Source organism: Streptomyces sp. NPDC025651, assembly GCF_055558735.1.
This window is the reverse complement of record NZ_JBVHLZ010000011.1, coordinates 111,873-168,093: the sequence shown is the minus strand read 5'-3', so window position 1 is coordinate 168,093 and position 56,221 is coordinate 111,873. Positions and strand designations below refer to the sequence as shown.

50 protein-coding genes and 1 pseudogene (2 of these 51 only partly in view) are annotated in these 56,221 nt (G+C 72.3%); 28 read left to right on the top strand and 23 right to left on the bottom strand.

Annotation, left to right across the window (positions count from 1 at the left end):
- From ACZ4D5_RS33195 to ACZ4D5_RS33185, 3 genes are all read right to left on the bottom strand, one after another.
- Window positions 1-1,289 carry the 5' portion of an aminotransferase family protein gene (locus tag ACZ4D5_RS33195; RefSeq protein WP_467776180.1) on the bottom strand. It extends 154 nt beyond the left edge of the window, so 1,289 of the gene's 1,443 nt are visible here — the first part of the coding sequence; the start codon lies at window positions 1,287-1,289; the stop codon falls past the left edge of the window.
- A gap of 89 nt (window positions 1,290-1,378) precedes the next feature.
- Window positions 1,379-1,696 carry a hypothetical protein gene (locus ACZ4D5_RS33190; protein ID WP_467776179.1) on the bottom strand — a complete coding sequence of 106 codons (318 nt, stop codon included), beginning with the start codon at window positions 1,694-1,696 and terminating at the stop codon, window positions 1,379-1,381.
- A 65-nt stretch (window positions 1,697-1,761) separates the two neighbouring features.
- Window positions 1,762-1,923, bottom strand: coding sequence for a hypothetical protein (locus tag ACZ4D5_RS33185; RefSeq protein WP_467776178.1), 162 nt, complete (start codon window positions 1,921-1,923; stop codon window positions 1,762-1,764).
- A gap of 255 nt (window positions 1,924-2,178) precedes the next feature.
- Between ACZ4D5_RS33185 and ACZ4D5_RS33180 the strand changes: the two genes are divergently transcribed.
- The 5 genes from ACZ4D5_RS33180 to ACZ4D5_RS33160 all read left to right on the top strand — a co-directional run bounded on the left by ACZ4D5_RS33180 (window position 2,179) and on the right by ACZ4D5_RS33160 (window position 6,873).
- The gene (locus ACZ4D5_RS33180) at window positions 2,179-2,940 is read left to right on the top strand and encodes a MerR family transcriptional regulator (protein ID WP_467776177.1); all 762 of its coding nucleotides are present in this window, start codon (window positions 2,179-2,181) and stop codon (window positions 2,938-2,940) included.
- A 499-nt stretch (window positions 2,941-3,439) separates the two neighbouring features.
- On the top strand, window positions 3,440-4,318 hold the full coding sequence (locus tag ACZ4D5_RS33175) for a MetQ/NlpA family ABC transporter substrate-binding protein (RefSeq protein WP_467776176.1): 879 nt from the start codon (window positions 3,440-3,442) through the stop codon (window positions 4,316-4,318).
- A gap of 5 nt (window positions 4,319-4,323) precedes the next feature.
- Window positions 4,324-5,208, top strand: coding sequence for a methionine ABC transporter ATP-binding protein (locus tag ACZ4D5_RS33170; protein WP_467776175.1), 885 nt, complete (start codon window positions 4,324-4,326; stop codon window positions 5,206-5,208).
- The gene (locus ACZ4D5_RS33165) at window positions 5,208-5,870 is read left to right on the top strand and encodes a methionine ABC transporter permease (protein ID WP_467776174.1); all 663 of its coding nucleotides are present in this window, start codon (window positions 5,208-5,210) and stop codon (window positions 5,868-5,870) included. Before ACZ4D5_RS33170 ends, ACZ4D5_RS33165 begins: the two co-directional genes overlap by 1 nt.
- 88 nt (window positions 5,871-5,958) lie before the next feature.
- Complete coding sequence (locus ACZ4D5_RS33160) at window positions 5,959-6,873, top strand: helix-turn-helix domain-containing protein (protein WP_467776173.1); 915 nt, start codon at window positions 5,959-5,961, stop codon at window positions 6,871-6,873.
- On the opposite strand, the gene ACZ4D5_RS33155 is transcribed toward ACZ4D5_RS33160, so the two are convergent.
- Together ACZ4D5_RS33155 and ACZ4D5_RS33150 are read right to left on the bottom strand one after the other, a co-directional pair.
- Window positions 6,822-8,897, bottom strand: a complete 2,076-nt coding sequence (locus ACZ4D5_RS33155; protein ID WP_467776172.1) for a heavy metal translocating P-type ATPase — start codon at window positions 8,895-8,897, stop codon at window positions 6,822-6,824. The genes ACZ4D5_RS33160 and ACZ4D5_RS33155 overlap by 52 nt on opposite strands.
- A 157-nt stretch (window positions 8,898-9,054) precedes the next feature.
- Entirely contained in the window at window positions 9,055-10,170 is a 1,116-nt protein-coding gene (locus tag ACZ4D5_RS33150; RefSeq protein WP_467776171.1) for a DUF5937 family protein, read from the bottom strand.
- A gap of 99 nt (window positions 10,171-10,269) precedes the next feature.
- On the opposite strand from ACZ4D5_RS33150, the gene ACZ4D5_RS33145 reads away from it, so the two are divergent.
- The 3 genes from ACZ4D5_RS33145 to ACZ4D5_RS33135 all read left to right on the top strand — a co-directional run bounded on the left by ACZ4D5_RS33145 (window position 10,270) and on the right by ACZ4D5_RS33135 (window position 13,698).
- Window positions 10,270-11,550, top strand: a complete 1,281-nt coding sequence (locus tag ACZ4D5_RS33145; RefSeq protein WP_467776170.1) for an ATP-grasp domain-containing protein — start codon at window positions 10,270-10,272, stop codon at window positions 11,548-11,550.
- Window positions 11,547-12,779, top strand: coding sequence for an MFS transporter (locus ACZ4D5_RS33140; RefSeq protein ID WP_467776169.1), 1,233 nt, complete (start codon window positions 11,547-11,549; stop codon window positions 12,777-12,779). The genes ACZ4D5_RS33145 and ACZ4D5_RS33140 overlap by 4 nt, the downstream gene beginning before the upstream one ends.
- A 319-nt stretch (window positions 12,780-13,098) precedes the next feature.
- Complete coding sequence (locus tag ACZ4D5_RS33135; protein ID WP_467776168.1) at window positions 13,099-13,698, top strand: hypothetical protein; 600 nt, start codon at window positions 13,099-13,101, stop codon at window positions 13,696-13,698.
- Here ACZ4D5_RS33135 and ACZ4D5_RS33130 read toward each other — a convergent pair.
- The gene (locus ACZ4D5_RS33130; RefSeq protein WP_467776167.1) at window positions 13,686-14,339 is read right to left on the bottom strand and encodes a GNAT family N-acetyltransferase; all 654 of its coding nucleotides are present in this window, start codon (window positions 14,337-14,339) and stop codon (window positions 13,686-13,688) included. The genes ACZ4D5_RS33135 and ACZ4D5_RS33130 overlap by 13 nt on opposite strands.
- 366 nt (window positions 14,340-14,705) lie before the next feature.
- Between ACZ4D5_RS33130 and ACZ4D5_RS33125 the strand changes: the two genes are divergently transcribed.
- The gene (locus tag ACZ4D5_RS33125) at window positions 14,706-15,557 is read left to right on the top strand and encodes a hypothetical protein (protein ID WP_467776166.1); all 852 of its coding nucleotides are present in this window, start codon (window positions 14,706-14,708) and stop codon (window positions 15,555-15,557) included.
- Between the two features lie 79 nt (window positions 15,558-15,636).
- On the opposite strand, the gene ACZ4D5_RS33120 is transcribed toward ACZ4D5_RS33125, so the two are convergent.
- The 3 genes from ACZ4D5_RS33120 to ACZ4D5_RS33110 form a co-directional block, all read right to left on the bottom strand.
- Window positions 15,637-16,356, bottom strand: coding sequence for an SRPBCC family protein (locus ACZ4D5_RS33120; protein WP_467776165.1), 720 nt, complete (start codon window positions 16,354-16,356; stop codon window positions 15,637-15,639).
- A 12-nt stretch (window positions 16,357-16,368) separates the two neighbouring features.
- Window positions 16,369-17,019: a DMT family transporter gene (locus ACZ4D5_RS33115; RefSeq protein WP_467776164.1), complete on the bottom strand. Its 651-nt coding sequence runs from the start codon at window positions 17,017-17,019 to the stop codon at window positions 16,369-16,371.
- 114 nt (window positions 17,020-17,133) lie between these two features.
- Complete coding sequence (locus ACZ4D5_RS33110; RefSeq protein WP_467776163.1) at window positions 17,134-17,463, bottom strand: hypothetical protein; 330 nt, start codon at window positions 17,461-17,463, stop codon at window positions 17,134-17,136.
- Between the two features lie 218 nt (window positions 17,464-17,681).
- On the opposite strand from ACZ4D5_RS33110, the gene ACZ4D5_RS33105 reads away from it, so the two are divergent.
- On the top strand, window positions 17,682-18,674 hold the full coding sequence (locus tag ACZ4D5_RS33105) for an ATP-binding cassette domain-containing protein (protein WP_467776162.1): 993 nt from the start codon (window positions 17,682-17,684) through the stop codon (window positions 18,672-18,674).
- Entirely contained in the window at window positions 18,671-19,489 is an 819-nt protein-coding gene (locus ACZ4D5_RS33100) for an ABC transporter permease (RefSeq protein ID WP_467776161.1), read from the top strand. The genes ACZ4D5_RS33105 and ACZ4D5_RS33100 overlap by 4 nt, the downstream gene beginning before the upstream one ends.
- Here ACZ4D5_RS33100 and ACZ4D5_RS33095 read toward each other — a convergent pair.
- Both ACZ4D5_RS33095 and ACZ4D5_RS33090 read right to left on the bottom strand, forming a co-directional pair.
- Window positions 19,470-22,598, bottom strand: coding sequence for an ATP-binding protein (locus ACZ4D5_RS33095; protein WP_467776160.1), 3,129 nt, complete (start codon window positions 22,596-22,598; stop codon window positions 19,470-19,472). The two genes, ACZ4D5_RS33100 and ACZ4D5_RS33095, sit on opposite strands and share 20 nt — an antisense overlap.
- A gap of 9 nt (window positions 22,599-22,607) precedes the next feature.
- Window positions 22,608-23,480 carry an alpha/beta fold hydrolase gene (locus ACZ4D5_RS33090; protein WP_467776159.1) on the bottom strand — a complete coding sequence of 291 codons (873 nt, stop codon included), beginning with the start codon at window positions 23,478-23,480 and terminating at the stop codon, window positions 22,608-22,610.
- Window positions 23,481-23,586: 106 nt separating this feature from the next.
- Here ACZ4D5_RS33090 and ACZ4D5_RS33085 point away from each other — a divergent pair, with 106 nt between their 5' ends.
- On the top strand, window positions 23,587-24,114 hold the full coding sequence (locus ACZ4D5_RS33085; RefSeq protein WP_467776158.1) for a methyltransferase family protein: 528 nt from the start codon (window positions 23,587-23,589) through the stop codon (window positions 24,112-24,114).
- Between the two features lie 70 nt (window positions 24,115-24,184).
- On the opposite strand, the gene ACZ4D5_RS33080 is transcribed toward ACZ4D5_RS33085, so the two are convergent.
- Window positions 24,185-24,829 carry an SRPBCC family protein gene (locus ACZ4D5_RS33080; protein WP_467776157.1) on the bottom strand — a complete coding sequence of 215 codons (645 nt, stop codon included), beginning with the start codon at window positions 24,827-24,829 and terminating at the stop codon, window positions 24,185-24,187.
- Between the two features lie 198 nt (window positions 24,830-25,027).
- Between ACZ4D5_RS33080 and ACZ4D5_RS33075 the strand changes: the two genes are divergently transcribed.
- From ACZ4D5_RS33075 to ACZ4D5_RS33065, 3 genes are all read left to right on the top strand, one after another.
- Window positions 25,028-25,681: a TetR/AcrR family transcriptional regulator gene (locus ACZ4D5_RS33075; RefSeq protein ID WP_467776156.1), complete on the top strand. Its 654-nt coding sequence runs from the start codon at window positions 25,028-25,030 to the stop codon at window positions 25,679-25,681.
- 10 nt (window positions 25,682-25,691) lie between these two features.
- Complete coding sequence (locus ACZ4D5_RS33070) at window positions 25,692-26,123, top strand: GNAT family N-acetyltransferase (protein ID WP_467776155.1); 432 nt, start codon at window positions 25,692-25,694, stop codon at window positions 26,121-26,123.
- A gap of 184 nt (window positions 26,124-26,307) precedes the next feature.
- Complete coding sequence (locus ACZ4D5_RS33065) at window positions 26,308-27,186, top strand: glycoside hydrolase family 16 protein (protein WP_467776154.1); 879 nt, start codon at window positions 26,308-26,310, stop codon at window positions 27,184-27,186.
- A gap of 10 nt (window positions 27,187-27,196) precedes the next feature.
- Here ACZ4D5_RS33065 and ACZ4D5_RS33060 read toward each other — a convergent pair whose 3' ends face one another.
- The 7 genes from ACZ4D5_RS33060 to ACZ4D5_RS33030 all read right to left on the bottom strand — a co-directional run bounded on the left by ACZ4D5_RS33060 (window position 27,197) and on the right by ACZ4D5_RS33030 (window position 34,620).
- Entirely contained in the window at window positions 27,197-28,684 is a 1,488-nt protein-coding gene (locus tag ACZ4D5_RS33060) for an FGGY-family carbohydrate kinase (RefSeq protein WP_467776376.1), read from the bottom strand.
- Between the two features lie 59 nt (window positions 28,685-28,743).
- A complete protein-coding gene (locus tag ACZ4D5_RS33055) occupies window positions 28,744-29,538 on the bottom strand; it encodes an SDR family NAD(P)-dependent oxidoreductase (RefSeq protein ID WP_467776153.1) in 795 nt (264 codons plus the stop codon).
- Window positions 29,539-29,802: 264 nt separating this feature from the next.
- Window positions 29,803-30,690, bottom strand: coding sequence for a phenylalanine 4-monooxygenase (locus ACZ4D5_RS33050; RefSeq protein ID WP_467776152.1), 888 nt, complete (start codon window positions 30,688-30,690; stop codon window positions 29,803-29,805).
- Window positions 30,691-31,235: 545 nt separating this feature from the next.
- On the bottom strand, window positions 31,236-32,144 hold the full coding sequence (locus ACZ4D5_RS33045) for a PI-PLC domain-containing protein (RefSeq protein WP_467776151.1): 909 nt from the start codon (window positions 32,142-32,144) through the stop codon (window positions 31,236-31,238).
- Between the two features lie 280 nt (window positions 32,145-32,424).
- Complete coding sequence (locus ACZ4D5_RS33040; RefSeq protein WP_467776150.1) at window positions 32,425-33,462, bottom strand: NAD(P)/FAD-dependent oxidoreductase; 1,038 nt, start codon at window positions 33,460-33,462, stop codon at window positions 32,425-32,427.
- 143 nt (window positions 33,463-33,605) lie between these two features.
- A complete protein-coding gene (locus tag ACZ4D5_RS33035; protein ID WP_467776149.1) occupies window positions 33,606-34,118 on the bottom strand; it encodes a hypothetical protein in 513 nt (170 codons plus the stop codon).
- Window positions 34,119-34,128: 10 nt separating this feature from the next.
- A complete protein-coding gene (locus tag ACZ4D5_RS33030; protein WP_467776148.1) occupies window positions 34,129-34,620 on the bottom strand; it encodes an RrF2 family transcriptional regulator in 492 nt (163 codons plus the stop codon).
- Window positions 34,621-34,792: 172 nt separating this feature from the next.
- Here ACZ4D5_RS33030 and ACZ4D5_RS33025 point away from each other — a divergent pair, with 172 nt between their 5' ends.
- The 6 genes from ACZ4D5_RS33025 to ACZ4D5_RS33000 all read left to right on the top strand — a co-directional run bounded on the left by ACZ4D5_RS33025 (window position 34,793) and on the right by ACZ4D5_RS33000 (window position 44,145).
- On the top strand, window positions 34,793-35,533 hold the full coding sequence (locus ACZ4D5_RS33025; RefSeq protein ID WP_467776147.1) for an SDR family oxidoreductase: 741 nt from the start codon (window positions 34,793-34,795) through the stop codon (window positions 35,531-35,533).
- Between the two features lie 119 nt (window positions 35,534-35,652).
- On the top strand, window positions 35,653-37,152 hold the full coding sequence (locus ACZ4D5_RS33020; protein ID WP_467776146.1) for an SDR family oxidoreductase: 1,500 nt from the start codon (window positions 35,653-35,655) through the stop codon (window positions 37,150-37,152).
- A gap of 165 nt (window positions 37,153-37,317) precedes the next feature.
- Window positions 37,318-37,488: a hypothetical protein gene (locus ACZ4D5_RS33015; RefSeq protein ID WP_467776145.1), complete on the top strand. Its 171-nt coding sequence runs from the start codon at window positions 37,318-37,320 to the stop codon at window positions 37,486-37,488.
- 80 nt (window positions 37,489-37,568) lie between these two features.
- On the top strand, window positions 37,569-41,162 hold the full coding sequence (locus ACZ4D5_RS33010; protein ID WP_467776144.1) for a lantibiotic dehydratase: 3,594 nt from the start codon (window positions 37,569-37,571) through the stop codon (window positions 41,160-41,162).
- Window positions 41,159-42,547, top strand: a complete 1,389-nt coding sequence (locus ACZ4D5_RS33005) for a lanthionine synthetase C family protein (RefSeq protein ID WP_467776143.1) — start codon at window positions 41,159-41,161, stop codon at window positions 42,545-42,547. Before ACZ4D5_RS33010 ends, ACZ4D5_RS33005 begins: the two co-directional genes overlap by 4 nt.
- A gap of 191 nt (window positions 42,548-42,738) precedes the next feature.
- Complete coding sequence (locus tag ACZ4D5_RS33000; RefSeq protein ID WP_467776142.1) at window positions 42,739-44,145, top strand: amino acid permease; 1,407 nt, start codon at window positions 42,739-42,741, stop codon at window positions 44,143-44,145.
- A 64-nt stretch (window positions 44,146-44,209) separates the two neighbouring features.
- Here the strand turns inward: ACZ4D5_RS33000 and ACZ4D5_RS32995 are convergent, their stop codons facing one another.
- A complete protein-coding gene (locus tag ACZ4D5_RS32995) occupies window positions 44,210-44,884 on the bottom strand; it encodes a response regulator (RefSeq protein ID WP_467776141.1) in 675 nt (224 codons plus the stop codon).
- 221 nt (window positions 44,885-45,105) lie between these two features.
- Between ACZ4D5_RS32995 and ACZ4D5_RS32990 the strand changes: the two genes are divergently transcribed.
- The 4 genes from ACZ4D5_RS32990 to ACZ4D5_RS32975 all read left to right on the top strand — a co-directional run bounded on the left by ACZ4D5_RS32990 (window position 45,106) and on the right by ACZ4D5_RS32975 (window position 50,099).
- Window positions 45,106-46,107 (top strand): ABC transporter ATP-binding protein, encoded by a 1,002-nt coding sequence (locus ACZ4D5_RS32990; RefSeq protein WP_467776140.1) that lies wholly within the window; start codon window positions 45,106-45,108, stop codon window positions 46,105-46,107.
- On the top strand, window positions 46,104-46,901 hold the full coding sequence (locus ACZ4D5_RS32985; RefSeq protein WP_467776139.1) for an ABC transporter permease: 798 nt from the start codon (window positions 46,104-46,106) through the stop codon (window positions 46,899-46,901). The genes ACZ4D5_RS32990 and ACZ4D5_RS32985 overlap by 4 nt, the downstream gene beginning before the upstream one ends.
- A 39-nt stretch (window positions 46,902-46,940) precedes the next feature.
- Window positions 46,941-48,572 carry a sensor histidine kinase gene (locus tag ACZ4D5_RS32980; RefSeq protein ID WP_467776138.1) on the top strand — a complete coding sequence of 544 codons (1,632 nt, stop codon included), beginning with the start codon at window positions 46,941-46,943 and terminating at the stop codon, window positions 48,570-48,572.
- 111 nt (window positions 48,573-48,683) lie between these two features.
- On the top strand, window positions 48,684-50,099 hold the full coding sequence (locus tag ACZ4D5_RS32975) for a tetratricopeptide repeat protein (protein ID WP_467776137.1): 1,416 nt from the start codon (window positions 48,684-48,686) through the stop codon (window positions 50,097-50,099).
- 202 nt (window positions 50,100-50,301) lie between these two features.
- On the opposite strand, the gene ACZ4D5_RS32970 is transcribed toward ACZ4D5_RS32975, so the two are convergent.
- Window positions 50,302-51,063, bottom strand: coding sequence for a dienelactone hydrolase family protein (locus ACZ4D5_RS32970; RefSeq protein WP_467776375.1), 762 nt, complete (start codon window positions 51,061-51,063; stop codon window positions 50,302-50,304).
- Window positions 51,064-51,275: 212 nt separating this feature from the next.
- Here ACZ4D5_RS32970 and ACZ4D5_RS32965 point away from each other — a divergent pair, with 212 nt between their 5' ends.
- Window positions 51,276-51,671 (top strand): VOC family protein, encoded by a 396-nt coding sequence (locus ACZ4D5_RS32965; RefSeq protein ID WP_467776136.1) that lies wholly within the window; start codon window positions 51,276-51,278, stop codon window positions 51,669-51,671.
- 57 nt (window positions 51,672-51,728) lie between these two features.
- Here the strand turns inward: ACZ4D5_RS32965 and ACZ4D5_RS32960 are convergent, their stop codons facing one another.
- A complete protein-coding gene (locus ACZ4D5_RS32960; protein ID WP_467776135.1) occupies window positions 51,729-53,444 on the bottom strand; it encodes a PucR family transcriptional regulator in 1,716 nt (571 codons plus the stop codon).
- 150 nt (window positions 53,445-53,594) lie between these two features.
- On the opposite strand from ACZ4D5_RS32960, the gene ACZ4D5_RS32955 reads away from it, so the two are divergent.
- Window positions 53,595-54,740: an alanine racemase gene (locus ACZ4D5_RS32955; protein ID WP_467776134.1), complete on the top strand. Its 1,146-nt coding sequence runs from the start codon at window positions 53,595-53,597 to the stop codon at window positions 54,738-54,740.
- Window positions 54,741-54,751: 11 nt separating this feature from the next.
- Here ACZ4D5_RS32955 and ACZ4D5_RS32950 read toward each other — a convergent pair.
- Window positions 54,752-55,517 (bottom strand): annotated as a pseudogene (locus ACZ4D5_RS32950) (GNAT family N-acetyltransferase).
- A gap of 299 nt (window positions 55,518-55,816) precedes the next feature.
- Here ACZ4D5_RS32950 and ACZ4D5_RS32945 point away from each other — a divergent pair.
- On the top strand, window positions 55,817-56,221 hold the 5' portion of the coding sequence (locus tag ACZ4D5_RS32945; RefSeq protein ID WP_467776133.1) for a sigma-70 family RNA polymerase sigma factor. 186 nt of this gene lie beyond the right edge of the window; the window shows 405 of its 591 coding nt (coding positions 1-405); its start codon is at window positions 55,817-55,819; its stop codon lies off the right edge, out of view.

Here is a 56,221-nt window from a genome sequence, read left to right as displayed (position 1 = left end):
ATCACCAGGGGAGGGTTGATCAGCAGGGACCGCGGGTTGCCGCGCAGGATGATGCCGGCGTCCTCCCGCAGGGCCTGGGCCACCGGGGCCGTACCGGTGGGCAGTTGGGTCCGTGCCGTCCTGTCCGCGACGAGTTCGACGCCGAGCATGAGGCCGATCTGGCGGATGTCGCCCACGACGGGCAGCTCGCGGAGCGGCGCCAGCCGGTCGGCGAGATACGCCCCGGTGCGTGCCGCGTTGTCGAGCAGCTTCTCCCGTTCGATGATGTCGAGATTGGCGAGCGCGACGGCACAGGCCGTGGGGTGCCCGGTGTAGGTGTATCCGATGGGGAACCCGGTGGAGTCGGTCACCGTCGCCGCCACCTCCTCGGTGACGAGGACCGCGCCGTGCGGGACGTAACCGGACGTGATGCCCTTCGCGGTGACGAGCAGGTCGGGCCGCACCCCGAAGTGCTCGGCGGCGAACCAGTGCCCGGTCCTTCCGTACCCCGTCACCACCTCGTCGAAGATGAGCAGGATGCCGTGGGAGCGCAGCAGTTCGGCGACCCGCGGCCAGTAGTCCGGCGGCGGGACGACCGCGCCGCCCACGCTCATGACCGGCTCGCCGATCATCGCCGCGATCCGCCGCGGCCCGATCCGCTCGATGGTCTCGCGCAGTTCGCGCAGACAGAACTCGGTGACGTCCTCTCCCCCGTACGCATCCCGCTGGTACGGGTCGGGGGCGGACAGGTGGTGTACGTCGGGCAGCGTGGGCCCGAAGCCCTGGTGGTACACCGGCAGTCCCGAGACGCTTCCGCTGCCGTAGGCGATGCCGTGGTAGGCCGTCTTCCGCGACAGGATCCACGTGCGTTCGGGCTGCTCCCTGCGGTAGTGGAAGAACCGCGCCATGCGCAGCGCGATCTCGTTCCCCTCCGCTCCCCCGCTGGTGAAGAAGACGCGTTCCAGACCGGCGGGCGCGAGGTCGGCCAGCCGCGCGGCCAGTTCGATCGCCTTGTCGTTGCTCATGCTTTCCCAGAGGTGGAAGCACTCCAGAGTGGTCATCTGCGCCGCGGCGGCCTCCACGATCTCGGCGCGGCCGTGGCCCACTTGCATCATCCCGAGCACCGCGCTGGCATCCAGGTACCACCGCCCTGAACTGTCGCGGACGTGGCAGCCGCGGCCCTCGACCATGACGGTGCGGTCCTCGCGGCCGCCGGGGAGATTGGGATGGATCAGCCTGTCGCGGTCGGCCCGGACCCACTGGGCCGTCCTGTCGGGACCGGGAATCGATGCCGCCGGGGATTCGGGCATGGCGAGCTCCTTATGCCGAGGGCTTCCAACGCTCGCGCAGCCTTCCAGTCGACGGTTGTGCCCCACTGACGAGCCGCGCCAGTGGCACGTCAAGCAGTCTGCAAGGGGCGGCGACGGCCGGCATCGGCGCGGATGCGGAGCCCTACGGCCGGGAGGTCACGGCCGGGCGTGGTGAGTGAGGGGCGCGGGGTGCGCACCACCAGCTGCCGCTCGTCGGCGGAGAGCGGCGCGAGGACCCTGTGCGCGGCGAGCGGGCCCGTTCCATGGCCGTCGTCGAGATATGCGGCACCCCGAGGCACCGCTGGGGTGTCGACGGCGTGCCGGGCATCGACGACGCCCCGGGACAGCTGATCCGGGCGATCACGGACGCGGTCGCCGGCGCCTTCGGCGAACCAGTCCGCGATCACGTAGGAGTTCAGCGAGTCGGCGTGCCGACCGGGCGCTTTGGGGTCGGCGGGGTCGTCGGCCCCGCCTACGCCCCCGGTGGTCGGCTGCCGTCCTTCTCCATGTCCGCGCGCAGCAACTGCGCACACCACACGCATTCCTCCTCGTGTACCGGCGTGGAGAGCCAGTAGGCGCCGTTGAGGAGCTGACCCGAGAGCCCTGTGACCAGGGCGGCGTTCACATCGTCCATGCCCTGTTCAACGCCCCGAGCCGGATGGGGAGGCGCCCACCGTCAGCCTCGGCGGCCCATCATCATCCCTGCGTCGGAAGATTGCCGCGCGAAGGCATCGACTGCGCCGAAGCGGGCAGGAGCAATGGCTCACTCCCCTGCCGAGGCCTGCCCGTCGACTGCCCGGGCTTGAACCTGCCGCAGCGGCAGCCTCCACCGTTCCGAGCAGGGCCGGAGATTCCGGCCCTGGGAAGCGACTCGTGCGGGGAGGCGGCGATGGCCTGGCCGATCGCGGAGGTCGCCCGGATGTCGGGGGTGACGGCCCGGACGCTACGGCACTACGACGAGGTCGGGCTTCTGCCGCCGGCCTGGATCGGGGCCAACGGCCACCGCTACTACGAGGAGCGCCAACTGCTGCGGCTGCAGCAGGTTCTCGTGCTGCGGGCGCTGGGCCTGGGGCTGCCCGAGATCGGCCGGATCCTGGCCCCGCAGGTCGACGAGCTGGAGGCCCTGCGCGGCCATTGCCGTCGGCTGCTCGCCGAGCGCGACTGGCTGAACGCCCTGGCCGCCACCGTCGCCCGCACGATCACCGAACTGGAGCAGTCCAGGAAGGACGGCACAGGCATGATCACCATCAGGCGGCCGGAGAACCTGTTCGAGGGCATCCGGCCCGCCCGGTGCATGAAGGTGCTGCACGGTTTCCCGGCGCTGGTGGGGGCCGTCGAGCGGCACACCGCGGCGTTGAGCAGGGACGAGATCGAGGTCGAGGAGCGCGAGCGCACGGCGCAGATGGTCCGGCTGGCGGAGCTGTCGGCCACCGGCCTGCCCGCTGACGCCGACGCGGTGCAGAACGAGATCGACGCCCAGTACCGGACGCTGGCCAGGAGCCGGGCAGCCACCGCCGAGGAATACCGCGCGATCGGGCGCTGCTGTGTGGAGAACGAACACTGGCGCGCCGTGTACGAGTCGATCGCGCCGGGCCTGGCCTCGTACCAACGGGCCGCCATCGAGGCGTACGCCGCAACCCGGCTGCGCTGAACCGGGACCGGGCCGCCGCCACGGGGGTGCGGCGGTCCGGCCGGGTCGGTCCACTCGCCGGTTCCGCCGGCGCGAAGCCTGACCGCCTGTCACAGACAGTCACTAAACGGCGTGCAGCGGCGGGCAGTTGGGGGCGGCCCTGCGGCTCCGGTCGTGTCGGGCGTCCTCGCCTCAACGCGTGACTGATGAGCCGAGGCCCCCGGAACCACGCGCCACCTCCGGGCGCCGAAAGGGCCAGCTCAGAGCATTTATCGAAGCCGCAACAGTCGTGTCATGCGGGCGCAGTGAAACGGGCGATTCGTGCGCTAGCGTCACTGATCGAACCCGTTTCCCAGGGATCGCCGACCAGTTGGCCCTCGGCTCTCTCCACACCAGGGCCCTTACGGACTGTTGCTGGCCAGGCAGTACCAGGAGGCGGGCCTGCCCCGACCAGGGCGCCGGAACGCTCCACAAGAGCGCGGTGCCCGGACCTTCTTCCCCACCCCATGGAATGAGAACGATGCACCGATTCCCGGCCGGCCGTCGCACCGTCATGGCCGCCGCCACCGCGACCGCTCTGACCCTGCTGGTGTCGGGCTGCGGCCTCTTCGGAGACGACGGCGACACCATCAAGGTGGGCATCAGCGGCGACGCCCAGGAGTGGGACGTCCTCGCGGCGGAGGCCAAGAAGCAGGGCCTCGATGTCGAGCCGGTCTCCTTCGACGACTACTCGTTGCCCAACAAGGCCCTGGCCGCGGGCGACATCGACATGAACGCCTTCCAGCACCTGGTCTTCCTCGCCCAGTCCAACAACAGCAACGGCACCGACATCGTGCCGCTTTCGGCCACCCACGCCGTACCGATGGGGCTCTACTCCCGCAAGGTCGAGGAGCTCAAGGAACTGCCCGCCGGGGCGCGGATCGCGCATCCCGACGATCCGGCCAACGAGGGCCGCGCCCTGCACCTGTTGGCCAGTGCCGAGCTGATCGAGCTCAAGGACGGCACCGGGCTGTACGCCACGCCCGAGGACATCACCAAGAATCCGAGGCGCATCAAGCTGACGGCGGTCAACGCCCAGCAGACGCCACGCCTGTTGGAGGACGTGGACGCCGCGATCATCAACGACGGGGTGGCCTCCCTCGCGGGCGTCAAGGCCGAGTCCGCGCTGTTCCACGACGATCCGAAGGCCCCAAAGACCCGCCCGTACATCAACGTCATCGCGATACGCGCCGAGGACAGGAAGAACCCGGACTACGCCAAGATCGCCAAGCTCTACGCCAGCAAGCCGGTACAGGACGCCTACCAGAAGTACGCCAACGGCGCCGGGGTCCACCTCGACCTCTCGCAGGCCGAGCTCGAGCAGGAACTGGGCCGCGTCGCCCGGCAGCTGAAGCGGTGACCCCGGTGAGCACAGACAACCCCGCGGAGCGGATGACCCCAGCGATGATCGAACTGCACGACGTCGTCAAGGAGTTCCCCGGCGGCGTGCGCGCCGTCGACCGGATCACGCTGCGCGTGGAGCGCGGCAGCGTCTTCGGCATCGTCGGACACAGCGGCGCCGGCAAGTCCACCCTGCTGCGGCTGATCAACCTCTTGGAGACGCCGACTTCGGGCCGCGTCACCGTCGGCGGCCAGGAACTCACCGCGCTCGGCGAGCGGCAGTTGCGCGCCGCGCGCCGCGACATCGGCATGATCTTCCAGCAGTTCCACCTCTTCCGCTCCCGCACGGTCCTCGGCAACGTCGCCTTCCCGCTGCGCCAGGCGGGTCACTCGCGCGCCGACGCCCGTGCCAGGGCAGAAGAAGCGCTCCGCTTCGTGGGCCTCGACGAGCACGCCCGCCGCTACCCCGAGCAGCTCTCCGGCGGCCAGCGCCAGCGCGTGGGCATCGCCCGCGCCCTCGCCACCTCGCCCGGCGTGCTGCTGTGCGACGAGGCCACATCGGCCCTCGACCCGGAGACCACCCGGGAGGTCCTGGACCTGCTGAGGCGCGTCAACACCGAACTGGGCGTCACCATCGTGCTGATCACGCATGAGATGGGGGTGGTGAGCGCGGTCTGCGACCAGGTCGCCGTGGTCGACGCGGGGCGGATCGTGGAGACCGGTGCGGTCCAGGAGGTCTTCCGGCGCCCCCGGCATTCCACCACCAAGGCGTTCGTGCACGCCGCGGCCAAGGCGTCCCCGCTCTTCGACCTGCTGCCCGGCGTGCTGCGCGAGCACGGTGTGGACGACAGCGTCGTCAGGGCCGTACGCGCGGAACTCGGCGGAGAACGAGTGGCGGTGGGCATCTGATGCGACAGGAGTGGAGCATCCTCTGGCCGAAGATCGTCGACGCGACGGGCCAGACGGTCTACATGGTCCTCGCCACGCTGGTCCTCGCCATCCTGTTCGGGCTGCCGACGGGCCTGGCCCTGCACGCGACCCGCAAGGGCGGCGTCTTCCAGAACCGTGCCGTCTTCGTCGTGCTGAGCCTCCTGGTCAACGTCGTCCGCCCGGTCCCCGCCCTCATCGCGATCGTCGTACTCAACCCGGTGACCAGGTCCTTGATGGGCACGGCGGTGGGCACGGACGCGGTGATCTTCCCCATGACCGTCATCGCGACCTTCGGTGTCGCCCGCATCGTCGAGAGCAACCTCGTGGGCGTCGAGCCCGGCGTGATCGAGGCCGCCCGGGCCATGGGCACCAGCCGTCTGCGGATCCTGCTGACCGTCCTCGTGCCCGAGGCGCTCGGGCCGCTGATCCTCGGCATGACCTTCATGCTCGTGGCCCTGATCGACTTCTCGGTCATCGCGGGCACGGTCGGCGGCGGGGGCGTCGGCAACCTCGCGATCACCCATGGGTACCTGCGCTTCGACACCCGCGTGATGGTGGTGACCGTGCTCATCCTCATCGGTCTCGTCCAGGCGTCTCAGCTGCTCGGCAACGCGCTGTCCCGCAAGGTCCTGCGCCGCTGAGTCCGGCGAGCAGGCGCGGCCCGGTCCCGAACACGTCGAGGCCGGGCCGCCGGGCCGCGCGGCAGCCGACGAGGTAGCTTTCCTAGGCATGGTGGGAGAAAACGGGCAGCTCGGGGAGGCCGGCGGGAGCTCCGGCGGAATCGTCGACGTCGCGTACCGCAATCCGCACTGCCCGGCCCTGGGCATCGACGTCGACTCCCTGTCCGCCGTGCGCCACCGCACGTCGCCGCGTCAGCTGGCCGCGCCCCAGCGCCTGGACTTCCATCTGCTGGTCCTGGTCACGGCCGGGCGCGGCACCCACATGGTCGACTTCGTCGATCACACCTGCGCCCGCGGCACGCTGCTGTGGATCCGCCCGGGGCAGGTGCACCGGTACGCACCCGAGCCCGGTCTCCAGGCCCGCCTGGTGCTGTTCACCCCGGACTTCCCGCCGCGCCTGCGCGTCCAGGCGCTTCTTGACGACCCGTTCGGACCCGCGCACTGGAGTCTCGCCCCGGCCGCCGTGCGCGAGCTCACCGCCCTCACCGACCTGCTCGTCGCCGGGCACGACCAGCACGAGGCCGGCCTCGGTGAGCCCGCTGGCGACCTGCTGCGCCACCTCGTCGCCGCGCTGCTGCTGCGCGTCTCCCTGCTGCCCGAGCCGGAGGGCGAGCTGCCGCCGGCGGGGCCCGGAGAGCTGTTCACCCGGTTCCGCTCCGAGCTGGAGAAGAGCTTCGCCGCCGAGCACTCCGTCAACGCGTACGCCGCCCGGCTCGCCACCACACCCAGGACCCTGACGCGGGCCTGTCTGGAGGCGACCGGGCGGTCCGCCAAGGCGGTCATCGACGCGCGTGTGGCGCTGGAGGCCAAGCGCCTGCTCGCGCACACCGACCTGACGGCCGCGGCCGTCGGCCGCCGTCTCGGCTTCAGCGAAGCGACCAACTTCGCCAAGTTCTTCGCCCGCACCGCCGGTCAGGCGCCCGGCGACTTCCGCGCCTCGCTGGGCGTCGAGGGGTCCCGGTAGCCGAGCAGCCTCAGCGCGTTGGCCACGACGAGCAGCGTGGAACCCTCGTGGACGAGGACGGCGGGGCCGATGCCGAGGCCGAGGAGGGTGGCCGGGATCAGGACCGCGACGATGCCCAGGCTGACGTACAGGTTCTGCTTGATGATCCGCGACGCCTTGCGGCTGAGCCCGGTGGCCAGCGGGATCCGGTCGAGCCGGTCGGACATCAGGGCGATGTCGGCGGTCTCCAGGGCCACGGCGGATCCTGCCGCGCCCATCGCGATGCCGACGGTCGCGTTCGCCATGGCGGGAGCGTCGTTGACGCCGTCGCCGACCATGGCGACCTTCGCGTCCCCGGCGTCGAGTCCCGCGAGGGCGTCGACCTTGTCCTGCGGCAGCAGACCGCCGCGCGCGTCGTCCACGCCGACCTGCTGTCCGACGGCTGTGGCCACGGCCTGGTTGTCGCCGGAGAGCAGCACCGTGCGGCGGATGCCGAGGCCGCGCAGCCTGGCGACGACCAGTGCGGCGTCGGGGCGCGGGGTGTCCATGACCGCCAGGGCTCCGAGGTAGCGCTCCCCTCTCCGTACGATCATGACGGTGCGGCCGCTCGCCTCCAACTGCCCTACCGTGCCCAGGAAGTCGGCGCCGGGCACGGGGCCCGGCAGTTCGTCGAAGAGCGCGGCGCTGCCCACCCAGACCGGCTCGTCGCCGATCCGCGCCCGCAGGCCGCGGCCGACCAGAGCGTCCGAATCCGCTGCCTCCGGGACGGGTTCGCCGTCGCCGAGGCGGGACCGCGCGTCCCGGACCACCGCGAGGGCGAGCGGGTGATCGCTCAGCCGCTCCACCGCGACGGCCGTGGCGAGCAGCTCCCGTTCCGTGGCGCCGGGCGCGGTGACGACGTCGGTCAGGCGGGGGCGGCCCTCGGTGAGGGTGCCGGTCTTGTCGAACGCGAACGTGGTGAGCCTGCCGAGGCTTTCCAGCGGGCCGCCGCCCTTGACCAGGACGCCGCTGCGGGCCGCCCGGGCGACCGCGGACAGCACGGCAGCCGGGGTGGCGATGGCCAGCGCGCACGGGCTGGCCGCGACCAGGACGGCCATGGCGCGGTAGAAGGTGGCGGAGAACGGCTCGTCGACCACGATCCCCGCGAGCAGCAGCACGGCCACCAGGATCAGCACACCCGGCACGAAGATCCGCTGGAAGCGGGCGGTGAAGGCCTGCGTGGGCGACTGCCTGGTCTCGGCGTCGCGCACCAGCTCCACCACGCGGGACAGGGTGTTGTCGGCGGCGAGGCTGGTCACGGTCACCTGCAGGGCGCCCGCGCCGTTGACCGTTCCCGCGAAGACCCGGCTGTCGTCCCCGACGCCGCGCGGGCTGCGCAGAGCGGCGTCCGCGTCCTCGACGGGGCGCTTGTCGACCGGGACGCTCTCGCCGGTGACCGGTGCCTGGTCGACCGCGCTGACGCCGGAGCGGACGAACCCGTCGGCGGGGATGCGGGTGTGCGGCCTGACCACCACGGTGTCGCCGACCGCCAGCGTCTCGACCGGCACCTCGGCGGGCGCACCGCCGTCCCGGACCAGCAGGGCCGTCTTCGGGGTGAGCGTGGCCAGGGCCTCGATCGAACGGCGGGCGCGGTTCATCGCGTACGACTCCAGGGCGTGCCCGACGCTGAACAGGAACAGCAGGACCGCGCCCTCCTCCCACTTGCCGAGCGCCGCCGCGCCCGCGGCGGCCACCAGCATCAGGAAGTCGACCTCGAACCGCCCGGCACGGACGGAGGCGATGGCTTCGCGCAGGGTGAAGAACCCGCCGAAGAAGTACGTGGCGACGAAGAACCCGACCGCGAGGCCCTTCGGTCCTGTGCCCGACAGGTTCAGCACCAGGCCGGTGAGGAACGTGACGGTGGCGAGGGCGGCGAAGACCGGCTCCGCCTGTCTGCCGAGGAAACCGTCGGCGTGCTCGTCGGGAGCTGCGGGGGCCGCGGAGGCGGTGGGCCCGGCGGGCGCGGCGTCCCGCGGGGTGAGGACTGGGGGCTGCTTGGTGTTCATGCCCTCATCGTGTGTGCCCGGCCTGGGGGCACACGAGGTCAGGAACAGTGCCGTGATGGTCAAAAACGGACACGGCCCCGTGGGCCCGCACAGGCGCGCGCCGCGCCCGTGCCCGTCCGACCCAGCCCCCGCCCCCGACCCCGACCCGCAGGAGCGGCTATCGCAGGATCGACTCCAGGAAGTCGCTGCCCAGCCGGGCCACCACCGTGACGTCCAGCTGGTGCTGCACATACCTGCCGTGCCGCCGCGTGGTGAGCATGCCGGCCTCGCGCAGGGCCTTCAGGTGGCGCGACACCTCGGGCGCCGTGAGGTCGAAGCCCTTCGCCAGCTCGCTCGTCGTGTACGGGGCGCGGGCCAGGGCCCAGCACAGGCGTATCCGGACGGGGTGGGCCAGCGCCATCAGACGCTTCTCCGCCAGCTCCGACGCGCCCGGGCCGGACCTCAGGTCCGGGGTGGAGACCGGGTACTCCACGACCGGACGCCATCCCGGCGCGTGCCGCACGACCAGGTGCGGCCAGCCGAACGCGCTGGGCACGAACGTGACGCCGGGGTCGATGCCCGGCTGCGTGGCCTCCGTCCGCCCGATGGTGAGCTTGTCGACATGGATGGTCCGGCCCCCTGCGTCCTCCCTGAGCGTCATGGTCGGCGACACGGCCCTGAGCGCGTCGGCGAGGCTTCTGCGGCGCAGCAGATCCGTCTTCTCCCGCGCGTCCGCGGTCAGTTGAAGGCGGACGCGCTGCCAGACATCGGCGAAGAACGCCTCGTTGCAGTCTTCGAGGAGGCGTCTGATCCAGGCGCGTACCGTTGCCGGGTCCTTCAGCAGGTGGTGTGCGAAATCGAGCTGCCGGGGACCGCGCGCGGACGCCCGCTCCAGCGCGGCGTCCCGGGCGTCGTCGTCCACCAGTGGGGAGCGCCCGCCACCGCCGCGCAGCGCGCAGCCGGCGGCGTTGATCTCGAGTGCGGCCGCGACGTACGCCTCGTCGTCGAGTCCGTCCACGTCGTCCAGCTCCTCCGCCAGCGTGGCCGACGGCATCGCGCGCTTGGGCAGCAGGACGTCGGAGCGCGTCGACCGCCACAGGAACTCCGCCTCCGACATCCGCGACAGGAGATCCGGCTTGAGCCCCGCGGCCGTCGTCGTCGCCCAGCCGTGCAGGCCCGGGTGGTGGCCCGGCTCGGAGAGCACGTGCAGCGCCGCCCCCAGCTCGGCCAGCGGGGACGGCCCGAAGACGATGCGCTCCTCGGGGAGCCCGGTGATGTCGATCTCGACGCTCATGGGGTCCATGGTGCACTCCCCCACTGACAGCCGACTCCCCGATTAGCACCGGACGTCAATCGGCGTGCCAACCCCCGTCGCGGTACGCACCGTTGGGGCATGACCTTCCCCACCCCCGCCGACCTCACCGACCGGAACGCGAGGCGGCCGCGCATCCTGCTCATCGGCGGCAGGCCCGACCACGTACGCAAGGCCCGGGAACTCGGCCTGGACGTGGTGCACGCCCAGTTCCCGGACGCGTACGACCGCGGCCACTGGCCCTACGTCGACCAGGCCCTGCTGCTCGACTACGGCGACACCGAGCGGCTCCTGCCGCTGGTCCGGGCGCTGCACGCGGTGTACCCGTTCCAGGCTGCCGTATCGCTGTTCGAGCTCGGGCTGCTGCCCGCGGCGCGGATCAACGAGGCGCTCGGCCTGGGCGGTGAGTCCGTCGAGACCGTGGAACTGCTGATGGACAAGTGGCGGATGCGGCAGCACCTGGCCGCGAAGGGCCTCAGCCCCGTGGCGTCCGCGATCGGCCGCGGCGCGCGGGACGTGCGGGAGTTCGTATCGGCGTACGGGCTCCCGGTCGTCGTCAAACCGGTCCGCGAGTCGGGCAGCCTGGGCGTGTTCCACATCCGCGACCGTGCCGACGTGGACGCCGTCGCCGGACGGTTCCGGGCTCTCGACGACGGACACTGGTCCGCCGGGGACCTGGCCTTCGCGGACTCCTTCGACGCGTTCCTCATGGAGGAGTTCCTGGACGGCCCGGAGGTCAGCGTGGAGACCCTGAGTTTCGACGGCCGGCATGTGGTCGTCGCGGTGACCGACAAGGAGTGCGGCGGCCCCGGCTTCGTCGAGATCGGGCATGCGCAGCCCAGCGGACACTCCGCCGAGGCGCTGTGCGAGGTCGCACGGCTGGTGACGGACTTCCTCGACGCGGTGGGACTGCGGAACGGCCCGGGGCACACCGAGGTCAAGCTGACCTCACGCGGCCCGCGGATCGTCGAGTCGCACAACCGCGTCGGTGGTGACCGGATCAACGACCTGACCGAGATCGTCCACGGGGTCGACATGGAGCGTCACGCGCTGGGTGCCGGGTTCGGCCTGGTGGAGCCGCTGCACGCGGCGCCCGAGCCGCGGGGCGGGGCCGCCGTCCGGTTCCTCACGCCGGAGCCGGGGCGGGTCGTGGAGGTGACCGGTGTCGACGCCGTGCGCGCGGACCCGGCCTGCGTCGACCTCCGGTTGGACGTGCGGCCGGGCGCCGAGGTACCTCCGCTGACCTGGAACGAGGACAAGGTCGGTCACGTCGTCGCGCGCGGCGCGACCGCCGCCGAAGCGATCGCCCACGGCAGACGCCTTGCCGCGGCGATCCACATACGCACCGAACCCGTCGCGTGAGCGGCGCGCCGCCGACCCGGCCGGGCGTCCACGGACCGACGTTCCGCGACGCGCTGCGCGGGCTGCCCGGCCGGGTGTGGGTCATCAGCTTCGGCATCCTGGTCAACCAGGTCGGCAACTTCCTGCCGGTGTTCATCGTGCTCTACCTGACCGCGCGCGGTCACTCCGCAGGCGCCGCGGGGCTCGTGCTCGGCGCCTCCGGGGTGGGCAAGGTGCTCGGCAACGCCGTCGGTGGCCACCTCGCCGACCGGATCGGCCGACGGCGGACCATCGTGCTGTCCGCCGTGACCACCGCCGGGCTGACGGCGCTCGTGCCGTCCCTCGAACCGCTCACGGCCGTCGTCGCGGTGGTCGGTCTCATCGGTGTGACGTCGCAGGTGTACCGGCCCGCCGCGGCCGCGGTCCTGCTCGACTCCGTGGCGGCGAACCACCGGCAACGGCTCGCCGCCTTCGGGGTGTTCCGCTTCGCGATGAACGTGGGCGCCGCGCTGGGCGGTGTGCTCGGCGGTGTGCTGGCCGGCACCTCCTATGTGGGTCTCTTCCTCGCGAACGCCGCCGCGTGCCTGCTGTTCGGCGTGGTCGTGGGGGTGCTGCTGCGGGACACGCCCCGGCCGGGGCCGGACGAGGACGACGCGGGCACGGAGACGGGCGGGGCGGCGGGGTACCGCGAGGTGCTGTTCAGCGACCGCGTCCTGGCGCGGTTCCTGCTGATGACGGTGTTCGCCGAGTTCGTGTACGTCCAGTCCACCGTCGGCCTGCCCCTGCACGTCGACGACGTGGGGCTGAGCGAGCGCGACTTCGGTGTCCTCATCGGACTCAACGGCCTGCTGGTGCTGCTCCTGGAACTGCCCGTCACCGGCGCGGTCGCGCGGTACCGGCCGGAGTACGTACTCGCGGTCGGGAACCTGATCACCGGCGTGGGACTCGCGCTGACCGGGTTCACGAACAGCATGGTCCTGCTGGTGGTGACGGTGCTGGTGTGGACGTTCGGCGAGATGGTCACCAGCTCCATCTCCCAGGCCTACCTGGGGAGTCTGGCTCCGCGGCGGATGGTCGGGCGCTACCAGGGCCTGCACGGCGTCGCGTACACGATCGGCACGGGAGCCGGACCGCTCGTCGGCGGTGCCGTGTACGCGGTCGGGCCGTGGGCGCTGTGGGTGCTGGTCGGTGTGGCGGCGCTGCTCTCCGCCCAGTTGAGCCTGCCGCGCCGCCGTGCGGGGGCGGGGTGAGCCGCATGCGATGTGCCGTGCTTCAACGTCCGGGACGCCCCCCTGGTGGCCGCGTCCCATGGGCGTCCCCGCGGCCGGCGAGGAAGAGTCTCAGGCCCAGCCCCGGTCGGCGATCCCGTTGCCGAGTTCGCCGAACAGCACGGCCCGGTAGCGCTGTTCCTCTTCTTCGGTCAGCGGCGCGAGGGCGTCGTCGGCGGGCCCGCACTCGGATGTTGCGGAGGTCGCGTATCGCCATGGCGTTGTCGCTCCCGGCCTGTTCGGCAGGCGTCCGAGAGAGACTACCCGGCGGGCGCCCGACCGGAATTCATGGAGGAGCATCGTGAACAGTTCCCTCAGCCAGATCGTCGTCGCGGTCCTCGGCATCGGTGGCACTCTCGCGGCCGCCGTGATCACGCAGCGCGGCGCCGATCGGGCCAGGACCCGCGAGCTGGAGCACGCGAGGCGACTCCAGCAGGACGAACGCGAGTACGCCACGCGCCAGGCCGGGCTGGAGGCGAGACGCACGTGCTACGCCACGCTCAGCGCCGGTACGCGCGACCTGGCCAACGTGATGTCGCAGGTCCTCCACGCCCTGGAGAGGGGCGAGATGACCGGGGAACTGCGGTCGGACCTGGACCGGGCACGCCGTGAGCACCGCATGCGTCACGCCGAGGCCCAGATGGTGCTGCCCGACGCCGTGGCGGAGTCGGCCGGCGCGGCGAACCGTCATCTCGGCGACCTCTACGGCCTGCTGATGCGGCTCGACGGGGGCACAGCGCAGCAGGGAGAGGACCTGGAGACCGCCCGGGAGAGCATGGAGAAGCTGTGGGATCCCCTGTGGACGATGCGGCACTTGATGCGGGTCGACCTCGGAATCACGTCACCGGACCGGGCCCCGCGGGGAGTTCAGGGCCCGGGCTCCGGACTTCAGGGCCGGTAGACGGCTTCCGCGAGGGTCGCGTGCTTCGTCCAGCCCAGCGTCTCGTACAGCGCGCGCCCGGCGTCGGTCGCGCCGAGGACACCCACGTGGGCGCCCTCGTTCAGCGCGCGGTCGGCGAGCGTGCGCATCACGAACCGGCCGAGCCCGCGGCGCCGATGGGCGTCATCGGTCACCACCTGGTCCATGACCGCGGCTTCTCCGCACACCGCCATCTGCCCTTGGGCTGCCTGCCGGCCCGCCGCGTCCAGCACGCGCGCGTGGATGACGGACCCGATGGTCTCGACGGTCGCGGTGTACCCCTCGGGCTCGACCGGATCGGTGGCCTTGAGGTCGGTGGCCATCAGATGCCCCGTCTCTTCGTGGGCCATCACCCAGCCCGGGGACAGCCAGGGCTCGATCTCCTGCGGTTCCGCCGGCATCTTCATCCATGTCCGCGGTGCGGTCACCGAGGCGGCGGCGCGGCGGACCAGCGACTCGTCGGCTTCGGGCAGGACGTGGCGCCCTGACTCGACGGCACTGCCGACCACCTCGACGTAGAACCCCCAGGGCTTCGCGACCGGCGGCGGCGTTCGCCGTGACACGGCCCAGCCTGCCACCCAGGTCTCCACCGTGTCCGCAACCGTCAAGCCTTGCCGCGTCATCAGCCGCACCCCCTGTTGAGTAATGGTTACTTGCCAAGAGCGCACATTACGCTGCCGCGCGGTGATCGTCATCTGGATTGCGGGAAGGCCCTGGCCGCGCGGTCGAGGGCAAGGCCGTGGCGCTGGGCCGGCCGTTCTTCGGGCCGCCGATCGACGACATGGTCGCGGCCATGCGCTCCTTCGATGACGCGGAGCCGGCCACGGCGCGACGGACCCGGCCGAACCGGACTCAACTTCCCTTTCGCCCCGGGCTGATCAGGTGAAGTAGAGCGGCACGAGCGGAGAACACGGCCTCCCTCAGCGCCGCGAGGTCCAGACTGCGGACCTGCCCACCCCCTCCCCTTCTCGATGCGAGGTACCCCCGGCATGCGACGGACCTTCCTGGCAACCCTGACCGCGGCCATCGCGCTCTGCGGCCTGCCCTCCACACAAGCCGCCACCGCCTACCCGGCCGCCCCTCAGCGGGCGGCCACGGCGCAGGCCGAACGCGAGGAGCACTGCGGCGACATCCACAAGCTCTCCGGTGGTGGCAACAAGGCCCACGTCAAACTGTGCGCGAAGGTCGGCCGGGCCGGCCGCCTCATGAACATCGCCACCGGATCCAACTGCTGGCACGCCTTCGCCGTATGGGAGAAATGCGACGTCACGGGCCCGTGGAAGATGTTCCACGACGGCAAGCGGATCGCCGAAGGGACCGTGAACGGCTGGTACCCCTATGTCGGCCCCGGCACCTACAGGGTGGTCGCCGAGGTGTCGGCGCACGGCCACGACGGCGAGATCAGCTCCTTCGGCGGAACGCGCCTCCGTGGCACCCTGACGAGCACGTTCACCTTGACCACCCCGAAGGAGGACAAGTCCTTCACGGTCGAGGCCACGCCGAAGCACCGCAAGAAGGACGGCGAGACCCGCTTCACGTTCACCGTGACCGGCAACGGCGAGACCGACGGGCTCCTCGTCGTCGACGGCAACGCCATCTCATCGGCCACTCCGGGCTGCGAGACGCTCAACGGGGGCATGGGCATGCTCACGGAGGTGCACTGCAAGATCGCCAAGAGTGAGAAGAAGACGATCGAGCTCACCGCCCGCCAGCCGCAAGAGAGCGAGCAGCCGGTGATGTTCGACCCGGCCTTCCGCGCCTGCACCATCCACTGGCAGATGTGGAAGGGCAGCAGCGTCGCCCGCCCCTCCGCCATCCAGGACACCATCACCTGCGCCTAGGACAACCCACCACCGGGCGCCCAGAGCGCCCGGTCTTCGCTGAGAGCGCGCCCCGCAGCGAACAGCACCGGGGACCGGGCTACGCCCGCCGCCCCGCCGCCACTTGCTCCCCCTCGCCGAGCGCCTCCTCGACCCACCGGTGGAAGTCGTCGATGACGTGCTCGCACTCCGGATGGAACGACTCGAAGTACGCCGACTCCGCGCCCAGTTGGGCCCGCTCGCCCGCCTCGAAGTCCTGACGTTTCGCCAGGTCGAGCAGGCCCACGGCGTCCTCCGCGTCGAAGTCCTGGTCCGCCACCGCGTCGGGGTGGAACAGCCAGTGTGCGACGACCCGGGTGTGCGCGGCGTCCAGGGGCTGCAGCCGAAGCGTCACCACGTGGTCGGTGAGCAGGACGACCACCAGGTTCGGCCACAGGTTCACCGCGCCGAAGGTTCGCTCGTCCGGATCGGCCAGACCCGGAAGCGGTGGGGCGGCCGCCCGCCCCGCCAGCGAGAAGCCGTCCATGACGCGCGTCGCGGCCGTGCGCAACGCATGGATGCCATGGCCCTCCAACGGGTCGTCGCACTCGAAACGGACCGCCAGCTGCGGCTCCACCTGCGCGGACAGGGGTTCGGGTGCCGCCGAGAGACTCACCCACACCTGCCCCGGCCACTCGGCGGTGGCCACGCGGTGCAAGGAGCGCTCCTGCCGTATCCCGTCCGGGAGTTGCCGCAGGTGCGGGGCGCCGAAGAGGCACCGCCGCTCCCGCTCGTCCCGCTCCTCACTGGTGTAGTGGTCGCCGGTCCAGGACGACATCATCGCTTCGGCACCTCACATTCCAGGGGGGATTCGGTCTGCGGTTGCTCCGCGGTGGCCCGTGAGCCGCGCAGGCCGAGGGCGACGCCGGTCACGATCAGGGCCATGCTGAGCCCCTGTACGCCGGTGACGGGCTCGCCGAGCAGCCAGGTCGCGAGGAGCGGTGAGCACCGGCAGCAGGTAGTAGTCGACTCCGGCGCGCGCAGGGCCGATGAGCGTGACGGCCCGGTTCCACGCCAGCCCGAAGATCCCCGCAAGCAGCGTCCGTTCGCGCATCCTGGCCGGGGTCCTGCGCAACGCAAGGCAGTACACGGCGAAGGTCACGGCCGCGGCCGGCATCCACAGGTCGCCGGGCTTCGGGTCGATGCGGGCGAGGGAGCCGTCGGTGACCAGGACGGCGATCCCCGCTACCGCGAGGGCGCTGCCCACCCAGCCGCGCCAACCGAGACGTTCGTGCCCGGCGGCGCGTGCGAACAACAGGATGAAGACCGAGGCCGCCACGTCCAGGAGCGAGAGGCTCGTCGCCGACGTGGTGTGCGCCGCGACGTACACCATCGCGGTGAACGCCGCGACGCCGCTCAGCGCGAGCACCGGGACGAGCCCCATGTGCCGCCGCACGAGCGCGACTTCGCGCCGGAAGGGCCCGAGGGCCCACGGCAGTATCACGGCGGCCCCGGAAGGGCTCGAACCTTACGACACGACGCGGCGCCGAGACCCTTGCGCGGCCCCCACAGCGGTCAGGGGACGGGGGTGCGCCGCCGGGGCGACGCACCCCACCGGCTAGCCGAAGAACACCGAGTGCGGAACCGTCGCTCCGCCGTACGCGCCACTGCTGTTGGGCGGCAGCGTGTCCTGCGGGAGGGTGCACTCCTCGTCACGGTAGAGCGTGGCCACCGTGTCCGTGAAGTTGTCGACCACACCGCCGCCGCCCGGCATGACGATGCACTCGTCGTCCGCCGGATTCTCCCTGACCTCCCTGAAGCCCGTGTCGGCCCGGTTGTAGGCAAAGGTGCCCGACGCGGCTTGCGCGCTGGTCGACAGCCCTGTCGCCAACGCGGCCGCGGACGCGGCCACCACGATCGTCCGAGCCAGTCGTTTCCACCTGTGCATAGAAGCCCCCTGTTCCGATGGCGGACGGTGTCACGATGTCCGATATCAGGACAGCAGGAGCAGTCGCGGGCCCGTCGCTCCCGGGCAGGAAAGCACTCTAAGGGGGCAGCGGCGCGGCGCACGCTCCGGGGAGCACACGGCCCGCGAGCCGCCCGCCCTCAGGGCGCTGAAACCACCCTGAAACCCCGCTGAATGCGCCCCACCGCACTCTCTGCCGCATGACCACCACGACATCGGCATCGTCGACCGCGCCGACTCCCGCCCCGCACCCGCCCGCCATCGCGGCGCACGGGCTGCGCAAGTCCTACGGCGACAGGACCGTGCTCGACGGCATCGACCTGACCGTCCCCGAAGGAACGATCTTCTCCCTGCTCGGTCCGAACGGCGCGGGCAAGACCACCGCCGTCAAGATCCTCTCCACCCTCGTCACCGCAGACGCCGGCGACCTGCACGTCGGCGGCCACGACCTGGCCACCGCCCCGCAGGCGGTCCGCGCCGCCATCGGCGTGACCGGACAGTTCTCCGCCGTGGACGGACTGATCACCGGCGAGGAGAACATGCTCCTCATGGCGGACCTGCACCACCTCTCCCGCCGGGAAGGGCGCCGCACCACCGCCGAACTCCTGGAACGCTTCGACCTCACCGACGCCGCGAGGAAGCCCGCCTCCACCTACTCCGGCGGCATGAAACGACGCCTGGACATCGCCATGACACTGGTCGGCACCCCGCGGATCATCTTCCTCGACGAGCCCACCACCGGCCTCGACCCCCGCTCCCGCCACACCATGTGGGGCATCATCCGCGAACTGGTCACCAGCGGCGTCACCGTCTTCCTCACCACCCAGTACCTGGAAGAGGCCGACGAACTCGCCGACCGCATCGCGGTGTTGAACAACGGCAAGATCGCGGCCCAGGGCACGGCCGACGAACTGAAACGGCTCATCCCCGGCGGACACGTCCGGCTCCGCTTCACCGACCCCGCCGCCTACCGGTCCGCCGCCACCACCCTGCACCACGCCACGCCCGACGACGAGGCCCTGACCCTGCAGCTCCCCAGCGACGGCAGCCAACGCGAACTACGCGCCGTACTCGACCGGTTGGACACCGCCGGCATCGAGGCCGACGAACTGACCGTGCACACCCCCGACCTCGACGACGTCTTCTTCGCCCTCACCGGTGACACCCACAAGGCCGAGGAGGCCGTCCGATGACCGCTCACCCGGCTCCCGCCCACCCGGCGCGGATCCCCCTCGCCGTGCGCGACTCCTCCACCATGCTGCGCCGCAACCTCCTGCACGCCAGGCGCTATCCGTCCCTCACCCTGAACCTGCTGCTCACTCCCATCGTCCTGCTCCTGCTGTTCGTCTATGTCTTCGGCGACGTGATGAGCGCCGGTATCGGTGGTGGCGGCGCCGACCGGTCCCAGTACATCGCGTATCTCGTGCCGGGCATCCTGCTGATGACCATCGGGGCCACTCCGGCCGGGACCGCGATCTCCGTGTCCACGGACATGACGCAGGGCATCATGGCCCGCTTCCGTACGATGGCGATCCACCGCGGGTCCGTGCTCATCGGGCACGTCGTCGGCAGCGTGCTGCAGTCGATCGCCAGCGTGGTCCTCGTCGGCATCGTCGCCGTGGCCGTCGGCTTCCGCTCCACCGACGCCACGGCCCTCGAATGGCTGGCGGCCCTCGGGCTGCTCGCCCTGGTCGCGCTTGCGCTCACCTGGATCGCCGTCGGGATGGGCATGGCGAGCCCGAACCCCGAGGCGGCCAGCAACAACGCGCTGCCGCTGATCATCCTGCCGTTCGTCTCCAGCGCCTTCGTCCCGGTCACCGCGATGCCGGGCTGGTTCCGGCCGATCGCCGAGTACCAGCCGTTCACCCCGGCCATCGAGACCCTGCGCGGCCTGCTGCTCGGCAGCGGGATCGGCAACAACGGATGGCTGGCCGTCGCCTGGTGCCTGGGACTGACCGCGCTCGGCTACGTCTGGTCGACGACTCTGTTCAACCGCGACCCGAAGTAACCGCGCCGACCGCCTCCCTCAGCTGGTCCCGGTCCAGGGCGGCGTACTCCGACACCGCGTCGGCGTACGCCGCCCCGTCGGCGTTCTCGGCGGCCTGCCGGGCGCGGGCCTCCGACATCGTCGGCTGGAACTCCCGCAGCACCCACAGCCGTTCGGCCAGCGCGATCATTCGCACGGATGCGGGGTCGCCGGACGCGAGCCCCGCCGTGCCGAGCGCGTGCAGCACCGTCCCGAGCACGGGCAGCCCGAGGTGGGCGCGGAGCGGCCCGGAGAGCAGCGCCCGCAGCCGGTCGACGACGTCGCCGACGAGGTCGAGGCGGCCGGCGTACGCGTGCGCGGTCACCGCCGCCGCCTGGATCTGCAGGGCCCACGGGTCGAGCCACGGGTCTCCGGGGTACTGCGCCCCGGCACCGGGAAGCCGTGCCACGGCGCGGCGCCATCCGTCGAGCCCGGCCTCCGTCAGCCCCCGGGAGAGCGCGATCTCGGCGCGCACGCCCAGGTCGGGGCTGTAGAAGACGTCCTTCTGTGCCGCGCCGTCGCCCTCGGCCCTCCGCTGCCAGGCCTCGGCCGCGTCGGGGTCGCCGCGCTGCAGGCAGGCGAGGGCGAGGCCCCAGCGGATGCCGACGTAGTCGTTCTCGTCACCGAGCCGCAGCAGGGACTCGCGCGCGGCCTTCAGATATCCGTACGCGGCCTCGCCCTGCCCCGTCTTCAGGCACAGGTCGCTCAGCCGGGAGTAACCAAGAACCCGCAGGGGCGGGTTGTCGGTCGGCTCCAGCGCGTCGATCATCCGGCGGGCGGAGGTGAGCGCGCGGTCGATGTCGTGGGCCTGCTCCCATACGTACGTGGCGACGCACTCGGCGACGGCGGCGACCAACGGGCGCTCGCTGCCGCAGAGTTCGTGCAGCACCTCGTAGTCGGGTGGCAGCATCTCGGGGACCGCACTCAGGACCACGGCGGTGGCGCGCAGCAGGGTGTCCGGGGGCGCCGGGGGCAGTCGGCGCAGCGTGACGAGCTGGCGTACGGCGCGCGGGCCGTAGTCCATGAAGAGGCTTCCCGAGCACAACACCGCGGCGGAGCGGGCGACTTCGACGTACGCGGGCTCGGGGTGGTAGTGCGACAGGGGCGGGCCCGTCTCCGTGGCGAGGGCGGCGAGGCGGGGGAAGTTGGAGTCGGTCGTCCACAGGGCGGCGAGGACGGCGGTGACGGCGGCGGCGGTGGGGCCGTCCGTGCGGGCCAGGGCGTGCCGCAGGGCCGCCACGAGGTTGTCCTGCTCGGCCTTGATCCGCGCCGATGCCGCCAAGGGCTCCGGGCCCAGGAGCACGTCGTGGTGGGCGACCCCGAAGTCCCGTGCCCAGGCCAGGAATCGGCCGACGGTCTCCTCTTCCTCGCCCACCTCCGCCCGGCGGGCCGCGCTGAACTCCCGTACGGTCTCCAGCATCCGGAACCGCACGCCGACCGGGGTGTCGGCGACGGTGAGCAGCGACTGCCCGGCCAACTGCTCCAGGAGGAACAGCGCGTCCCCGCCGAGGACCTGTTCCGCGGCCTCGCCGGAGAAGCCGCCGGGAAAGACGGCCAGCGTGCGCAGCGCCGCCCGCGCCTCCTCCGCGAGGAGGTTCCAGCTCCACTCCACGACCGCGTGCAGTGTGCGGTGGCGCTCCGGCACGTCCCGCGCGCCGCCGCGCAGCAGGGCGAAGCGGTCGCCGATGCGGCGGGCGATCTCCGGTACGGACAGCGCCCGCACCCGTGCCGCCGCCAACTCCACGGCGAGCGGCAGCCCGTCGAGGTGGCGGCACAGCTCGCCGACCGCGTCCGGCGGCAGCTCGACGCCGGGCCGGGCGGCCCTGGCACGCTGCGTGAACAGCTCGGCCGAGGTGTCGGGACCGAGCTCGGGCAGCGCGTACACGGCCTCCGAGGTGAGGTCCAGCGGGGCCCTGCTGGTGGCGAGTGCCCTCAGGTCCTTCGACGCGGACACCAGGGTCTGTACGAGGTCGGCGGCGCCCCGGATCACCTGCTCGCAGTTGTCGAGGACCAGCAGCGCGGGTCCGGAGCCGAGCGCGCCGAGGATACCGGTGACCGGGTCGGCCGAGGCATGGCCGCTCACGGCGCCGTGCCGCGCCTCCCCCGCGCCGAGGGCGGACGCGACCTCCGCGGCCACGTCCTCGTCCGCGGTGACGCCGGCGAGCGGCACGAAGTACACGACGCGCTGTTCGGCCCTGCGGCTGACGGCGTGCGCGAGGCGGGTCTTGCCGAGGCCGCCGGGGCCGATGACGGTGACGGCGCGGTGGGCGCGCAGCAGGCGCTCCACCGCCGCGATGTCCGCCTCCCTGCCGAGGAGTTGGTTCGGTTCGTGCGGTACGCCGTGCCTGACCACGGGCGCCTCGCCGCGCAGCAGTTCCCGCTGTACGGCCTTGAGCGCGACGCCCGGTTCAGTGCCGAGCTCGGCGCGCAGCGCGCGGCGGTAGTCCTCGTACCGCGCAAGCGCGGTGGAGGGCCCCGCGGTCGCCGCCTCGCCGCGGAGGAGTTCGGCGAGCACCTCCTCGTCACGCGGATGCTCCGCGGCGGCGACGGTGAGCGGTCCCGCGGCTTCGGCATGCCGTCCGAGGCGGGCGAGCGCGAGGGCCCGGGCGCGGACCAGGGTGCGGCGGGCGGGGGCACGTTCGGCACGCAGGGCGGCGAGGGGATCGGCGGCACCACCGCCCCCGTCCTGCGGCCCCTCGGGAGTTCCCTCCCACAGGGCGAGCCCGGCCTCGGCCGCGGCCAGCGATCCCGCGTGGTCCCCGGCCCTGGCCCGGTCCGCGCTCGCGGCGACGTGCAGCAGCAGTGCGGAGGCGTCGACCTGGTCCTCGGCGAGGGCGAGCCGGTACCCGTTCGGCGTGCCGACGATCACGTCGGCGCCGAGCTGCGACCGCGCCCTGGACACGAGCACCTGCACCGCCTTCCCCGGCCGCTCCGGCAGCGCGTCCGCCCACAGGCCGGCCACGAGCCGATCGACGCTGCGGCCCCCGCGCAGGTCCCCCGCGAGCAGCGCGAGGAGACCGCGGAGCCGGGGCGCGGTGACCTCCCGCCCTCGGTAGGCGACACGGGTCAGCAGGGTCAGCTCGGTGGTCATCTGTGCAGGTTAGCCAAGGCGTCCTTGCACGAACCGTCGAAGGTGCGCCCGTACGGCGTCCGGCTGTTCCCGCCAGGGCTCGTGCCCCGCGCCCTCGATCCGTGTCAGCGCAAGAGCGAGGCGTCGCGCGAGGGATTCGAGGGCCGACACGGGGCGGGGGTCCTCGGTGCCGCCCAGGAGTTCCGTTCGCGCGGGCAGGCACGTGCGCAGTTCGGCCAGGTGCTCTTCGAGCGGGTCCTCGCGGCCTTCCCTGTTCAGTTCGGTGTTCATCGACCAGTTGACCGGGCGGCGCCGCCGCGCTGCCTGCGCGGCCCAGTGCCGGCCGCGTTCGGGGTCGGCGTGGTCGGTGAACCAGGCCAGGGTGAGCAGTTCGACCTCCTGCTCCTCCGTGCGGTGCGGCAACTCCTCCAGTTCGCCGAGGCGTTCCCGCTGGGCCGCGGACATGCGGCGGGCGCGATTCTCCCGGTCCCCGGTACGCCAGTCCCCGACGAACGGCCCGCACATCAGCAGCATCGCGGCGACCCGGTCAGGGTGCCGCAGACAGAACCGGCTCGCCAGGTTCGTGCCGTAGGAGTGCCCGATCAGCACGGCCTCGGGCGCGTGCCACGCGTCGAGCAGCTCGGCGAGGTCGTCGACATGTCGCGCCATGGAATGGCGGCCCCGCCAGGGTGATCCTCCCGTGCCTCGCTGGTCGTACCGGTACACGGGCGCGAGGTCCGCGACCATCTGGGCGACGTCGCCCAGATAGTCCGGCAGGCCCGGTCCTCCGTGGAGCATGACCACGGGCGGCCGCCCGGTCGTGTCCCCCAGCGCCGTCCACCGTAGTCGCGTCCCGTCGGTCATCGTCGCGACGCCTTGCGTCTCCGCCTCGATCAAGGTCACCGGCGAGAAGCTACCCGTCCCCCTGACGCTCCGGCAAAAGTGCGGCGGCGGACCGGAGGCCGTCCGTCTCGTTTCCCGCCGGCGGCGCGGCCGCCATGCTGGCGGTGTGCGCAAGTCCGTTGCCGCCGTGGGGAGTTCCGCCTTCATGGCGCTTGCCCCCGGCACCGTGGCCGGAGTGGTGCCCTGGTGGGTGACCAGGTGGCAGGGCGGCCACTGGTGGGTTCCCGTGAGGGTGTCGGGCGCCGCCGTACTGGTGACGGGAGCGGTCGCGCTCGTGCACGCCTTCGCGCGGTTCGTCGTGGAGGGGCTGGGGACCCCCGCACCGGTCGCGCCCACCGAGCAGTTGGTGGTGGGCGGGCTCTACCGCCATGTCCGCAACCCCATGTACGTCGCCGTCACGGCATCGATCGGCGGCCAGGCCCTGCTGCTCGGCCGGCCGGTCCTCCTCGCCTACGGGCTCCTCGCCGGGGCGGTGATGTGGGCGTTCGCCCGGTGGTACGAGGAGCCGAAGCTGTCGCGCACCTTCGGGGCCGCGTACGAGGTCTATCGGCGGGCGGTGCCGGGATGGCTGCCGCGGCTCCGGCCCTGGCGGGGCGCCGCCCCCGTACGCCCGACAGGCCCGCCCGCCAAGTGACGTCCGCAACCCCGCCGCCCTCCTCCGGCACCTGGCCGAGGAGGGCAGCGGGTCCTGGAGGGCCGGTGCGTCAGTGCGCCTCGTGGCCCGCTCGCGCCTCCGCCGCCGTCTTCAGCTCGGCCAGCCATCCCTCAAGGCCCTTGCCGAGGATCTCGGTCGCCAGGGGAACGTTCGATTCGATCTGGTCACCGGTGTGGGTCTCTTCCGTACTCACCCGGACTCCGCCCTTGACCTCGGTGAAGTTCCATACGTGGATGCCGTTGTCGATGCGCAGCCCTTCACCGATCGCCGGGCCGGTCCAGCGGATGCAGGACTTGCGCTTGAGCTGCTCGACGGTCGAGGTGATCTCCAGGGTGGTCTCGGGAGTCGTCGGCGTGGCGGGGGCCGGGGTCGTCCAGCGGAAGGCCGAGCCCTTCCTGAGCGGGCCGTGGTCGAGGCGCTCCGCGGTCTCGACGGGGCTCTGCCAGGACGGCCAGCGCTCCACGTCGGTCTGCAGCCCCCAGATGGTGCTGAGCGGTGCGTGGATCACGGTCTCGGTCTTGTAGCGGACGAGCGCCTTGGGGTCGACGCCCTTCCCCTGGCACGTGAGCGACTTGCCGGAGTGGGGGGCGGACGTGGCCCCGGCGGGCGCCGCGGCAGTGCCGAGCAGTCCGACGACTGCGAGCGGGACGGTCAGGAGGGCGGCGCGGACGCTGGTGCTGCGTGCGTTGGACATGGCATTCCCCTTGTCAAGTGGCGGGTGAGCGTTGGGGGTTGCATGGACGTGCTGGGCCTTTCGGGGCCCTGATGCTGAGCGGGCTTGCCGTTCGTTATAAGTTCTAACGGGAGTGAATGACTGTCGTCAAGGGTCGGCGTGATAGCTTCTCACTCGAACACGAGCCTGTAACTGGCGTGGTTCGGAGAGGGGCACACCATGGCGAAGACCGGCGCGCCGAACCCGCGCGAGCGCTACCGCGCCCAGGTGCGCGCGGAGATCAAGGAACACGCCTGGGAGCAGATCGCCACGGCCGGCGCCTCCGCACTCTCGCTCAACGCGATCGCCAAGCGGATGGGTCTCAGCGGACCCGCCCTCTACCGCTACTACGCCAACCGCGACGAGCTGATCACCGAGCTCATCAGGGACGCGTACCGAAGCCTCGCCGACACCTGCCGAGCGGCAGCCGACGCCAGCCCCGACAGTCAACTGCCCGCAGTGGCGCACGCCTTGCGCGGCTGGGCGCTGGACGACCCACAGCGCTACCTCCTCATCTACGGCACGCCCGTCCCCGGCTATCACGCACCCGACGACGTCACCGCGATCTCGAACGAGATCATGGGGACCTTGCTCGACGCCTGCGCCTCCACCCCCCAGGACGGCCCTGCCGCGCCGCTCGACGCGCACCTCGAAGACCACCGGCAGTGGGCGGGCGACCACCCCGCCCCGACCGCCGCCCTGCGCCACGCCCTGACCTTCTGGACCCGCCTCCACGGCGTGCTCTCCCTCGAACTCGCCGGACACTTCAGCGGAATGGGCTTCGACCCCGCCCTCCTGTTCGAGGCCGAGCTCAAGGATCTCCTCACGAGCTAGCATGTAATACATGAATGACTTGAGCGACTCTTACGAACTGCGCGACGGCGTGCCCTCGGTCGAGACCTTCCGTCGCCTGCGGACCGGCGCCGGACTCTCCGACAAGGACCCCGAGGCCGTCGCGGTCGCCCTGCCGAACACCTGGTACGGCGTGGTGCTCCACCACGACGGCGAACCCGTCGGGATGGGGCGGATCATCGGCGACGGCGGCACCGCGTTCCAGATCGTCGACATCTGCGTGGACCCCGCCCACCAGGGTCGAGGACTCGGCAAGCGCATCATGGCCGCACTCACCGAGGAGTTGGGGCGGCGTGCGCCCGCGACCGCCTACGTCTCGCTGATCGCCGACGGCCCCGCCCGCTTCCTTTACGAGAAGTTCGGCTTCGCCGACACCGCCGCGCATGGCTCGATCGGCATGTACCTCGCCGCGCGGGCGAGTTGACCGGTCCGCGCCGGCACCTTGACGGAGCCTTGAGACCTGCCTTAAATCAAGTACTGAACAAAGCGCTGCGACAGATCGCTCGCAGCGTTCAGTTCTCGATTGCTGATTGTCATGCGCATGCCCTTCCGCGCGCCCTCTCCTTGCGCTCCCTTCACGCATCAACACCCCCACGCGAAGTGATGTGATGACCGTGCAGCCCTCCACCCGCCGCCGCATCAAGCTCTCCGCCATCGCCCTGGCCTGCGGCGCCCTGGGCCTGACCGCCCTCCCCGCCGGGGCCTCGGCCGAGGCCGCGCCCCGCTCCCCCGCCGTCGCGCCCGCGGCCGCCACGTTCACCGACGACTTCAACGGCCCCGCCGGGTCCGCGGTCGACGGCTCCAAGTGGCAGATCGAGACCGGCGACAACGTCAACAACCACGAGCGGCAGTACTACACCGCGGGCAACAACAACGCCGCCCTCGACGGCCAGGGCAACCTGGTCATCACCGCCCGCAAGGAGAACCCCGGCAACTACCCGTGCTGGTACGGCAGATGCGAGTACACCTCGGCCCGCCTGAACACCGCGGGCAAGTTCACGCAGACGTACGGGCACGTCGAGGCCCGCATGAAGATCCCGCGCGGCCAGGGCATGTGGCCCGCCTTCTGGATGCTCGGCGCCGACATCGGCGACGTGGGCTGGCCGAACAGCGGCGAGATCGACGTCATGGAGAACGTCGGCTTCGAACCGAGCACCGTGCACGGCACCCTGCACGGCCCCGGCTACTCCGGCTCGGGCGGCATCGGCGCGGGCTACACCCTGCCGGGCGGAGAGGCGTTCGCCGACAAGTTCCACACGTTCGCCGTGGACTGGTCGCCGAACAAGGTCACTTGGTCCGTCGACGGCACCGTCTACCAGACCCGCACCCCGGCGGACCTCAACGGCAGTCGCTGGGTCTTCGACAAGCCGTTCTTCCTGATACTCAACCTCGCGGTCGGCGGATACTGGCCCGGCGACCCGGACGGCAGCACGACGTTCCCGCAGCGGCTCGTCGTCGACTACGTACGCGTGAGCACCAACAGCTGAGACCGGTGGGCTAGTTGAGCCGCGCCAGCACGTGCGCGGCCTCGCGGGTCGCCGGGTACAGGTCCCGATAGAGGCCGTACAGCTCGTCGTACACGGCTGCCGCTGCCGCGTCCGGGCGGATCACCTCCACCGTCGGATTCCAGTGCGCGATGTCAGCGGGGGCGGCGAGCCCGGCGCCGACCGCGGCGAGGAAGGCGTCCCCGTACGCGGCGCCGATGGTGTGCCGCGGCAGGTGCTGGGCGCGCCCCGTCACGTCGGAGACGATCCGCGTCCACAGCGCGTGGGCGCCGCCGCCGACCGCGACCAGGCGGTCGGCGGCGGCGCCCGCCTCGCTCATGGCGGCGAGGTTGTGCCGTACGCCGTACGCGGTGGCCTCCAGCGCGGCCCGGTACAGATGACCGCGCCCATGACGCAGCGTCAGGCCGTGTACGAGACCACGGGCGTCGGGGTCGAAGAGCGGGGTGCGCTCCCCCGCGAAGTACGGCAGCATCACAAGCCCCTCGGCACCGGGCGGCAACTCGGCTGCCTCCGCGGTGAGTTGTTCGTACGACGCACCCGTGAGGTCCCTCAGCCATCCGGTGACCGCACCGGACGTCGCCATCCCGCCCGCCAGGCAGTAGGTGCCCTCGAACGCGCCCGCCGTGCCCCACAGGTGCGGGCTGGTCAGCGGCTTCGCCAGGATGCCGACCAGGAACATCGTCGTGCCGTACATCAGCATGAGGTCGCCGGGGGCGGCCACGCCGACGCCGGCCGCCTCCGCCCAGGCGTCGACCGTGCCCGCCACGACGGGCGTGCCCGCGGGGATGCCGGTGCGGGCCTCGGCCTCCGGGGTCACGCCGCCCACGACGTCGGAGGGCCAGACCAGTTCGGGCCACCGCAGCCCCGGCGCGATCTCCTCGCAGCGCTCGGCGATCCAGGCGCGGTCCGCCAGGTCGTACAGCGGCGTGCACTGGCTCGCCGAGTGGTGGTCGAGGACGTACCGCCCGGTGAGCCGGTGCACGAGGTACGAACTCGCCATGTACCAGCGGCTCGTGGCCCCGTACGCCGCCGGCTCGTGGCGGCGCAGCCAGGCCAGCTTCGGCCCGATCGCCTGGCTGGTCAGCGGTGAGCCGCAGCGGCGGATGATGTCCTCGGGGCCGTAGCGCTCGTCCTGTTCGGCGATCTCGGCGACGGCCCGCGTGTCGACGCCGTACAGGATGGCCGGACGGACCGGCGTGCCGCGCGCGTCGGTCGGCAGCAGACAGGGGCCGATGCCGCTCACCCCGACCGCCGCGAGCGCCTCTCCCGCGGGCAGCCGGTCCGTTAACTCCCGTGCCAGGGAACGGAAGTCGGCCCACCACACCGCCTGCGCGTCGTGCTCGAACCAGCCGGGCCGCGGCGTGGACGTCGTGTGCTCGCGCCGCGCCTGGGCGACGAGCGTGCCGTCGGGGCGGGTGAGGACGCCCTTGGAGGAGGACGTGCCGATGTCGATGCCGAGCAGCAGGCCCGGGCGGGACATGGCGGAGCCCGTACGGGACACGGTGGCGCCCGTACGGGACACGTCGGAGGCGGTCTCGGTCACGGGACGATCGAGTCCACGTAGCCGCCGTCGACGCGCAGCGCTCCGCCCGTCGTCGCGGAGGCGAGCGGCGAACTGAGGTAGACGACCATGTTCGCGATCTCCTCCGGTTCGATGAGCCGCTGGATCAGGGACTGCGGCCGGTGCTTGACCATGAACTCCCGCTGCGCCTCGTCCCAGGGCAGGGAGCGGTCGACCAGCTCGTACACGAAGTCCTCGACGCCGCCGGTGTGCGTGGGGCCCGCGATCACGGAGTTGACGGTCACGCCCGTCCCCGCGGCGTCCTTGGCGAAGCCTCTGGAGACCGCGAGGAGCGCGGTCTTCGACATGCCGTAGTGGATCATCTCAGCGGGGGTGACGATCGCCGAGTCGCTGGCGATGTTCTGGATCCGCCCCCACGCGCGGTCCTTCATGCCCGGCAGGTAGTGGCGGATCATGCGCACCGCCGTCAGGACGTTCACCTCGAAGTAGCGGCGCCACTCGTCGTCGCTGATGCCGAGGGCGTCCTCGGCGCCGAAGACGCCGAGGTTGTTGACGAGGATGTCCGCCTGGGGCAGGGCGGTGAAGACCTGGCGGGCGCCGTCGTCGGTGGAGATGTCGCCGGGAGCGTGCAGGAACTCGGCGTCCCCGTGCTCCTCCTTCAGCTGAGCGACCGCCTTGCCGACGGACTCCGCCGACCGGCCGTTCACCGCCACCCGGGCGCCCGCGCGGGCGAGGCCCGCCGCGATGGCCGCCCCGATCCCCTGGGTCGATCCGGTGACGAGAGCGGTCTTACCGGAGAGATCGACGAGCATGCTGCGTACCTCCTGCTGCGGTCTGACGGATGGCCCCGAGGTCCGGGTACCAGTAGATCACTCGGACGCCTTCGCCACAGGTGGGTCTCGGCGAGACACAGGCGGGTCTCGGCCGAGTGGCTGGGCGACCCGACCCAACTGGCCGCGGAACTCGGCGACTCGGGAGTCGCGCGCTGCGGCGCCGGCCGGCTGGCGGAGGCCTCTCAGACGAATGATCCGGTCCTCCGAACCGCGAAAAGCCGCCGCTTCGCCAAGGGGTCAGGATCAGCTCGTCGCCCCTTTGACGGGCGTCTCGGCCGCCCCGCCGACCGCGCCGTCGTCGAAGTCCGCGCAGAATGCCGCCAGGGCGTCGGCGAGGTGGCTCATGGAGCGTGCGGCGAACAGAAAGGGCTGGTAGCCCTGGACGCGGTAGGCGGTTCTTGCCATGGCGTCGAGGTCAAGGGGGCGGACTTCGCAGCGCGGCAGGCGCCGGAGTTCGCCCGGGGAGGAGAGCAGGCCCGCGCCGTACGCCTTGACGCTCCCGGCTTCGGTGAGGACGCCGAATTCGAGGGTGAACCAGTACACGCGACTGATGAGGTCCAGGGCCTCCTTGGTGCGCAGGCGGTCGGCGGTGCGGCCGATCAGCCGGTACAGGTCGGCGAAGCGCGAAGACGCCAGGTGCACACCGTGCCCGAACACGTCGTGGATCACATCGGGTTCGGGCGTGTACAGCGGGGCGGCGGGATGCCGCACGAACTGCACGGCGTGGAAGTAGCCGTCCTTCATCGAGCCCAGGAACCGCCTGTTGGGCACGAAGCCACCGGCGAGCGTGAACCTGAACCCGGTGCGGGGTCGCAGCATCGCCCCGACCTCGCCGTGCTGCGGGATCCGCCCTGCCGGGATGCGTGCCTCCTCACGGGCTTCGAGCACGGCACGGCAGGCGTGCGCACGCAACTCCGGCTGAAGGGCCGCGTGAACGGTGCGCCATGTCGCGTGCTCGGCCGCGGTGTAGGCGACGTGGGGTGAAGGCGCCCCGACCTGATGCCCTTTGGCCCGAGCCACGAGCGCGTCACGCCGCTGCAGATATCCGGGGTCGTTCAGACCGGGATGCAGACCTACGGGGCCGAGGCCACCATCAGACGTGAGGGGGACCCGTACCCCTGCGTCGCTCATGTCCCTACTGTGCCCATACGGGGTGGGGGACACCCATGGCCGCTCCGCGCCTGCGAACGTTGGCCGATTCGAGGGCGCCCCGCCGCCCCGTGCGCCTGCGCAGCCACGGGATCATGCCCCGGCCCCGTGAACCACCGCCACGCGCTCTCCACCAGCGCGAACAGAGCCAGAACACACGCGAACGCCGGGAACGACATCAGCCAGGTCGCCTTGGGATCACTGTTCTGGATCCCGCGGCGCGCAGGGATCGGACCAGCGCATGATCCGCCTCCCCCATGCGGCGGAGGAGCCATCGTGGCGATCCACCACCATGGCGATCCACCGCCGTGGCGATCCACCGCGTGACGGAGGAGTCCGCGGAACACGCCCTTCGGGGTCAGCCGTTGGCGTACTGCTCGGAGTCCTCACTGCGCAGCCCAAGGACGGGATGCAGTCGGACAGCAGTTCCTCACCACGACCCCGCCTAGCGCCCCGTCCGTCCCGGTCGGACGGGGCGGGTCGGTCGGGGCCGGGTTCCGGTACGGCCGGGCAGGCGGTCCGGAGCGTCAGCTGCCGAAGGGGATGTCCCGCGGGGTGGCCATGCGACGGGTGTCCGGGTGGGCCTTCACGTAGTCGGTGATGTACGCCAGGGACTCCCGCACCCCGCTGTCGTCCGTGCCGCAGCCCTTCGGGCCGCCGACGCCGTCCGGGTAGCACGACATCCGGTTGCCGTAGATCAGGCTGTCCACGGCGGCACCCTCGCCGGAGGAGTCGAGCAGGGTGGCGGCGCGCTGCCCGTCGCCCTTGCCCACCGTCCAGCCGACGGTCTGCGCGAGCTCCCCGGCATCCCGAGCCGTGCCGCCGGCCCTCAACTCCTCCCGGATGCCGCCGAACTTCAACGCCATGTTGAACAGGCCCTTGTCCATCACGCGCTGGTTTCCGGGGACGTTCGGCCCGTGCTCGGCGAATCCGTCCCGGACCTTGTCGTAGTCACCACTGAAACTGACGGCTTCCTTGGAGTTCAGGTCAGCGAGGGCGTTCTTCCAGCCGCTGCCGCCCTCCTTGCCGTAGAAGCCGTAGAGCACCCGGATACCCCTGCTCTCCAGCTTCTCGCGCGCCATGTCCCGCAGCGCGGCCACGGAGCAGTGGCGCCACTCGGGGTCACTGCTGTCGCACCAGTCGGGATTCTTCATGTCCAGCCAGACGAACGAGACATGACGCCCGCGGTCGTGCTCCTTCACCACCTGGTCGAACATGTCCGCCATGGTGTCGCCGGAGCTGGTGGGGGTGCCGTCGTGATCCGCCCACCAGCCCTTCTTCCAGGCCGTGGCGTCGATCTCCAGCGCGTTGGCCCCGTTCCCGAGCGCGGTGGTCACCCCGCCCGTGGTCAGCACCCGATGGGCGATGGCCCACGTGGGGCGCTGCCCGGCGGCGCCCGGCGCGCCCTCGGCGGGCTTGTCCTCCGAGGCTGCCACAGCGGCTCCGGTGCCCAAGGCGGCTGCGGAGACGACCACAGCCAGCGGGAACAATATGGTGCGAAGTCGACGTGAGGCGACCATGAGGACGGGTCCTTTCCCTTGCCCGGGCCACGCATGTCGGCAGCCCGTCTGTCGTGCGTCGGCTGTCTGCCGTACAGCCGAGGGTCCGGCTACCCGCGATTTCACCGCCGCACACTAAGTTACCTAATGGTAATTATTGGTTGCGCTCCGTACGCCCGGCGCGGGAAGTGTGCGACGCGGCTTCGCGCCCCCGGCGTCAGTTGATGCGCGGGCGGCAGCGCCGGAACTCGGACACCGGCCTGCCGGACACGACTTCGTCCGCGACGAGCCGTCCGACGGTGGGCGCCAGGGTGATGGCGGAGTGCATGACGGCGACGTAGACGGATCGGTCCCGGGTCGCGTATCCGATGAGGGGTCCGTGTGAGGGCATGGGACGTCGGCCGGTGCGGTAACCCAGCAGGCGGCACCGGTCACTTCCGCGGAAGGCCGTCCGCAGGCGCCGGAGCGCGGTGTGCACGGCCTGCTCGACGGTCGCCGCTCGTTCTTCGACGTACGGCACCATCAGGAGGTCGCCGTCACGCACCTCCCTGACCTCGAAGTCGCGGCAGGCCACGATGGTCCTGACCAGGCCCGGCGGTGCCGTGAGCCGCATGAGGGTGGCCGGGGACGCCGTAACGGGCAGGTCGACCGGCAGTGGCTCGCAGAGCCTGGGGACGTCTGCTCCCGCAGTGAGTACGACAGCTGCGGCGGCGTGAGGGCCGGCCGAGGACAGCACTCCCTCGACACGGCCGCCGGACATCCGCAACGCGGTGACGGCCGTCCCGTAGCGCACGGTTGCTCCGTGGGCACCGGCCGCGTCGACGAGCGCGCGGGTCAACGCCGTCGCGTCGACACCGATGTCGCCGGGAATGTGGATCGCCTGGTCGGGAGGGTTTCCGAGGTGGGGCTCCAGGGCGGCGATGTCGCTCCGACCGACGCGGAACAGGCCGGGCCCGAGCCGTGCTTCCCGAGCCGCCTCGCCGCCCCAGTTCAGCGAGCCGGTCCGGCGGACGGTGACGTGCGGCAGCTCGGCCTCCAGACGCCGGTGGTCCGCCAGGACGTACTCCCGCAGGTCCCGCGCCCCGCCGGGCCAGTCACCCCTCGATTCGCCGACCCAGGCGAAGGAGGCTCCGGTGGCCCCGGCGGCCGGCGCCGATCCCTGCTCGAACAGGGTGACCGGGACGCCCCGACGCGCCAAGTGGTAGGCCACCGAGGCACCGACGATTCCCGCACCGACAACGACAACGGCTGACATGAGGTCCTCGGTCGACAGGCCGACGACCGCCAGGCCCGTGACTGCGGCCGCCGACTGCGGCAGGGCCCTGAGGCCCCCTGGAAGCGCGGCAGATCAGGGCCGGTTCACCCCGGCCGCCAGTGTGGCCCGCTTCGGGCCGCCGATCAACCGGGCCCCGCCAGCGACGTCCCGCACCGCGCGCAGTACCGCGCATCGCGCTCGGCGGCCAGGCGGCCGCACTCCGGACAGACGCGGTCGAGCAGGCATACGGGTTCACCGGCGCCGTCGGACACTTCGGCGCCGACCGGCTGAAGTGCGCGTCGGCGACGGGCAGTTGTGTACGTCAGGCCCTCGCCCCCCGCCCGCACGGAGTGCCCGGCGCCCGCGGGCAGCCAAGCCATGGCGCCCGGCGCGAGCTCGAACTCCGTTTCCGTCACGTGGAGTTCGCCGCCGCCCGCCAGCACGGTGAACAGCACCCCGAAGGCCTCTTCGGCCGGTTCGTCGACGACCACACCGGAGGCCAGGCGTACGACGATGGCGTCCAGGTCGCGTCCGTCGCCGCCCAACGACCACACGACCCTGATCCGCCCGGACCCGTCGGCGACCGTCCGCTCCGGGCCGACGAAGACCGGCGCATCCCCGCCAAAGGCGTCCGCGCCATTGCCAGACGTACTCATGGAGGATCCCTCAACCATCCGCGACGCTCGGCGAGTTCAGCCACGCCCCGATGTTCGGCAGCGCTTGCGGACCACTGTCCCGCTCGACGTCCCCGACGAGGTCGGCGATGGACACAGCCCGCAGCGACTCCCGCCACGCGGCGTCGGCCGCCGACATGGCACGGGCGATGGGGCACGGCTTCACGCAGCCCTCCGGCGGAGTGCCCAGCGGTCCCCGTCGGCGGATCTCGGTGCAGGCGAACGCCGGGCTCGCCCCGTCGACCGCCTGCACCACCTCCAGGACCGTGATCTCGGCGGCGGCCCTGGTCAGCACGTATCCGCCGGTCTTGCCCTGCACGGACTCCACGAGACCCGCCCGGGACAGCGCCTGCATCTGCTTGGCCAGATAGCTGGGCGAGACGTCGTGCAGCAGGGCCAGCCGGGCGGCCGGGACCGGCTCGGTCGCCGCGGTCAGCACCACACAGCAGTGCAGCGCCCATTCCACGCCACCGGACAGTTTCATTCGGCCTCCCGCTCGACCTCCCGTTTGACTCGGATAGAGACTATCCGAGTATTATCTCGGACATCTGATATCCGAGTTCACGGCGACCGCGGCGCTCGCCGCGGCAGCGAACCCTGGCTCGGCCCCCGGCTCGGGCCTCGGCTCGGCCCCCGGCTCACGGAAGGGCACGATCATGAAGATCACGGTCATCGGCGGTACCGGACTGATCGGTTCCCAGCTCGTCACCAAGCTCCGCGAGACCGGCCACGACGTGGTCGCCTCGTCCCTGTCGACCGGCCTCGACCTGCTCACCGGCAAGGGCCTGGACGACGCGCTCGACGGTGCGGACACGGTCGTCAACGTGTCCAACTCCCCCACGTTCGACGAGGCATCGCCCGGGTTCTTCCGCACCACCATGGGGAACCTGCTGGCCGCGGGCGAGCGCGCCGGCGTCCGGCACCAGGTCGTCCTCTCCATCGTCGGAGTCGACCAGGTGCCGCAGCTCGACTACTACCGCGCGAAGGCGCTCCAGGAGGACCTGCTCCGGCAGGGCCCCACCCCGTACTCGATCGTGCGCGCCACCCAGTTCTTCGAGTTCATGGACGCGGTCATGTCCTGGACCGCCGACGAGCGCACCGTGCGGCTGCCCTCCACCCGCCTCCAGCCCCTCGCGACGGCCGACGTCGTCGAAGCCCTCGCCGACGTCGCCACCGCGGCGCCGCTCAACGGCACGCTCGACGTCGCGGGCCCCGACGTCCTCCCCCTGGACGAGCTCGGCCGCATCACGCTGGCGGCCCGCAAGGACGACCGCGCCGTCGTGACCGACGAGGAGGCGGGCATGTTCGCCGCCGTCAGCGGGGACGCCCTCGTCGCGGGGGACGGGGCACGCCTGGCCACCACCCACTACCGGGACTGGCTCAACGCTGCCCGCTGAGCCGTCGCTCCGACCGGCCCGCGGGCGCGCGGGGGTGCGCGGGGGTGCGCGGCCCACGGGACAGTGCGATGGTCGAGCCACCCGAGCACCCGAGCACCCGAAACGAGGCGACAGCGCACATGAGCCAAGACGATCCCGATCCGACGCCGCGCATCCTCGTGACGGGAGCCACCGGATACATCGGTGGCCGCCTCGTCCCGGAACTGCTGGACGCGGGCCACGGCGTACGCTGCCTGGCCCGCTCCCCGGAGAAGCTCCGCGACCACCCCTGGGCCGACCGGGTCGAGACCGTACGCGGCGACGTGACCGACGGCGACTCGCTCGCCGCGGCCATGCGGGGCATCGACGTGGCGTACTACCTGGTCCACGCCCTGGGCAGCGGATCCCGTTTCGAGGACACCGACCGGCGGGCCGCCCGGACCTTCGGCGAGCAGGCCCGCGCGGCAGGCGTACGGCGCATCGTCTACCTCGGCGGCCTCACCCCGGCCGGCGTCCCCGAAGCGGAGCTGTCGCCCCACCTGCGCTCGCGGGCGGAGGTGGGACGCATCTTTCTCGACTCCGAAGTGCCGACCGTCGTGCTGCGCGCCGCGGTCGTCATCGGCTCGGGATCCGCCTCCTTCGAGATGCTGCGCTACCTCACGGAGCGGCTGCCGGTCATGGTGACCCCCAGCTGGGTGCGCACCCGGATCCAGCCGATCGCCGTCCGGGACGTGCTGCGCTACCTGCTCGCCTTCGCCGACCGGCCCGACGACCTGAACCGCGCCTTCGACATCGGCGGCCCCGACATCATGACGTACCGGGACATGATGCGCGCGTATGCCGATGTCGCCGGTCTGAAGCGTCGGCTGATCGTGCCCGTGCCGGTGCTGACCCCTGGCCTGTCCAGCCACTGGATCGGCCTGGTCACGCCCGTGCCGCGGTCCATCGCCCGACCGCTCGCCGAATCCCTCCGCCACGAAGTCGTCTGCCAGGAGCACGACATCGCGCGGTACGCGCCCGACGGCCCCGGCCGTCCGCTGCGCTTCACCGAGGCACTGGAACTGGCCCTGCGGCGGATCCAGGAGGCCCAGGTCGCCACCCGCTGGTCCTCCGCCGCACTGCCCGGCGCCCCCAGCGACCCGCTTCCGACGGACCCCGACTGGGCCGGTGGCAGCCTGTACACCGACCGTCGGCAGATCGCCGTGGACGCCTCGCCGCAGGCTCTCTGGCGCGTCATCGAGGGCATCGGCGGCGAGAACGGCTGGTACTCCTTCCCACTGGCCTGGTCCGTACGCGGCTGGCTGGACCGCCTCGTCGGCGGGGTGGGCCTGCGCCGGGGACGCCGCGACGCCCAGCGCCTGCGCGTCGGCGACTCACTGGACTTCTGGCGGGTCGAGGAGATCGAGCCGGGTCAACTCCTGCGCCTGCGAGCCGAGATGAGGCTGCCGGGCCTCGCCTGGCTGGAGATGTACGCGGAACAGGACGGCAAGGGCCGCACCCGCTACCGGCAGCGCGCACTCTTCCATCCGCGGGGCCTGCTCGGCCACCTCTACTGGTGGAGCGTCGCCCCTTTCCACGCCGTCGTCTTCGGCGGAATGGCACGCAACATCGCACGGGCCGCGGGCCGGGAGTCCGACTGAACCGGAATTCAATCCCCCATATTTCACAGTTCCCTTTCTGTGGAGGCTGTTTCGCGCCATAAAGCGCCATTGATCGTGTGCGCTTTACAAAACAACTGCTAACGTCCCAGCGCAACTTCAGCATCACCTGTTTCATTTCTCCGGTATCCGAAGGAGTGTCATCACATGTCCCCTGTGACCCAGGAACGCGCTGAGGACCTCACGCTCGAGGGCGTCTTCGACCTCGACGTGGACATACAGCTGAGCGACTCCGGCCCCGACGCGGCCTTCCCGACCACCAGTTGCACATCGAGGTGTCACACCATCATCAATCCCCTGACCTGCATCAACTGCTAGACCCCGTGCGATCAGGGACGCCGACGCCGCCTGGCGAAGCACCGCCCGAAGAGCCTTTCCAGCCGGTCTACGCGGCCCTCTTGCGCGCACCCCTGCGCGGCCCCGAGCCGCCGCGGTGGCTGTCCGCCCGGAACCGGGCCGAGCTGCTGGCCGCGGCGGCGCAGGACGCGGTGTTCATGGACGCGCTGCGCGTGGCCAGCCCCTCCCTCGCCGAGCTGGTCGGCCTCACCTCCGACCTGCCGGCGGCCAGGCCGGAGGGGCAACTGCGCAAGGCCGCCGTGTCGGTGGTGCGCTACGACAGCCGTATCCGCACCAGAAGCACGCCGTTCGGGCTGTTCGCGGGCGTGGCTCCGGTGCGGGTCGGCGAGTCGGCGAAGGTCACCTGGCAGACGGCGCCCGTCAGCCGGACACAGGTCGACATCGACTGGCTGGCCGCTCTCGTACGGGAGTGGGAGACCGACCCCGAGCTGCTGCCGCACCTCGTGGTGCGCCCTCATGCGGGGGTGGTGACGCGCGGCCCGCGCCTGGTGGTCGTCGCGCCGTCCAACACCGCTCCGGGGCCCGGCGAGCGGCCCAAGGACGAAGTCTCGATTCGCCACACGGCTGCCGTGCGGGCCGCGCTCGACAGCGCGCGAGGCGGCGCCCTCGCCGGAGACGTCGTACGCGATCTGGAGCTCACGTTCCCGCAGGCACCCGCGGGTGCGGCACTGCGGGTGGTCCAGGCCCTGGTCCAGCAGGAGTTCCTGCTCACGGAGTTGCGTCCCGCCCTGGACGGGTCCGACGCCCTGGAGCAGGTCGTCGCCGCGCTCGAGCGCGCCGCGGAGAACTGCGCGGCGGCCCGCGCACCGCTTGCCGCCCTGCGGCCGGTCGCCACCGCTCGCGCCCGCTACGACGCGGCGCCCCTGGGCGAACGGCGATCCGCGCTGGCTGAACTCGACTCCCGCATGCGGGTGTTGAGGGCCACCGATCATCACCTGCACGTGGATCTGTCGCTGGGCGCGGACGTCCGGCTGCCCGCCGACGTCTTCGACGAGGCGGCGCGGGCGGCCGGTGTGCTCTGGCGCCTTTCGCCGCCCACTCCGGGGGCGCCCCAGATGCGCGCCTACCACTCGGCCTTCCTCGAACGGTACGGCGTCGACCGGACCGTCCCGCTCCCCGAACTCCTCGACGACACGCAGGGGTTGGGCGCCCCGGCCGGATACACCTGGCCGCGTCACTCCGCACGTCCCGACGCGCCCGCGGCGACCGGCCCCGCCTCCCCCACCGCCTCACGGGACCGCCACCTCGGCCGGCTCGCGGCGCGGGCGCTCCGCGAGGGCACCCGCGAAGTGGTCCTGGACGACGCGGCGATCGAGCAGTTGGTGCCGCGTCGGCTGAGCCCTCAACAGGTCCCGGATTCCTGCGAGTTCCACGTGCGGCTGATCGCCGCCTCGGCGGAGGAGATCTCCCGCGGGGCATACGTGCTCGCGGCCGGTACGTGGCCGGGGCCGCTGGAGGCCGGGGCGACGACGGGTCGGTTCGCGGGGCTTCTGGGCTCCCTGGCGCATGAGGTGTCCGCCGCCGCTTCCCCGCGCGCCGACATCGCCTCCGGCGCCGACATCACCCCGGACACCGACGCCGCCTCGGGCGCCGACATCGCCCCGGCCCTCACCGGAAGCGACCCGCACCCCGGCGCCGCACTGCCCCTCACCATCGCCTACCAGCCCCGCCTCAGCCGCGCCCGCAACGTCGCCAACTGCCCGCCCACCGCGGCGTACCGCCTCTCCCTGGGCGTCCCGCCCGACCCCGCGGCGACCGAACTCGGCCTCGACGAGATCGGGATCGGCGCCGACCTCGACGCGTTGTACGCGGTGCACCTGCCCTCGGGACGGCGCCTGCGGCCGCACGCCCACCACGCGCTGGACACCCAGGGGCAGGCTCCCAACGCGGCACGCCTGCTGTTCGACATCGGACGGTTCGAGCAGCACTTCCCGCGCCCGTGGGACTGGGGTCCCGTCAGGGATCTGCCGTACCTGCCACGTGTGCGCTACGGCAGGGCGATCCTCTCCCCCGCACGCTGGCGCCTGGACGAGCTGCACGAACTGGCCGTGTCCGGCCGCGTCGCGGCGCGGGAGAGCGGCGGCAAGGCCGAGGGAGCCGAAAGGCCCGAAGGGGCTGCAGGGGCTGTAGAGGTTGAAGGGAGCGAGAGGGCCGAAATGGCCGGAAGGAGCGACGACCGGGCCTGGCAGGAGGCCGTCGCCGCGTGGCGCCGTCGCTGGTCCGCGCCCCGGCACCTCGTCGTCGGCCAGTACGACCAACGGCTCCGGCTCGACCTGGAGTGCCCCCGGCATCTCGACGTGCTGCGCGACGAGGTCGCGAAACAGCCCGACCTGCTCGCCGAGGAGCTGCCCGGCGGCGGCGAACTGCCCGACGCGTGGCTGCGGGACGGCTCCGGTACGCCGCATCTGGCCGAGCTGGTCGTGCCGTTGCGCCGCGCACCCGCCCCGCCGGCGCATCGCCCGGTCACCGGAGCCGCGCACGTCGCCGAGGCCCCGCGCCGAACCCCCGAGACGCATCGCCGCCTGCGCCTTCCCGGCGAGGACTGGCTGTACGCGAAGCTCTACCTGCCCGCGCGGGCCACCGACGCGTTCCTGACCGAGCGCCTCGCCCCGTTCCTCGACGGCCTGACGGACCAGGAGCGCGCCGCCGTGGACCGGTGGTTCTTCGTGCGCTACCGCGACGAGGCCGACCATCTGCGGCTGCGCTTCCACGGCCCGCAGGACGCCCTGTGGCACACGTTCTTCCCGCGGCTGCGGGACGCCGTGCGGCAGTGGACGGACGAGGGCACCGTGGGCCGCTTCGCCCTCGACACGTACGACCCGGAGTGGGAGCGGTACGGAGGGCCGCGGGTGCAGCAGGCCGCGGAGCGCTACTTCTGCGCCGACAGCCGGGCGGCGCTCACCCTCCTGACCGTCGCCCGGCGCGGCAGGCCGGGACTCGACAGCACGGCGCTCGCCGCCGTCGCGGTGGCCTCGCTGACCCACGGCCTCACTCATCTGCCGCCTGCCGAGGGCGTGTCGAGGAGGTACGCGGAACCTTCGTCGATGGGAGCGGCCTGGCTGAACGGCCTCGCGAGCGCACGCGACGTCCCGGAGGGCTTCCGCGCCCGCCGCGCCGCCTGGCTGCGCCTGATCGACCCGGCGGGCGACTGGCCGGGGCTGCGGGAGGACGCCGAGGGGCGCGCGGTCGTGGCGGAGCTGCAGAAGTGCGCGGAGGCCTTGCGCGCGTACGAGGAACAGCTCGTCGCCCACGCCGGGCAGGACCTGGACTCCGCCTCGCTCGCCCACGCCGGGCAGAACCGAGACGCCGCCTCGCCCGCCCATGCGGGGCAGGGCCCTGAGATCGCCTCCCCCACCCACACCGCGCAGCACCCGGATACCTCCTGGCCCACCCATACCGGGCGGAACCGGGATACCTCCTGGCCCACCCACACCACACAGACCCCAGACACCACCTCGCCCACCCACACCGCACAGACCCCAGACGTCACCTCGCTCGCCCGTATCGTGCCGAGCCTGACGCACCTGGTCTGCAATCGCCTCCTCGGATACGACCGGGAAGGCGAACGCCACGCCCACGCCCTGGCCCGCGCCTGTGCCATGGCCCACGCCGACCGACGGAGGCACCAGCGATGAACGGCATCGAGCACGGCGCCGCCCCGCGGCCCGGCGCGGACGCGGCACCGGTTGTCTCCTCCGACACCGTCGAAGCCGCCGTCGAACGCGTGGCCCTCGCCCTCGCCGACCCGCGGCGCGTCACCACGTACGCCGCCGACTCCGCGGAGTGCCCGGGCGCCACGCGCGCGGACGCGCTGGAGGGCCATGCCGGAGTGGTGCTCTTCCTCGCCGAACTCGCCCGGCGCGACCGCTCCTGGCTGCGCGCCGCGCACGCCCATGTCTCGGCTGCCGCCCAGGCCCTCACGCAGGGAACAGTCTCCGTGGGCCTGCACATGGGGCCCGCCGCCGTCCTGGCCGCGGTCCAGGCCTGCGCACCGCACGGCGGCCACTATCCGAGCCTGCGCCGCCGTCTGGTCACGTACGTCGCCGACGAGCAGCGGCAGCGGGTGACGGCGGAACGTGCGGCGGCGGAACGTGAGGGCGGCGTGCGCTGGGCCGCGTACGACGCCATCGTCGGTGTGACCGGGACCGGCCGCCTCCTGCTCACCGCGTACACCGAGGGCTCCGCCGACGAACGCGCGGCGGCCGAGCCCGCGCTCCGCGACACGCTCGACTACCTCACCGCGCTGTCCCGGCCGGTGACGGCGCACGGGCGACAGGTTCCCGGCTGGTGGGTGCCGTCGCACCGTCTGGTGATGGACCGTGACCGCGAGACGTATCCACGGGGCGAGTTCAATCTCGGCCTGGCGCACGGGATCGCCGGTCCGCTGGCGCTGCTCGCGCTCTGCGCTCAGCACGGCGTCACGGTCCCCGGCCAGGACGGCGCCCTGCACCGGATCGGCAGTTGGCTCGCCGGGCGGGCCGAGACCGACGACTCGGGGCCGTACTGGCCGGCCCGCATCGCCTTCGACGAAGAGACCGGCGCGGCGACCAGGGCGGCAACGGGGAGCCGCGCCCCGGCATCCCCACCCCCACGCCCCAGCTGGTGCTACGGCACCCCCGGTATCGCCTCCGCACTCCACCGCGCGGGACAGGTCACGGGCACCGCCGCCTGGCAGCGCCTGGCCCTCACCTCGCTCCGCGCCCTCGCTCGGCGCGACCCCGGTCTCGACTCCCTGCCGAGCCCCGTCATCTGCCACGGACGGGCCGGGCTCCTTCAGGGCGCGTGGCGGCTGGGACGCACGGAGGGGGACACCGTCCTGCTCGGCCAGGCCAGCGCCGCGGGCACCCGTCTCCTCGAACTCGCGGACCCCGACGCCCCCTTCGGCTTCCCGCCCGCGGAGCAGCCGGTCGCGGGCGTCCTCCAGGGCGCCGCCGGGATCGCCGCGGCACTGCTGTCCCTCACGCCGGGAGCCGCAGAGCCCCACGCTCCGCACTGGGACAGAGTCCTGCTGCTGTCCTGAGCGATACGGCTGCCCTGAGCGATACGGCCGTCCTGGGCGATACGACTGTCCTGAGCGAATCCGCCCGCCCGAGCAACCTCACCTTCCCGGGCATCATCCGGAAGTGATCATTCAGTCACCCCAGGTAGGCAGAGTGTTCGGATATCGGACAGCCATCTCGACCCGTGAGCGGATTACCCAGACTTGCCCGCATGTCTCCGTCCAGCACCGCCCCTCCGAAGTCACCACCGGCCGCACCCGAGCCGGAGCTCTCCCAGGGACTCAAGCAGCGTCACCTGTCGATGATCGCCCTCGGCGGCGTCATCGGCGCCGGGCTCTTCGTCGGCTCCGGCGCGGGCATCGCCGCCGCCGGACCGTCCATCGTCCTCGCCTACACGGCCTCCGGCCTGCTGGTGATGCTGGTCATGCGGATGCTCGGCGAGATGTCGGCGGCCAACCCGGCCTCCGGCTCCTTCTCCGTGTACGCCGAGCGCGCGATCGGCCCGTGGGCGGGCTTCACCGCGGGCTGGTCGTACTGGTTCATGCTGTCCATGGGCGTCGGCCTGGAGGGCCTCGGCGCCGCGCACATCATGACGGGCTGGCTGCCCGCCACCCCCGAGTGGGCGTGGGTGGCGCTCTTCATGGCGGTGTTCTGCGGCGCCAACCTGGCGGCGGTGAAGAACTTCGGCGAGTTCGAGTTCTGGTTCGCCGCGTTGAAGGTCGGCGCCATCACCCTCTTCCTGGTCATCGGCGCGCTCGCCATCGTCGGCGTGCTGCCCGGCACGGACGCGCCCGGCACCGACAACCTCACCGGCCACGGCGGCTTCATGCCGCACGGCACGGAGGGCCTGATCATCGGCCTGCTGGCCTCGGTCCTCGCGTACGGCGGCCTGGAGACCGTCACCATCGCCGCCGCCGAGTCCGAGAACCCGGTCCAGGGCGTCGCCGGGGCCGTGCGCACGGCGATGTGGCGGATCGCGGTCTTCTACATCGGCTCGATGCTGGTGATCGTCATGCTCGTGCCGTGGGACGACGAGGAGGTCGTGGAGAAGGGCCCCTACGTCGCGACCCTCGACCAGCTGGGCATCCCGGGCGCGGGCCAGATCATGAACGTGGTCGTGCTCGTCGCGCTGCTGTCCGCGATGAACGCCAACGTCTACGGCTCCTCGCGCATGGCCCGCTCCCTGATCTCCCGTGGACAGGGCCCCGCCGCGCTCGGCCGCGTCGTCTCCGGAGTACCGCGCCGCGCGGTGATCGCCTCGTCCGCCTTCGGCTTCCTCTGCGTCCTGCTCAGCTACTGGCGCCCCGACGACATCTTCCAGTGGCTGCTGAACATGATCGGCGCGGTGATCCTCGTCGTCTGGATGTTCACCGCCGTCTCGCAGCTGATCCTGCGCCGCCGCACCGAGCGCGAGGAGCCCGGGAAGCTGGCGGTACGGATGTGGGCCTACCCGGTGCTGACCTGGGTGGCGCTGGCCGGCATGGCGGCCGTGCTCGTCCTGATGGCCCTGGAGCCCGGCACCCGCGGCCAGTTGGCGTGGACGGGCGGCCTGACCGTCTTCCTCATGGTGACCGGCTACGTACGCCAGCGCACGGCGTCCGCGTCCGCACGCCGCTGACTCACCGGGCCCTCGGCGCAGCGGTCTTCGCGGACTTCGCGGACTTCGCCGCTGCCGAGGGCCCCTATTGCTTGGGCACCAGCCCCGCCTCGTACGCGGTGATCGCCGCCTCCACCCGGTTGCGCGCCCCCAACTTGGCGAGGACCGCGCTGACATGCGCCTTCACGGTGCCTTCGACCAGGTGCAGCTTGGCACCGATCTCCGCGTTGGAGAGCCCCGCCCCGAGCGCGGCGAGCACGTCGCGTTCCCGCTCCGTCAGCCGGTCGAGCGGGCGGTGGGGCCGCGCCGCCCGCCGGGCACGCAGTCCCGAGATGACGCGGGCGGCGACCCGCGGCGACAGATAGGCCCCGCCCGACCCCACGGCCTGCACGCCGTTCAACAGCTCCCGCGGATCGTCCGCCTTGAGAAGGAATCCGCTGGCTCCGTCCTCCAGGGCGCGGCTGATGAAGTCGTCCTCGCCGAAGGTCGTCAGCATGATCACACCGGCCGACGGCTGTTCCCTGTGGATGCGCGCGGCCGCGGCCAGGCCGTCGAGGCCGGGCATCTGGATGTCCAGGAGGACCACGTCGGGGCGGTGACGGCGCGTCAGTGAGACGGCCTCCTCACCGTCCGCCGCCTCGGCGACCACTTCGGCGCGCGGATCCCTGGCCAGGATGGCGCGGATGCCGGCCCGGACCATCGTCTCGTCGTCCGCCACCAGGACGCGGACCGGCCTGCGGCCCGGTGCTGTCTGTTCCACGAGGTGAGCGTACGACGCGCGATCGGCCGCGCGGGAGGGTGCCCCAGGATGTGCGACCAGCGGCGGAGCCCTGACCCTGACGAAAGGAAGACGGCTCCTGACGAACGTCGCATGGGCCGCCGCGCCCGGCCCTCCTAGCGTCGATGCCGTACGGGAGAAGCACGAGCGGCACGAGAAGCACGAGCGCTCCGCGAAGCACGGCAGACGCCGAAGGAACCCATGTGATCACCCTCAGAGGGCTTACCAAGCGATACGGCGAGACCGTCGCCGTGGACGACCTGACGCTGGACATCGAGGAAGGCAAGGTGACCGGCTTCCTCGGCCCCAACGGGGCCGGCAAATCCACCACGATGCGCATGATCCTGGGCCTCGACCATCCCACGCGCGGCAAGGCACTCATCGACGGCAGGCCCTACGCCGCCCTGCGCCACCCGGTCCGCGAAGTGGGCGCGTTGCTCGACGCCAAGGCCCTGCACCCGGCGCGTTCGGCCCGCAGCCACCTCGTCGCGCAGGCGCGCAGCAACGGCATCCCGGTGCGCCGGGTGGACGAGGTCCTGGAGACGGTGGGCCTGGCCAAGGCCGCGCGACGCCGCGCCGGGACGTACTCGCTGGGCATGAGCCAGCGCCTCGGGGTGGCCGGCGCGCTGCTCGGTGATCCGCCGACCCTGATCCTGGACGAGCCCGTCAACGGTCTGGACCCCGACGGCGTGCGCTGGATGCGGCAGCTCGTGCGCGACCGGGCGGCCCAGGGACGGACGGTCCTCCTCTCCAGCCACCTGATGAGCGAGATGCAGCTGACCGCCGACCACCTCGTGGTCATCGGCAAGGGCAGGCTGCTGGCCGACACCTCCATGGCGGCCTTCCTCGCCGCCAGTTCCCAGGCATCCGTACGCGCCCGGGTGCCCGACCCCGAGGAGCTGTCCGTCCTGGTGAGCCGTCTCGCGGCGGACGGCGGCGTGCGGGTCGAGACGGTGGAGACGGCGGGAACGCCGGGAACCGCGAGGACAGCGGGAAGGGGCGGCGGGGCGGTCGGCGGCGAGATCCTCGTCAAGGGCAGGACCGCGGCCGAGGTCGGCGACCTCGCCCACCGCTGCGGCATCAGGCTGCACCACCTCACCGATGTACAGGTCTCGTTGGAGCAGGCCTACATGGAACTGACGGCTCACAGCGTGGAGTACGTGACGGGCGTGCGGGACACGGCGGAGACGGGGGCGGCACGATGACTGCTGACGTGTGGTCGGACGCGGCCGGACAGCACACCCGGAGTGGGGCAGTCCGCCGGTTCGCCGGTGCGGTCGCCGCGGAGTGGACCAAACTGTGGTCGGTCCGCGCGCCCTCCCTGTGCCTGCTGGTGGGCCTGGTGGCGACAGCCGTGTTCGCCTTCTACTACGGCTCGATCGCCCGCATCAACGAACACGCCGTCCAGCCTGTCGGCGACGCGGCGGTGTCCTCCACGGTCCTCATCCAGTTCGCCGTGGTCGTCCTGGCCACGGTCGCGGTCACCGGCGAGTACACGACCGGCAGCATGACGGCGTCCCTGCTGTGGGTGCCGGTTCGGCACCGGGTACAGCTGACCAAGGCGCTCGTCGCCGGCGTCGTGGCCTTCCTCTCCGGGGTGCTGTTCGCCGGGCTCGGCATGGCCGTGGCCTGGGGGCCGTTCGCCGGTCGCGCCTCGTTCGACGCGGGCACGGCGGCTCGGCAGACCCTGGGAGTCGGCCTCTACTACGCCCTCGTCGCAATCCTGACCGTGGGCGTCTCCTTCGCGACGCGGCACGCGGCCGGAGCGCTCACCGTGCTCTTCACACTGCTGTGGGCCCTGCCGAGCATGCTCATGGCCCTCGGCGGCCCGGTCCTGCTCGCCGTCAACGACTGGCTGCCGCACAGCGCGGGCGAGCACTTCATGCGGACCGGCGCCGACGCGCCCCACTCACCCGGCGTGGCCGTGCTGATCCTGCTGGCGTGGGTGCTCGCCGCCCACCTGACCGGCCTGTACGTGCTGCGCCGTCGCGACGCCTGACCGTCACGGGCTGGTGGACCGTGCCGTAGCGTCGGGCGGATGACGGCACACACGGCGATCACAGAGCAGGGGACCCGCAGGGCCATGTGGCGAATGCGCACACCGTTGAGGTCGGTTCTCGCCGACGTGGCCCTGTGGGCCGTCTTCTGCGCCGCGGGCGTCCTCTGGTACGCCAACCGTCCGGCGGCCGCCTCCACTTCGGCCGTGTTGGGCCTGGTGCTGCCCCTGCTCCTGCTGACCGCGGCGGTCCCTCTGTCCCGGCGCCGACCGGGGGCGGCGGTGTTCCTGGGCAACGCCTGCTGCGCCCTGGGCCTCGCCGACCCGGCAAGCCCCGCGAACGCCTACGTACTGGCCCTGGCCGGGCTGAGCTGCCTGCTGGGCGCGCGGGCGGCCACGGCCCGCACCCCGCTCCTCGTGCTCTCCGGCTGCCTGGCGTTCGACCTCGCGCTGTGCGCCGTACTGCAGGTCGGCGCGGTGTGGTGGTTCTACGCGACGACGGTGCTGCCCGCCGCTCTCCTTGTCCCGTGGCTCGCGGGACGCTACTGGCGCGGGCGGCGGGAACTGGTCCAAGGGGGCTGGCAGTTGGCCCGCACCCTTGAGGAACAGCAGCATCTGGTCGCGGAGCGGGCGAGGCTGACGGAACGCGCGGACATCGCCGCCGACATGCACGACTCGCTGGGCCACGTGCTGAGCCTGGTCGCGCTGCGCGCCGGGGCGCTGGAGCTCTCCCCCACACTCGCCCCGCAAGACCGTGACGACGTCGCCGAGTTGCGCGCGACGATATCCGACGCGGTCGACCAACTACGGGAGACCGTCGGTGTGTTGCGCGACGAGCCCCACGCCCCGGCGGGGCCGCGCGGCGCCGACACCGTCGAGGAGCTCCTGGGCCGCGCGGTCGCCTCCGGCGTCCCGGTGCGGTGGGAGCGCGAGGGCCCACCGCCCGTACTGTCCCCGCTGATCGAACGTGCCATGTACCGGGTGGTGCAGGAGGCCCTCACCAACGCCACCAAGCACGCCCCGGGCAGCACCGTACGCGTCACCATCACCCACGACGACGACCGCACCCACGTCAGGGTCGTCAACTCCCACCCGTCCAGGGGAGTGTCGTCCGACGCGGTGCCGGGCAACCGCGGACTGGCCGGGCTGCGGGAGCGGGTCACCGTCCTCGGCGGCACCCTGCGGACCGGTCCGTTCGAGGGTGGTTTCCAGGTCTGCGCCACGTTGCCGCATCGCACGACGGCGCACCGGCACAGGCCCGCGACGCCGGAGGCCGCCGAGGCGCAGCCCGAATCGGCGCGCAGACTCGCCCACATGAGGCGCAGCACCCGGCGGCGCTTCGCCACCGTCTTCGCGCTTCCCGCGGGTGCGGCGCTGTTCTTCCTGCCCGCCGCCGCGTACATGGCCTTCCTGCTGGCCACCAGTGTGCTGCCGCCCTCCCACTACGAAAAGTTGCGCGTCGGCAGCCCCCGCGCGGAGATCGCCCACCTCCTGCCGTCGCGCCCGTACCCCTATCCTCCTGAGGGCGCACGCTCCGCACCGCAACCGCCGGGAACCACATGCGAGTTCTACCGCTCGAACGTCAACTTCCTGGACCAGGTCGACCTCTACCGTCTGTGTTTCTCCGGGTCCAGGCTGGCCGCCAAGGACACCCTGGAGGGCAAGCCACGGTAGGGACCGGCCCGCGCGGGCGCGGCTACGCTTTCGATCTCGTACTCAACACGCGTTCGAGGGGCCGGTGCCGCCCGGTCGCCGCGCCCCGACAGGAGAGGACGACACCAGACCATGACCAGCGACCGACACGGCCATCGGCTGACCGACACCGGCGACGAGGCCGCCGCCCACCTCGAACAGGCCGTGGACCACCTGTTGTTCTTCCGCCCCGAGGTCGAGAGTTCGATCGCGGCGGCCCTCAAGGCAGCACCCCGCTCCCCGATCGCCCAGGCCTTCTCGGCCTACCTCGCCCTGCTCGGCACGGAACCGTCGGAGGCCGACGCCGCCCGTACGCGGTTTCTGCGCTACCGCTCCGACGTCGACGTCACGGCGCTTCCGGCCCGCGAGCGCGGTCACATGGAAGCCGCCCAGGCCTGGCTCGACGGCGACATGCACCGGGCGGGCCTGCTCCTCGCCGACCTCACGGTGGCCCACCCGCACGACACGCTCGCCCTGGCGGTCGGCCACCAGATCGACTTCTTCACCGGGGACGCCGTCAGCCTCCGCGACCGCATCGGCGCCGCCCTGGCCACGTGGGACGCCCACGATCCGCACTACGGACCGCTGTTGGGGATGTACGCGTTCGGGCTCGAGGAAGCCGGTCACTACGACCGCTCCGAGGAGATCGGCCTGCGGGCGGTGGAGACCAACGCCCGCGACGTATGGGGCATCCATGCCACCGTCCACACCTACGAGATGCAGGGCCGCTTCGCCGAAGGCATCCGCTATCTCAACGCCCGCACCGACGACTGGACGAGCGGCAACTACCTCACGGTCCACAACTGGTGGCATTACGCCCTGTTCGCCCTGGAGGCCGACGCGACCGAGCGGGCCGAGCAGGTCTACGACGCCGCCATCCGCCCGGCCGGGTCCTGCGGCACGGTGATGGAACTGCTCGACGCGTCCGCCCTGTTGTGGCGTTTCCTGCTGGCCGGGATCGACCAAGGGCCGCGCTGGGAGAGCCTGGCCGCGGCCTGGGAGGCACGCGACGACCCGTCCTTCTACGCCTTCAACGACGTCCACGCCGTCATGGCTTATGCCGGCGCGGGGCGCGTGGCGGACGCCGAGGCCCTCATCCGCGACCGCCACGAATGGCTCGACCGGCCCGAGAACCGTCGGCGCAGCAACCACGCCATGGCCGCCGACATCGGCGTCCCGGTGTCCCGGGCCCTCGTGGCGTACGTACGCGAGGACTACCGGAGCGTCGTGGACCTGCTGCTCCCCATCCGGCGCCGTCTGTCGGGCTTCGGCGGCAGCCACGCCCAGCGCGACGCGCTCCAGAAGACCCTCGTCGAGGCGGCTCTGCGCGCGGGCGCCCACGACATCGCGGGCGCGCTGCTCAGCGAACGCCTGTCGCTGCGCCCGAACAGCACCTACAACCTGCTGGGCCGCGCCCGGCTGTCCGACCGGCTCGGTGACGCCGACGGAGCGGCCGCCGCGCGCCGCACGGCACAGCAGTACGCGGCAGCGGCCGCCCCTCTGCTCTGACCCCTGCCGCCCTCGTGGGCCGCGCCACCCGTTCTCCGTGGTGGCGCTGGACGGCGGTGCGCTGGTCGGCACCGCGACGCTGTGGGGCATCGACAACCACAACCGGTCCGCGCACATCGGCCTCGGCCTGGGTGATGGGCGAGTTCCTGGACGAGGTGATGCTCGGTCTCCTCGTCCAGGACTGGACGCCCGACGCGACGGCCTAGGCTTCCGCCGCCCGCAGGGTGCGGTCCAGGAGGGGCAGCAGACGGTCCCAATGGCGCTGCAGCCCGGCGGGGTCGAAGGCGTCGGTGTCCGCCATCGTGAAGCCGTGGACGGTGTCGGGGTAGATCTCCGTGGTGTAGCCCACGCCCGCGGCGTCCAGGGCCTTGTTGAGCTCGTCGAGCGCCTCGGGCGTCAAGTCCCCCTCGGCCAGGCCCAGATGGACCTCCGCCGTGAGCTCGGGGAGGCGGCGGTGCGGGCTGTCCGCCGCGTCGGTCACCAGGAAGCCGGGGTGGAATCCGGCGAGGGCGGCCACCCGGCCGGGGTGGGCCGTCGCCGTGCGCATCGCCAGGGCGGCGCCCAGGCAGTAGCCCATCGCGGCGACCGGTCCCGCGCCGACCTCGGGCTGGGCGGTGAGAAAGCTGAGGTAGGCGTCGGCGTCGCTCAGGACGCGCTCGGTGGTGTGCTCCTCGATCAGGGGCATCACCTGCGCGAAGACCGCGGGCCTGGCCTCTTCGCCTATGTGCTCGGGGAGTTCGAGCACCGGTGCGGGACCGTGCCGGTAGTAGAGGTTGGGGACGAGCACGTAATACCCGTGCCCGGCCAGTTCGCGGGCCATCCGCTTCAGCACCGGCCGCAGGCCGAAGGCGTCCGGGTACAGCAGCACTCCCGGGTGCCGCTCGCCGCTGTCGGGGAAGGCGGCGAAGGCGTCGGCCCGGCCGTCCGTGGTGGGAATCTGCAGCGTCGTGGTGGAGGTGGAAATGGTGGCTCTGCCTTCCTCGGGCCGGTGCCTGCGTACGGCCCTGTCGAGAGTCGTGGTCGGCCGGGGATCGCCCCGGCGATGACCTACGAGAACAATGATCGCCTGGAGACTTGTTCCCGGGAACGTGCTTTCGCGCCGACAATTCCCGGGCGGCACAGGACCGGTCAGGATTCGAGAAGCGCCTGCGGCCGGCCCGCGCCTACGCTGCTTCCATGAAGACAAAGTTGCAGGTCAGCACCATCATGCTCGGTGTCGCGGACGTGGCCCGCGCCAAGAAGTTCTACGTCGACGGCCTCGGCTGCGAGGTCGAACAGGACTTCGGCGGCTTCGTCCGGTGCCGCCTGGGCGAGGGATCCTCGCCGCTGGCGCTCTACGAGTGGGACGCCGCGGCACAGGACGCCGGTGTCCCCGCGGAGGGCTCCGGGTTCCGCGGCTCCTCCTTCCACTGCGTCACCGACTCCAGGGAGGCGGTGGACGAGGTCATGCGCACCGCACAGGCCGCGGGCGGCACCGTGGTCAAGGAGGCGGCCGCAGCGGACTGGGGCGGCTACTTCGGCTACTTCAGCGATCCCGACGGCCATCTGTGGAAGGTCGCCACCGCCTCCTGACGGCGGGTCCGTTCGCCCCTGACGACAGCTCCGTTCGCCTCCTGACGACGGGCCCGTTCACCTCCCGACGTCCTCGTCGGCGGGGCGCGCGGGCCCGAGCCGGAGTTCGAGCATCGCCGCGAAGCGGGCGTCGGGGTCCCGCAGGTCCAGGCGCGCGAGGGCCGCCGCCCGGCGCAGGCGGTAGCGGAAGGTGTTGGGGTGGACGTCCATGGCCGCCGCGGCGTTGAGGGTGTTGCCGAGGTGGTCGAGCCAGTGCGCCACGGTGTCCGTCATGGCGGTTCCGTGCGCGCGGTCGTGACGGCGCAGCCGGGCGACGGGACCGTCCAGCAGACCGCCCTCCTCGCGCACGCGGTCCCCGGTCTCCAGGAGGAGCGCGTCGACCTGGACGTCGGCGAACAGCGCGACCCGGCGGTCCGGTTGCCGGCGCAGGACGCGGAGGGTTCTGTCCGCGTCCTGCCGCGAGCGGGCGAGGGCGGCCGGATCGGACGACGGGACGGCACGGCCGATGCCGATGACCACTTCCCCGGGACCGACGGACCGTGTCCGGTCCAGGAAGTCGTTCGCCACCCGGCGTGCGAGGTCGGTGGCGTCTCCCTGTGTCTTCCGCGCCGGCGCCGGGATGATCGCGCAGCACTCGTCGCCGACCAGTGCGGCGACCGCTCCGGGGGCCGCGACCGACAGGTGGAACGCGAAGGCCTCGGTGGCCCGTTCGAGGACCTGGCGCCGCGACTGTCCGGCGGCGGCCGCCGGGTCGCCCGCGTCCCCACCGGCCGGGGACAGGGCGACCACGGTCACCGTCCGGTTCGTGAGCCGCAGCCGCTCGATCGCGCCCGAGGCCGCGCGCCCCTCGCCCAGCGCGGTCGCGACGAGGTCCGCGCGCATCTGCCGTTCGATGTCCACACCGATGCGCTGGCGCAGCAGATGCAGCGCGACGACCTTCGCGGCGTCGACGAGCACGCGCTCCTTCTCCTCGCTCAGGGGCTCGGCCACCGCCGCCCAGATCGAGCCGAGCACCTGGTCCCCCGCGCGGATCGCCATGGCCACGCGCGGCAGCCCCGGCGCGCCCTCGATCTGCGGTGTGTCGATGAAGAGGGGTTTCTCGCTGGCGTAGAGCCGCTTGAAGACGCCCGCCCGCTCCTGCGCGCGGCGGGCGTGCCGGGGGACGCCCCGGCCGAGGATCGTCTCGACGCGCGTTTGGTCGGTCTCGCTCTGCCGGTCGGAGAACGCGAGGATCTGCGAGTCGCGGTCCTCGATCGTGATCGGCGCGTCGAGCAGCGCCCCGATCGCGTTGGCCAGGGCGAACGCGTCCTCCACGGGCATCCCGGTCGGCAGTTCCCCGCCGCTCGCGCCGGTGGAGAGCAGCGAGCGGAGCAGCACGACCAACTGTGCCCAGGTCGCGCCGCCCGCGAGGCCGAGCAGGACGACACCGCTGCGCTCGACGCGCTCGCGCAGTTCCCGGTCGAGGTCGAGCGGTGCGCGTACGACGAGGGCGGGCGCCCGGCAGGCGACCGCGCGGTCGAGCAGCGCCGGCAGGTCACGGGCATCGGCGGTGGTGCACAGGAGCAGGGCGCCGGGGCGGCCGGGCGCCTGCTCGCGGGGGTCGTCGATGACGACGTCGGTGATCGGCGCCGTCGGGTCGACGGTGCCCGCGAGGACCTCGAGCAGGGTCCCGGCGAAGGTGCTCACCACGTTGTCGAGCCTGGCTCCGGGAGCTCCGGCGGCTCCGGGGCTGGTCGTCATCGGCACCGTCCAGTCGTTCTCACTGCCCGGCACTCTACTTCCGTTCGTGAATCGGCACCGAATCAAGCCGGGCGATTGGTGAAACGGCACGATGCCCTGCCGGACGGTGCGTCACAGACTGGAGCACACCGCGTATCCGTACGCGCGTCTCGTGTCCGCCCCGCTTGAAGGAGCCCAAGAGCCGTGGCCTCCGCCTCCTACCCCCACCTGCGCCTCGACGCCGACGCCCTCGACCGCAACATCCGGGCCATGGCCGACTGGTGCAGGACCCATGACGTGGCGCTCGCTCCCCACGTCAAGACGACGATGTCCGCCCCCGTCGTCGAACGGCAGATCACGGCCGGCGCGGTCGGCGTCACCGTCGCCACGGTCGACCAGGTCGCGACCGTGCTCGACTGGGGGCACAGCGATGTCCTCGTCGCCAACGAGGTCGTGGACCCGTACGGTCTCGCCCGGCTGCGCGCCTGGCTCGCGGCCGACCCGCGGCGACGGATCCGCTGCTTCGTCGACTCCGCGGCGGGGGTGGTCGCGGCGCACCAGGTGTTCGACGGGCAGGGCCCCGCCCTCGAACTCCTCCTGGACGTCGGCGCACCCGGCGGCCGCACAGGACTCCGCGACGCCCGGCAGGCTCGCCGCGTCGCGGAGCTGGTCCGGGCCGCTCCCGGGCTCCGCCTCGTGGGAGTCGCCGGGTACGAGGGGGTCGCGCCCAACACCCGGGACGACGAGACCCTCGCGGCGGTGGACGAGCACTGCCGCGGCGTCCGCGACACGTACCTGAAGGTCGCGGACCTCTTCGAGACCGACCGGCCCGTGTACTCGATGGGCGGCTCGGCCTTTCCCGACCGCGTGGTGGCCTTCCTGCCGACCGAGGCCGACGTCCCCGGCACGGTCCGGCTGCTCCGGTCCGGCTGCTACGTCACGCACGACCACGGCGTCTACGCCCGCATGAGCCCGGTCCCCGGCCTCGTCCCCGCGCTGACCGTGCGCGCGGTCGTCGTGTCGGTCCCCGAGATCGGCACCGCCGTCGTGGGAGCCGGGAAACGCGATCTTCCCTACGATGCCGACGCACCGGCCCTCCTGTCCGCCCGCGCCGCGAACGGGCAGCCCAAGCCGGCCGTCGGCGGACGCGTGCGCGCGCTGTACGACCACCACACGGTCCTGTCCGACGCCCGCGGCCTCGAAGTGACCGACGTCGTCGAGTTCGGGCTCTCGCATCCGTGCTCGGCGTTCGACCGGTGGCCCGCCTACCTCGTCACCGACGCGCGGGGCGAGGTGGTCGACGTGTGGCGCACCGACTTCGGGCGGTCGTCGATCGACCCTGACGGGTAGCCCCGTCCGCGTCAGGGCACGAGGGCGTGTTCGGTGAACCGGCCGCAGGAGCGGAAGCCCAGGCGGCGGTAGACGGGCTCGCCGTCCGCCGACGCCTGCAGGACCGCGATGCGGTGGCCGTGGTCGCGGGCCGCGTGGAGGGCGGCGAGGGTGATGGCGCCGCCGTAGCCGCGGCGGCGGTCGGCGGCCAGGGTGCAGATGTCGTAGATCCCCGCGACGCCAGCGTGGCGGAAGGTCTCGGCCGTGCAGACCGGGCGGTCCTCCACGTACCCGACCAGGTAGTGGGCCGGGCAGTCGGCGGCCGGCGCCTGCGGGGCCGCCCGGTCGAAGAAGCGGCGGACGGTGTCGGCGGGCGGGTCCCAGTTGGCGGCCAGGACGGCGGCGTAGTCGGCGAGTTGCTCCGGCGTGGTCACCGGACGGATGTCCAGCCCCCTCCGCGTGCGCGGGCGGCAGGCCCTCGGTCAGCTCGGCCCACATGGCCGCCTCGTGTTCGGAGACGGGCAGACCAGCGGCCGCCAGACGCTCGCTCAGATCCCCCGGCGCGGACGCGGGTCCGACCCACCACGAGAACGTACGCCCGGTGGCGGCGAGCGTCCGGACCGTCCCGGCGATCCGTGCCGGGGCGCTGTCCGGGGTGAAACGTGCGGTGGCGACGGTGTTGAAGGTGTCGTCGTCGAGGCCGCTGTCGGCGACCAGGAGGTCGTCGGTCGCCGTGACGGTCGCGCCCCGCATCCGCCGGTGCAGGTGGCAGGCGTGCTCGGCCAGGTTCTGTTCCATCCTGGCGGGCAGGTCGCCTTCGGCGGAATCCGGTGCGGCGAGGCCAGGCCCGGTGAGATCCGGGCCGGTGAGGTCCGGGCCCTTCACGGGGTTCGTCGGGTCCATGGGCCTTGATTGTCCCGGACGTCCCCCAGTCGGCCGGACAGCACCCCGCGCCCCTCTTTCGTGCGTTTCTCGGCTCCGGACCAATCCGGCCCCGCCTCTCGCTCCGAATCACCGGTGAACGGAACCGGTGAGCCGTCCGGGCCCTGGCGCGGCGGCACGAGGAAGACCACGGGAGTGGTCGACGAGGGAGTCACATGAGGTCGGCGGAGACTGCCCGCGCCACGCCGCCCCCGCCTCCGAGAGCGGACCTGGACGCGCTGCTCACCGAGGTGGCCCGGGGCGACCAGGGCTCCTTCAGCAGGGTGTACGACGCGGTCAGCGGGCCGGTGCTCGGTCTCGTGCGCAGCGTCCTGCGCGACCCGGCGCAGTCGGAGGAGGTCACCCAGGAGGTGCTGATCGAGGTCTGGCGGACCGCGGCGCGGTTCCGCCCGGAGAAGGGCAGCGCCATGACGTGGGTGATGACCCTGGCCCATCGGCGTGCCGTGGACCGGGTGCGCTCCGCGCAGGCGCGTGCCGAGCGCGAGCACAAGGCGGCGCTCCTCGACCGCACACCCGCGTACGACGACGTGATCGAACAGGTCGAGGCGCGCCTGGAGCGG

What these genes read in the sequence shown, in the direction of transcription:
- ACZ4D5_RS32980 (WP_467776138.1), top strand. Translation starts at nt 46,941, where the DNA reads ATGACGGCACACACGGCGATCACAGAGCAGGGGACCCGCAGGGCCATG.
- ACZ4D5_RS33150 (WP_467776171.1), bottom strand. Translation starts at nt 10,170, where the DNA reads ATGAGCGTCGAGATCGACATCACCGGGCTCCCCGAGGAGCGCATCGTC.
- ACZ4D5_RS33180 (WP_467776177.1), top strand. Translation starts at nt 2,179, where the DNA reads ATGGCCTGGCCGATCGCGGAGGTCGCCCGGATGTCGGGGGTGACGGCC.
- ACZ4D5_RS32975 (WP_467776137.1), top strand. Translation starts at nt 48,684, where the DNA reads ATGACCAGCGACCGACACGGCCATCGGCTGACCGACACCGGCGACGAG.
- ACZ4D5_RS33165 (WP_467776174.1), top strand. Translation starts at nt 5,208, where the DNA reads ATGCGACAGGAGTGGAGCATCCTCTGGCCGAAGATCGTCGACGCGACG.
- ACZ4D5_RS33000 (WP_467776142.1), top strand. Translation starts at nt 42,739, where the DNA reads ATGTCTCCGTCCAGCACCGCCCCTCCGAAGTCACCACCGGCCGCACCC.
- ACZ4D5_RS33095 (WP_467776160.1), bottom strand. Translation starts at nt 22,598, where the DNA reads ATGACCACCGAGCTGACCCTGCTGACCCGTGTCGCCTACCGAGGGCGG.
- ACZ4D5_RS32985 (WP_467776139.1), top strand. Translation starts at nt 46,104, where the DNA reads ATGACTGCTGACGTGTGGTCGGACGCGGCCGGACAGCACACCCGGAGT.
- ACZ4D5_RS33120 (WP_467776165.1), bottom strand. Translation starts at nt 16,356, where the DNA reads ATGATGTCGTCCTGGACCGGCGACCACTACACCAGTGAGGAGCGGGAC.
- ACZ4D5_RS33125 (WP_467776166.1), top strand. Translation starts at nt 14,706, where the DNA reads ATGCGACGGACCTTCCTGGCAACCCTGACCGCGGCCATCGCGCTCTGC.
- ACZ4D5_RS33030 (WP_467776148.1), bottom strand. Translation starts at nt 34,620, where the DNA reads ATGAAACTGTCCGGTGGCGTGGAATGGGCGCTGCACTGCTGTGTGGTG.
- ACZ4D5_RS33020 (WP_467776146.1), top strand. Translation starts at nt 35,653, where the DNA reads ATGAGCCAAGACGATCCCGATCCGACGCCGCGCATCCTCGTGACGGGA.
- ACZ4D5_RS33065 (WP_467776154.1), top strand. Translation starts at nt 26,308, where the DNA reads ATGACCGTGCAGCCCTCCACCCGCCGCCGCATCAAGCTCTCCGCCATC.
- ACZ4D5_RS33005 (WP_467776143.1), top strand. Translation starts at nt 41,159, where the DNA reads ATGAACGGCATCGAGCACGGCGCCGCCCCGCGGCCCGGCGCGGACGCG.
- ACZ4D5_RS33110 (WP_467776163.1), bottom strand. Translation starts at nt 17,463, where the DNA reads ATGCACAGGTGGAAACGACTGGCTCGGACGATCGTGGTGGCCGCGTCC.
- ACZ4D5_RS33055 (WP_467776153.1), bottom strand. Translation starts at nt 29,538, where the DNA reads ATGCTCGTCGATCTCTCCGGTAAGACCGCTCTCGTCACCGGATCGACC.
- ACZ4D5_RS33130 (WP_467776167.1), bottom strand. Translation starts at nt 14,339, where the DNA reads ATGACGCGGCAAGGCTTGACGGTTGCGGACACGGTGGAGACCTGGGTG.
- ACZ4D5_RS33015 (WP_467776145.1), top strand. Translation starts at nt 37,318, where the DNA reads ATGTCCCCTGTGACCCAGGAACGCGCTGAGGACCTCACGCTCGAGGGC.
- ACZ4D5_RS33145 (WP_467776170.1), top strand. Translation starts at nt 10,270, where the DNA reads ATGACCTTCCCCACCCCCGCCGACCTCACCGACCGGAACGCGAGGCGG.
- ACZ4D5_RS33060 (WP_467776376.1), bottom strand. Translation starts at nt 28,684, where the DNA reads ATGTCCCGCCCGGGCCTGCTGCTCGGCATCGACATCGGCACGTCCTCC.
- ACZ4D5_RS33155 (WP_467776172.1), bottom strand. Translation starts at nt 8,897, where the DNA reads ATGAACACCAAGCAGCCCCCAGTCCTCACCCCGCGGGACGCCGCGCCC.
- ACZ4D5_RS33050 (WP_467776152.1), bottom strand. Translation starts at nt 30,690, where the DNA reads ATGAGCGACGCAGGGGTACGGGTCCCCCTCACGTCTGATGGTGGCCTC.
- ACZ4D5_RS33070 (WP_467776155.1), top strand. Translation starts at nt 25,692, where the DNA reads ATGAATGACTTGAGCGACTCTTACGAACTGCGCGACGGCGTGCCCTCG.
- ACZ4D5_RS33035 (WP_467776149.1), bottom strand. Translation starts at nt 34,118, where the DNA reads ATGAGTACGTCTGGCAATGGCGCGGACGCCTTTGGCGGGGATGCGCCG.
- ACZ4D5_RS33040 (WP_467776150.1), bottom strand. Translation starts at nt 33,462, where the DNA reads ATGTCAGCCGTTGTCGTTGTCGGTGCGGGAATCGTCGGTGCCTCGGTG.
- ACZ4D5_RS32965 (WP_467776136.1), top strand. Translation starts at nt 51,276, where the DNA reads ATGAAGACAAAGTTGCAGGTCAGCACCATCATGCTCGGTGTCGCGGAC.
- ACZ4D5_RS33160 (WP_467776173.1), top strand. Translation starts at nt 5,959, where the DNA reads ATGGTGGGAGAAAACGGGCAGCTCGGGGAGGCCGGCGGGAGCTCCGGC.
- ACZ4D5_RS33100 (WP_467776161.1), top strand. Translation starts at nt 18,671, where the DNA reads ATGACCGCTCACCCGGCTCCCGCCCACCCGGCGCGGATCCCCCTCGCC.
- ACZ4D5_RS33185 (WP_467776178.1), bottom strand. Translation starts at nt 1,923, where the DNA reads ATGGACGATGTGAACGCCGCCCTGGTCACAGGGCTCTCGGGTCAGCTC.
- ACZ4D5_RS33075 (WP_467776156.1), top strand. Translation starts at nt 25,028, where the DNA reads ATGGCGAAGACCGGCGCGCCGAACCCGCGCGAGCGCTACCGCGCCCAG.
- ACZ4D5_RS33175 (WP_467776176.1), top strand. Translation starts at nt 3,440, where the DNA reads ATGCACCGATTCCCGGCCGGCCGTCGCACCGTCATGGCCGCCGCCACC.
- ACZ4D5_RS33105 (WP_467776162.1), top strand. Translation starts at nt 17,682, where the DNA reads ATGACCACCACGACATCGGCATCGTCGACCGCGCCGACTCCCGCCCCG.
- ACZ4D5_RS33025 (WP_467776147.1), top strand. Translation starts at nt 34,793, where the DNA reads ATGAAGATCACGGTCATCGGCGGTACCGGACTGATCGGTTCCCAGCTC.
- ACZ4D5_RS33080 (WP_467776157.1), bottom strand. Translation starts at nt 24,829, where the DNA reads ATGTCCAACGCACGCAGCACCAGCGTCCGCGCCGCCCTCCTGACCGTC.